Origin of the sequence: Hydrotalea sp. AMD (genome assembly GCF_004100315.1) — a bacterium.
Lineage (GTDB): Bacteria > Bacteroidota > Bacteroidia > Chitinophagales > Chitinophagaceae > Hydrotalea > Hydrotalea flava.
In genome coordinates this window covers 5,001-62,671 of sequence record NZ_SCKY01000012.1, presented here as the reverse complement: position 1 = coordinate 62,671, position 57,671 = coordinate 5,001, and the positions used below count along the sequence as shown (strand labels likewise).

Below are 57,671 nucleotides of genomic sequence, written 5' to 3'. Positions count from 1 at the left end.
CAGGCGATGGGTTGTTTATCTTAAACATTCAAATGATTGGGCTGTTGCTGGGCGGCATATTATGGGGTGTTTTGGGCGATAAAAAAGGAAGACTTAAAGTTTTATTTGCTTCCATTATATTATACTCTATTGGAAATATTGCCAACGGGTTTGTACAAACGGTACACCAATATGCATTGGTGCGCTTTATTTCCGGTATTGGTTTGGCCGGTGAATTGGGAGCAGGTATAACATTAGTAAGTGAATTATTGCCTAAAGAAAAAAGAGGGTTAGGCACATCAATGGTTGCAGGCATTGGTTTAACCGGTGCTGTATTTGCATTTTTTATTAAAGAAATGTTTGAATGGCGTACCTGTTATTTTATTGGCGGCGGTTTGGGGCTGTTATTATTGTTATTGCGGGTGGGTGTTTTAGAGTCGGGTATGTTTCAATCACTGCAACATAAAAATGTACGCAAGGGCGATTTTTTTATGTTGTTCTTGAAACGAAAATATTTTCTAAAATACATGAAGGCCATTTTAATAGGATTACCCACCTGGTATGTGATTGGTATACTTATTAGCTTTTCAAAAGAGTTTGGAGCGCACATGCAAATTGAGGGTACTGTAGATCCGGGGAAAGCAGTAATGTATGCGTATGTGGCCATTTCAATTGGAGATGTACTGGTAGGCTTTTTAAGCCAGGCATTACAAAGCAGAAAAAAAGCGGTGTTTATTTTTTATGGTATTACGGCCATTTCAATTGTATGGTTTTTTAATCTGCATGGGCAATCGGTAAACATGCTGTATTTGGTAGCTGCTATTTTAGGTTTCGGAACGGGCTTCTGGGCTATTTTTGTAACCATGGCAGCAGAACAGTTTGGTACCAATATTCGTGCAACAGTGGCAACAACGGTACCCAATATGGTAAGAGGTTCATTGGTATTAGTTTCTTTGCTATTTACAGGATTACAATCATATACCGATTATTTAAAAAGTGCCTGGATAACAGGAATTGTTGTAATGCTTATTGCTGTATTGGCTGCCTGGTATACTGAAGAAACTTTTCATAAAGATTTGAATTATGTAGAAGTGGATGAGGTATTGCCATAGCCGGGCAATTTCCTGATAAAGTATATCTTCCGTCAATACAGCATCGTTACAACTGATGGGCGATTGAAAATAGGTGGCCTGTAACATTATTGATTTCTAAAAACTTTGTATGAAGTTGTTGGTGATTCGTTTTTCTTCAATTGGAGATATTGTATTAACCACGCCGGCTATACGTTGTCTGAAGCAACAACTACCCAATGTTGAAATTCATTTTTTGAGTAAACTTCAGTTTAAAGCGGTTACAGAAGCCAATCCATACATCGATCAATTTCATTATTACAATGGCAATTTATCTGCCCTAACCAAAACTTTGAAAGCTGAGCAGTTTGATTATGTAATTGACTTTCATAAAAACTTTCGTTCTTATAAAATTCGTTGGGCTTTGCGTACCAAAGTATTGGCTTATCGAAAACTGAGTGTACAAAAATTTTTACTAACCCGATTTCACATTAACTTAATGCCGGGTAGGCACATATCACTACGTTGTTTAGATGCTTTAGCACCTTTGGGGGTTACTGATGATGGGAGGGGGTTAGATTATTTTATACCATTGCATGCAACACTAAAGCTAGGCGATTTACCGGTATCGCATAGTGCCGGTTATATTGCCATTGTAATTGGAGCATCGTATTTTACCAAGAAGTTGCCTTTGGAAAAACTGCAAGAATTGTGTGCTGCCATCAACTACCCCATTGTATTGGTAGGGGGAAAAGAAGATGCTACGATGGGTGCGGCCATAGCTACTGTTGATGATATTAAAGTTTATAATGCCTGTGGAAAATTTTCTTTACATGAATCTGCCGATATTGTTCGCCATTCCAATCTGGTGATTTCGCATGATACCGGTTTACAATATATTGCCTGTGCATTTCAAAAAAAAGTATTGGCCATTTGGGGTGGTACTTCGCCAGCATTAGATGTGGAACCTTATTACGGAACCGGTTACGTAAATGAAGCATTGCATCATTTGTACCATAACTATGTGGTACCAAATTTAGCTTGTCAGCCCTGTTCAAATTACGGTACTACAACCTGCCCTAAAAAGCATTTTCATTGTATGCAATGGCAGGATGTGGATCAAATAGCAAAGGATGCGTTGGCAATGGTTACAAAAAAATAAGCCCTGCTATTAAAACAGGGCTCATTACGAAGGTATATTGATCATTACAATGTTTTCAGCACATCATTCATGCCTCTAACAGCGGCGGCACTTTTTGCAAATGCTGCTTTTTCATCTTCATTTAATTCAAAATCCAGAATTTTTTCCCAGCCATTTTTTCCAATGATTACGGGTACGCCCATGCAAATATCTTTTTGGCCATATTCGCCATCTAAATAAACACAACTGGTAATTAATTTTTTCTCATCGCGTACAATGCTCTCTACCATAGCTGCACAGGCAGCGCCGGGTGCATACCAGGCCGATGTACCAATTAATTTGGTTAATGTAGCACCGCCCACCATCGTATCATTAATAATTTGTTGTTGCTGTTCGGCAGATAAAAATTTGGTAACAGGTACACTGTTCCAGGTTGCTAAACGAATCAATGGAATCATAGTGGTATCACCGTGTCCGCCCACTACCACTGCATTTAAATCAGCAGGGCTGCAGCCTAAGTGCTGGCTTAACTGATAACGGAAACGGGAGCTGTCTAATGCGCCGCCCATTCCGATTACGCGGTGTTTAGGTAATCCGGTAGCCTGCAATGTTAAATAAGTCATGGTATCCATTGGGTTGGATATGATGATGAAAATTGCATTGGGTGAATATTTTAAGATGTTTTCTGCAACACCTTTTACAATGCCTGCATTTACACCAATCAATTCTTCTCTTGTCATACCGGGTTTACGCGGTAAACCTGAAGTAATTACCACCACATCCGAATGGGCAGTTTTTGAATAATCATTGGTGCTGCCGCTAATGCGGGTATCAAAACCCAGTAAAGCTGCAGTTTGCATCATGTCTTGTGCTTTCCCTTCGGCAATGCCTTCCTTAATGTCTAATAAAACCAGTTCATGGCAAAGTTCTTTTCTGGCAATATTATCGGCACATGTTGCACCAACGGCACCTGCACCTACAACGGTAATTTTCATAAAAACATATTTAATAATTAGTGAATAAATTTATTTCAAAAACCTATTATTATCCAAATGGGATAGCTATTATTTTAAGGTAAGCTTTCAAAATTTTTATTGTAAGGCTTCCATTATTTCCTGAGGTGAAGCGCCCTGTCTGAATTCTTTTACAAACTTACCATGCTTATTATATAAGGCAATAAAAGGGGTAAATTCTACTTTATAAAATGCGGGTATAAAATATTGGGGATCTCTTCCTGCAACCATATTTTTATATTTACTCAGGCCATAATCAAAATAAAATTTTTTAATATCATCAAAAGGGTGGTAGCTAACCCAAACAAAAAATATGTTGGAAAGACTATCCATTTTTTTGTTGAGTTCTTTTGCCTCATATTGGCAATGGCCACAATCGGGGCTGAAGTAAATAATGGCAACCGGAATGTTTTTAGGAAGGGAACGATTGGTAAACCAGGTACTGTCTGTACTTAAAATCTGAAAGGAAGGAATGGTTGGATTTTTTAAATAGGCTGGTAAACTGTCATTATTTGTTTGTGCATTTGTGAGGAAGGGAAGCCAGCAAATAATGGCGCAAGCGATGAATATGTGCTTCATGTTGTATAGTAATTTAACTTGTTTTGAAATGAAACAATTTACAAACCGTAAATGCGGCATAAAGATACGAATACGTTTTTTGATGACGGTTTTAAAACACAAAATTAATTGAGAAAATACCTGCATATTGTTAAAATAGAGGAATTGTTTTGTTGGTGGGAAATTAGGCTATAGCATAAAAAAACCTGTCGAAATCAGCTGATTCGAGCAGGTTCTGAACAACGAAAATACGCTTCTGTTTTTACCCTTTGTGCGTCATGTTTTGTCTGTGAATTTGTCTGTCGGCGCGCTTAACAGGATGTTTTACGCCTTCGGCCTGTAATTGTTTTCTGTCCTGATTCATATCTTTTTTATCAGAGCGAATGTCTTTACCTAAAGCATTTGCTTTTGCTTTATTCCCATTTTCTAAGGCTTCTGCACGTTGCCTTTTGTCTTTTCTAATATCACGCACATCATGACGCATGTCTTTCATGCCTGATTTTACTGCAGGATTTTGAGTAGGAGTGCTGGTGGTAGCTCCGGTTTGTGCCATTGCTGCAATGGTGAAAAATAAACCGCTTGTTAAAAGGAAAACTGTTTTTTTCATGAGTTTCATTTTTTATTTTTTTATAGATGGTGTATAATAACAGACCAATAGCGGATGAAGAAGTTTATTTAGCCGGTAAAATAATTTTAAAAAAGAATGTTAAGTATTGAATTGGTGGTAGTAGCTAGGGTATGGGGAAATTGAGTGAACCAATATTTTATGGAACGAATTGAAAGAGGGCGTAAGATATATTCTATTTTTTTTGTGCAGCTTCTATCATGCGCATTTCTTTGGCATCCTGTAAAAATTCAGATGCAAAAATAAAATTATTGAGTAACTGGTCTTTGCTGAAAATGATGTCTTTATTACTGCCTTCCCACTGTTTGCGGCCATTATGGAGATAAATAATATGGTCGCCAATTTCCATTACACTATTCATATCGTGTGTTACCACAATGGTTGTGGTATTAAATTCATGTGTAATATCTTTAATGAGTTTATCAATCAGTAAAGAAGTTTGCGGATCTAGTCCTGAGTTGGGTTCATCGCAAAATAAATATTTCGGATTGAGTACGATGGCTCTGGCAATACCTACTCTTTTCTTCATACCACCACTTAATTCAGCCGGAAATTTTTGATTGGATCCGGATAAGTTTACCCTTTCCAGCACTTCATTCACCCGTTTTTGTTTTTCTGTCATGGAAAGTTTACTGAACATATCGAGTGGAAAACGTACATTTTCTTCTACAGTTTTTGAATCGAATAGTGCCGAGCCCTGAAACAGCATGCCAATTTGTTGCCGGAGTATTTTTTTCTCATGTTTGTTCATGGTCAGCATACTTTCACCGCTGTATAAAACATCGCCTGAGTCGGGTGTAAAAAGCCCCACAATACATTTGGTCAAAACCGTTTTACCACTACCACTGGTGCCGATAATGAGGTTACATTTGCCAGCCTCCATGGTAGCACTGATGTCTTCCAAAATGGTTTTATCTCCGAATGTTTTTTTTATGTGGCTAATTTCAATCATATCATATTATGCTAAGCTACAGAACTTCTATTTGGTTCTTCAATAAATCCTGCCAGCTGTCTCTTTTTCTAATTAAATGCGTTTCCCCATTTAATACTAATACTTCGGCGGGCTTAAATCTGCTATTAAAGTTACTGCTCATTTCAAAACCATAAGCGCCGGCATTGTAAAACACTAAAAAATCACCTTCTCTGGTTTCATTTAATAAACGGTTCCATGCAAAAGTATCGGTTTCGCAAATATTACCTACAACTGAATAGTGTATATGTTTACCGTTTGGATTGCTGATATTTTGAATGCGATGATAGGCATCATAAAACATGGGGCGTATTAAATGATTAAAGCCACTGTTTACGCTTACAAATGTAGTAGCAGAAGTGGGTTTCAGTACATTTACCTGTGTAATGAAATATCCTGCTTCACTTACCAGATATTTACCTGGTTCAAACCAAACCTCTAACGGTTTGCCATTTGGGTTGGGGTGCGCCGAAAATGCTCTTTTTACTTCTTTAGCCAGTAGTTCAATATTAGTGCCTTCTTCGTTTTCTTTGTAAGGTACTTTAAAGCCCCCACCCAGGTCAATGTATGTTAAGTGGTTAAATTTTGGAATTAAATCAAACAGCACGGTAATGCCTTGCACAAATACCGAAACATCTTTTATTTCGCTGCCGGTATGTATGTGCAACCCTTTAATGATAAGGTTGTATTGCTGAATAATGTTTAAAATTTCTGCTATTTGGTCAACCGGTATGCCAAACTTGCTTTTATCGTGTCCGGTAGATATTTTTAAATTGCCTCCTGCCAGAATATTGGGGCGTAACCGGATACCAACGGGGTAGGTATTGCCGTATTTTTTGCCAAATTTTTCTAAGTTGGAAATGCTGTCAATATTAATGTGCACGCCTTCTTGAACGGCTGCCTCAATTTCGTCAAAGGCTATACCGTTAGAGGTATATAAAATTCTGTTAGGCGGAATACCTGCATATAGTGCCAATTGCACTTCATTAATTGAACTGCAATCCATATTGCAACCCAAATTGCCAATGTATTTTAAGATACTGATATTGGTTAATGCTTTGCAGGCATAAAAAAAACGGGTATTGGTTTCTTGAAATGCATGGGTTAGTTGTTGGTACTGTGCCTCAATTTTTTCTGCATGATACACATAAACCGGTGTGCCATAATCATGTGCTATGGCTAATAAAGTTTCGTTACTGAGTGGCTGCATGCTGCGAAGATACAGCTTGAAAAAATAGATTGAGGATGATAGAAATGTTTATTCAGGAGAATTTTCCGGTTCAATCAAATCCTCGTTCGCTTCGTTTTCAGAACTGATACTGTCATCCACTAAAAGTTCACCCTGCGCATTTACAACAATGTTGCTGCTGTTATCTTCCTCATTTGATTGGGTGGCACTCATAAAATCTTCCGGTTTAATAACGGTGGCATCAACAGCCTGCTCAGCCAATACTTCTTTTATTTTAGGTAAATCATCAGGTGAGTTTATGCCAAAATAATCCATGAAATTTTTAGAAGTGGTGTATAACAAAGGTTTACCGGGCAATTCTTCATTTCGGCCGCTTATTAATATTAATTCTTTTTCTAATAATTTTTGAACACTGTAATCGCTGTTTACACCGCGAATGGTTTCAATTTCTCCTTTTGTAATAGGTTGTTTATAAGCAATAATGGCTAATGTTTCCAAAGCTGCATTGGAAAGGCGTTTTAAAAATTTATCTCCATTTAGTTGTACAACTGTTTTGTGAAATGCTTTTTTGGTTAGAAATTGCCATCCACCGCCACTTTCAATTACTTCAAAGGGGTAAAATTCTGATTTGTATTTTTCGGTAATACCTTGAAGCGCCATTTGTATCTGTTCCAGATTAATTCTTTCTTCCATAAAACCAAAAGCATTATTAATCAGCTCTACCATTTCGGAAACTGTCAGTGGTTTTTCGCTGGCAAAAATCAATGCCTCAATATGTGGTATAATAGCACTTAATTCCACTGTTATGTTGCTTAAGGAGTTACTAAAATAGGTTTTTTTGATTAACCTTGTAAAGCGGCTGCTCCACTCACTATTTCTGTAAGTTCGGTTGTAATGGCTGCCTGTCTGGCCCTGTTGTACGAAATACGCAACGATTTTAATAATTCATTGGCATTGTCGCTGGCTTTGTCCATGGCCGTCATTCTGGCGCCATGTTCGCTTGCATTGGCATCCAATACTGCTTTATATAGTTGTGTGTTTAAAATTTTAGGCATCAGCTCAGTAAGCAAAATTTCTTTTTCGGGTTCAAAAATAAAATCTGCTTTTTGTGATCCGGTTTGTTGAATTTTTGGGATGGGTAAAAACTGTTCTGCAACAAAACGTTGTGATGCAGCATTTTTAAATTCGCTGTAAATAATTTCAACCGCATCAAAAGTTTTGTTTTCAAAAGCATACATGGCAGCCTGTGCGGCTTCTTGAACTTTTTCAAAGCTGAGCTGTAAAAAAATATCTTTATAAGTTTCTTCAGTTTTAAAACCCTGCTTTGACAGGCTTTCATAACCTTTTTTACCAATATTCCAAATAGTGATATTGCCTTTTTTTAATTGGGCTGCATATTTTTCGGCAATGGTTTGCTTGGCCAATTTTACTACATTGGAATTATAGGCGCCACAAAGTCCGCGATCGCTGGTAATTACAATCAGTAGCACCTTTTCAACCGGGCGTTCTTCAGCCAATGCAAGTGAGGCACCACCTTCCATATTACTTACAATATTGCTGAGCATTTCCTGTAATTTTCGGGCATAGGGGCGCATTTGTATAATGGCATCCTGTGCCCTGCGTAATTTGGCAGCACTTACCATTTTCATGGCTTTGGTAATTTGCTGGGTGCTTTGTACACTTTTAATTCTGTTACGTACTTCTTTTAACTGACCGGCCATATTTCAACTTTAAATTGGCTGCAAAAGTAGCAGATTGGTATTAAATTCCCATCCTTCCTTAAAAATCTACTTAAAATTTTGGTTTACAGGTGCCAAACCAATCCTAAACCATTATTGGCAGGCTCTAAACAAAGCTTTGAAAGTCTTTTACCGTTTTGGTGATGTTCTAAGTACTGAATTACATCTAAAACAAATAAAAAGCTGCCCTGAAGTATTATACTGCTGCCAAAACCCTCTGTTTGGTCGTTGTTTTTTCTTAGGCCATGCTCTCTTAAATACAAACCTGTTGTAATGTAAGCTGCATCTAATCCTGTATTCAACAGTAAAAATTGTTCTGTTTTTTGCTGCTGTAGCCAATTTTGCTGCGGGGTAATTTTTTTTGTGAGCGCTTTTTTGGCCTGTAAAAATCCAATACCTGCTATGGCAGCATTCACAGTATTCCAATATACATTCATTTTAAAAAAAGCCTGTGTATTTCCTGAAGTACTGGCAGCACTGATACTGCTTTGGATGATATTTAGCCCTGCCCATGCGCCCAAAATACTCATGTTGTTTTTTATCAGCGTTTGGCGATTTATGTAAATACTATCATATTTCTGTTGCAGTGAACTGTCTGTTAAATTGATTTGTGCCTCAACTGTAATGGCAAAAAAGCCACTTGTTACAATTAATAACCAAAACTTTTTGTTCATAATATCCAAATTATTGTGAAATGAATGCAGGAATAGCACTAAAATGATTTCAAACCCAAAATAAATGGTGAATTCGTTAAGTAATTGATAAAGCAGTATTATTGCGCCTGATAAACATTGAGAACCTTCAAATTGTTTACCTTTGATGCCCCTGTTTATGCCATTTTGGCTTAAATGGTTTTGTAGCACTGATTTTGGATAAAAAACTTTTTTTAATACACCACAAGTTATTTTGAGATATGCTGAAATTAATGTCAAAAATTTTAGGTGGAAATAAGAGCGAAAAAGACGTTCAAAAAATTCTTCCTATTGTTCAAAAAATTAATCAGTTTTATGAACAATATAAAACGCTCAGCAATGATGCTTTGCGCAACAAAACTGTTGAATTTAAAGCAAAAATAAAAGCCCATCTTACTGAAATTGATGATGAAATTGCCCTCTTGCAACAAGAGGCAGATGCGTTGCCACCTACCGAAATTCATGAGAAAGATAAATTATACCATCAGCTCGATAAATTAAAAAAAGAGCGGGATAAACATATTGAAACGGTACTGAATGAAATTTTACCTGAAGCTTTTGCCGTAGTGAAAGAAACAGCACGCAGGTTTAAAGAGAACGAAACACTTGTAGCTACAGCTTCTGATTTGGATCGGGAATTGAGTGTGAAAAAAGATTATATCACTATTCGCAACAATGAAGTAGTATTTAACAATAACTGGATGGCTGCGGGTGGTAAAGTGGTTTGGAATATGCTGCATTATGATGTGCAATTGATTGGTGGTGTGGTATTACATCAGGGAAAAATTGCGGAAATGGCTACCGGTGAAGGTAAAACATTGGTTTCTTCTTTGCCTGCTTACCTGAATGCCCTGGCCGGCGAAGGGGTGCATATTGTAACGGTGAATGATTATCTGGCTCGACGTGACTCTGAATGGAATGGACCCATTTTTGAATTTTTGGGACTGAAAGTAGATTGTATTGATAAACACGATCCCAATACAGAAAACAGGCGCAATGCTTATCTGGCCGATATTGTATACGGAACCAATAATGAATTTGGTTTTGATTACCTGCGCGATAACATGGTTCACTCTCCCGATGAAATGGTACAACGGAAATTCCATTATGCCATAATAGATGAAGTAGATAGTGTATTGATTGATGATGCCAGAACTCCTTTAATTATTTCGGGCCCCATTGGTAAACAAGACAATATTGAACAATTTTTTGAACTGAAACCCCGAATTGAAAAATTGGTAGAAGCACAGAAAAAAGCGGTGAACCAGTTTTTAATTGAGGCCAAGAAAAAAATTGCAGAAGGCAATGATGATCCGAAAGATGGCGGATTATTGCTGTACCGCGCTTTTAGAGGATTGCCTAAAAATAATGCACTCATCAAATATTTAAGTGAACCGGGCATGCGCATGAAACTGCAAAAAGCAGAAAATTATTACATGGCCGATCAGTCGCGGGAAATGCACATTGTAGATGCGGAACTCTATTTTTATATTGATGAAAAAAATAATTCGGTTGAGTTAACTGATAAAGGGATTAACCTGATTACCAAATCGGGCGAAGACCCACATTTTTTTATATTGCCTGATATTAGTGTAGCACTCGGTGAAATTGAGCAGAACAATACACTCAGTGCCGAAGAAAAAATACACAAAAAAGAAGTCCTGATTAATGAATATGCGCAAAAAGCAGATCGTATTCATACCGTACAACAATTATTGAAAGCCTATACCTTATTTGAAAAAGATGATGAATATGTTGTTTTAGACGGGCAGGTAAAAATTGTAGATGAACAAACCGGACGTATTTTGGATGGCAGGCGTTATTCAGATGGTTTGCACCAGGCTATTGAAGCAAAAGAAAATGTGAAGATAGAAGCTACTACACAAACCTATGCTACCGTTACCCTGCAAAATTATTTTAGAATGTACCATAAATTAGCCGGTATGACGGGTACTGCACAAACAGAAGCCGCCGAGTTATGGGATATTTATAAATTAGATGTAGTGGCCATACCCACCAATGTGCCTGTAATAAGAAAAGATAGCAACGATTTGGTATTTAAAACCAAAAGAGAAAAATTTGGTGCGGTAATTGAAGAAATTTTGAATCTGCAAAAAAATGGCCGCCCGGTTCTGGTAGGTACTACCTCAGTAGAAGTAAGTGAGCTACTCAGCAGAATGTTACGGCAAAAACAAATTGCCCATAATGTATTAAATGCCAAACAACATGCCCGTGAAGCACAAATTATTGCTGAAGCCGGTATGGCAGGCGCTATAACCATTGCTACCAATATGGCCGGTCGTGGTACCGATATTAAATTAGGACCCGGCGTAAAAGAAGCAGGTGGTTTGGCCATTCTGGGTACCGAACGTCATGAATCCAGAAGGGTTGATTTACAGCTTCGTGGCCGTGCCGGTCGCCAGGGCGATCCTGGTTCTTCCGTTTTCTTCGTTTCGCTGGAAGACGATTTAATGCGCATGTTTGGCAGTGATAGAATTGCCAAAGTAATGGATTTTGCAGGTTATAAAGAAGGTGAGGTGATTCAGCATAGCATGATTACCAAATCTATTGAACGTGCACAGAAAAAAGTAGAAGAAAACAATTTCGGCATTCGAAAGCGGTTGTTAGAGTATGATGATGTAATGAATAAACAACGTACCGTTATTTATACCAAACGCAGCCATGCTTTGTTTGGAGAACGTTTGGCACTCGATTTAGACAATGCTTTTTACAGTGTAGCCGCAGAAATTATTAACGGATTTAAAGTAGAAGATGATTTTGAAGGATTGCGATTAGCCTGTATTGTACACTTTGGAACCGATACCAATATTACACCGGAAGAACTGAATAAATTATCAGAACAACAGTTAACCGAAAAATTATACAATCAGGCCATTACCAATTACCAAAGCAAGAAAGTAGAACTGGCCACACAAACATTACCGGTATTTAAAAATATTCGTCAACAACAAGGCGCCCATATCGAAAATGTAATTGTACCTTTTGGTGATGGCAGAAAACAATTACAGGTATTGGCCAATATGCAAAAAACACTCGATACCAACGGTATCGAATTGGTGAATGCATTAGAGCGTTCTGTTACCCTTGCATTTATTGATGATGCATGGAAAGAACATTTGCGTGCTATGGACGATTTGAAGCAAAGCGTACAAACTGCTGCCTACGAACAAAAAGATCCATTAGTGATTTATAAAATGGAAGCCTTTAATTTGTTCAAACAAATGGATAGTGAAGTGAATAAAGAAATTGTTCAATTCCTTTGCCATGCTACCATTCCTTTGCAGGAAGGTGAAACCGTTCGGGAGGGCCGTCAGCGTAAAACTGATTTAAGTAATATGCGCACCCAAAAAGCATCTTTGGATGGTGCCGTTAGAGAAGATGATTATTACGATCCCACTCCAGTAAAACAAGAGCCGGTTAAAGTCGGTCCGAAAATTGGTCGTAATGATCCCTGTCCATGCGGAAGCGGCAAAAAATATAAAAATTGCCACGGAAAAGAAGCGTAAACATATATTTTACCGGAAAGGGGTTATCAGCATATTCCTGCTTTTAACCCCTTTTTTATTTACTTTTGAAATAATTAAACTTGCTATATGCCTGCTGTAACAGCATTTTTACCCGATTTTAGAAATACGCCTCAAATAGATCATGTTGGCGTAGAAGAAAGAGCCGCCCGATTTACCAAACGCAGTATTAAAGCCGAAACCAAAGTAAACGGTTTAAAACTGGCCTTGAATATGATTGATTTAACAACCTTAGAAGGAAAAGATACCGACGGAAAAGTAAAACAATTATGCTATAAAGCCATGCACCTGTATGATGCTTATCCCGGCCTGCTAACGGTAGCGGCTATATGTGTGTATCCTTCCATGGTTGCTGTTGCTAAAAAAGCATTAGAAGGTTCCGGCATAAAAGTAGCTTCGGTAGCAACAGTTTTTCCAAGTGGCCAGTCATCGCGTGATGTGAAAATTAGAGATACCAAATTTGCCGTGCAACAAGGTGCTGATGAAATTGACATGGTAATTAGCAGAGGAAAATTTCTGCAGGGTGAGTACAATTTTGTGCTTGATGAAATTGCTGCAGTAAAAGAAGCCTGTGGTACTGCCCGATTAAAAGTTATTCTGGAAACCGGTGAATTGGTTACTTACGATAATGTACGCCGTGCCAGCGAAATAGCAATGTATGCCGGCGCCGATTTTATTAAAACCTCAACGGGCAAAATTCAACCTGCAGCTACCATGCCGGTTACCTTAGTAATGTTAGAAGCCATTCGCGATTTTTATTATAGAACCGGAAAAAAAATTGCCATGAAACCTGCAGGGGGTATCTCTAAAGCCAAAGCCGCTTTGCATTATTTGGTAATGGTGCAGGAAACATTGGGCAACGATTGGTTGAATAATGAATGGTTTCGTTTTGGTGCAAGTAGCCTTGCTAATGATGTATTGATGCAATTAGAGAAAGAGCGTACCGGTGTGTATCAGGCAGCCAACTATTTCTCAATCGATTAGTGTGAATTGTTTATTTGAATATTTTATTAATCAATTTTTATGGCCAAAATAGCTAAAAATAATACACCTTCCCTCAACTTTAAAACGAACTATGCACCGGCACCCGAAAGTGTGAGTGCTGCTTCATTGAAAGAGCAATACCAACTTTTTATAAACGGGAAATTCGAAAAACCACTCAGTAAAAAATATTTTGATACCATTAATCCGGCTACAGAACAAAAAATTGCATCTGTTGCCGAAGCGGGTATTGCCGATGTTGATAAAGCCGTGAAAGCCGCAAGAGCCGCATATAAAGATGTTTGGGTTAAAATGCCTGCTAAAGAACGTGCTAAATATATTTTCCGTATTGCAAGGATGATTCAGGAAAGAGCCAGAGAATTTGCCATTATTGAAAGTTTAGATGGAGGTAAACCCATCCGCGAATCACGAGATATTGATATACCCCTCGCTGCCAATCATTTCTTTTATTATGCGGGATGGGCCGATAAATTAGCTTATGTCTTTTCTAACAGAAACCCGGTACCGTTAGGTGTGGCCGGACAAATCATTCCATGGAATTTTCCTTTACTGATGGCGGCATGGAAAATTGCTCCTGCATTAGCCTGTGGTAATACCGTAGTGTTAAAACCTGCTGAAACAACACCTTTAACTGCATTAAAACTGGCCGAACTGATTCAGGACTGTGATTTCCCACCCGGTGTAGTTAATATTATTACCGGTGCAGGTGCTACCGGTGCTGCCCTGGTCAATCACCCCGATATTGATAAAATTGCGTTTACAGGCTCAACAGAAGTGGGTAAAATTATTCAGCGTGCAACTGCCGCCACGCATAAAAAATTAACCTTAGAGCTGGGCGGCAAAGCTGCCAATATTATTTTTGAAGATGCACCCATTGATCAGGCGGTGGAAGGCATTATCAATGGTATTTATTTTAATCAGGGGCATGTTTGTTGTGCGGGTTCCCGTTTGTTTGTACAGGAATCTGTTTACAAAGAAGTGTTACAAAAATTAAAAGACAGGATTGCTACCTTAATAGTGGGCAATCCCTTAGATAAAAATACCGATATAGGTGCCATTAATTCAAAACAACAATTACAAACCATTCAAAAATACATTGCTATCGGGAAAAAAGAAGGTGCAGAAATGTTTGAAAGCAGTTGCGATTTGCCCGGTAAAGGCTATTTCTGTAGGCCAACTTTATTTACCAACGTTGCACAAAGCAGCCGCATTGCACAGGAAGAAATTTTTGGCCCGGTATTGGCCATTCAAACCTTTAGAACCGATGATGAAGTAATTGAAAAAACCAATAATACACCCTATGGTTTAAGTGCAGGGGTATGGACGAACAAAGGCTCTCGTATTTTTAACATTACCACCCGTTTGCGGGCAGGCGTAGTTTGGGCCAATACCTATAATAAATTCGATCCCGTTTCGCCCTTTGGCGGCTACAAAGAAAGCGGTTTTGGCAGAGAAGGAGGGTTGCATGGTTTAAGCGCTTATCTTAAATAGCAGTATAGAATTGATGTAGTAAAACCTGATTGGAATGGTTACAAATTATTTGTAGATGGTTTTTTGTAAAATATACCTCTAAAACCATTTTTTGAATTTTTAATTTTGAAGTATGACAGAAAGAATTGATGTACTGAAAACATATAAGCTCTATATAGGAGGCCAGTTTCCCAGAACCGAATCAGGCAGGTATTATGCTATTAAAGATGCCAAAGGGAAATTACTTGCCAATATGTGCCAGTCTTCCAGAAAAGATTTTCGTGATGCGGTAGTAGCAGCTCGTGGTGCTTTAAGCGGTTGGTCGGGCAAATCGGCCTTCAATCGTTCGCAAATACTGTACCGTATGGCTGAAATGTTGGAAAGCAGAAAAAATCAGTTGGTAGATGAATTATTGCTACAAGGAAGTAAAACAATGGATGCCGTTACTGAAGTGAGCACAGCTATTGATCGGTTGGTGTATTATGCCGGCTGGTGCGATAAGTATCAGCAGGTGTTTAGTGCTGTTAATCCCGTTGCATCGCCACACTTTAATTTCTCTGTGCCGGAGCCTACCGGTGTAGTAGCAATTGTAGCCCCACAACAATCAGCTTTCATTGGATTGGTATCTGTAATAGCACCGGTTATTGCAGGCGGCAATACCTGTGTGGTATTGGCATCAGAAAGTTTACCCATTTCTGCAATCAGTTTAGCAGAAATCATTCATTCATCAGATGTGCCGGGGGGGGTTGTTAATATTTTAACCGGAAAACCCAACGAATTATTGAAGTACTTTGCAGAACATATGGATGTAAATGCCATTGTATTCAATCAATTATCAAAAGCAGAGGTGCAGTTGGTGAAAGAAAAAGCATCCTTGAATGTAAAAAGGGTAATTGAATACAATATTAAAAATTGGCTGGATGATACCGCCGGACAGTCGCCTTACTTTATATTGGATACACAGGAAATAAAAACCATCTGGCATCCTATTGAAACGGTTGCTGCCGGCAAATCCGGTTACTAAATATTTTTTTATGCAGCGAATTTTGGTGCTTTTTGTATGCTTATTGGTTGGAAAAACAATTATTGCCAATACACCTGATACGATTATTGTACACAAAGATGTACGAATAGATACGCTGGTAACCAAACAAGCTGCCATGAATAAACGAATGCTTTTAAAGTCATCGGGCGGTTTAGTCAAAGGCTATCGCATTCAGGTAATTACTACCAGCAGTAGGGATGAAGCATTTAAAATTAAATCTGAATTGCTGGCTAAATTTCCTGATCAAAAATCGTATATTTTATTTCAAAGTCCTTATTTCAAAGTAAAAATTGGTAACTTCCTGAAACGAGAAGATGCGGAATTATTACGAACGCAATTAAACAATACATTTCCCTTTAGCGTGTATGTGGTAGATGATATGGTGGAATATGCCGCTACCGGTATGCCTAATTAAAAGGCAATTGATTAGTTTAAAATATGAATATGCTTTTAACAAGAATACAACAGCGGGCTAAATTATATGCAGATGAGTTTGTTGCAGTTCGCCATTGGTTACATGCCCATCCTGAATTAAGTTATCAGGAATTTGAAACCTCCCGGTTCATACAATCTAAATTAAATGAATGGGGTATTGCTTTTGAAGTAAAAGCAGGAACCGGTGTGGTGGGAATGATTGAGGGAAAAGAGCCACATAGCCGAATCATTGCCCTGCGTGCCGATATGGATGCTTTGCCAATAGCAGAAGAAAATGAAGTGCCTTATCGTTCAACCAACGAAGGCGTTATGCATGCCTGCGGACATGATGTACATACTACCTGTTTGTTGGGAGCAGTAAAAATTTTGAACGAATTAAAAACCGAATGGTCGGGTACCGTTAAATTTATTTTTCAACCCGGTGAAGAAAGAAATCCAGGTGGCGCCAGCCTTTTAATTAAGGAAGGCGTATTGGAACATCCCAAACCACAGGGAATTATTGGTTTACATGTTCACCCCGGTTTACAGGTGGGTAAATTAAGTTTTAGAAAAGGGCGTGTAATGGCCAGTGCCGATGAAATATATATTACCATTAAAAGCAAAGGAGGTCATGCCGCAGCACCGCATTTAACGGTAGATACCATACTGGTGGCATCGCATATCATTATTGCTTTGCAGCAGGTTATTTCCAGAAACAATAACCCATTATCGCCTTCTGTTTTATCTATCTGTGCCATACAGGGTGGGCATACTACCAACGTAATTCCCAGTGAGGTAAAATTAATGGGCACTTTCAGAGCCATGGATGAACAATGGCGTTTTAAAGCCCATACACTTATTGAGAAAATAGTAATAGGCGTGGCCGAAAGTATGGGGGCTGAGGTGCAGTTACATATTGATGTTGGCTATCCTACGGTGGATAACGATGCACAATTGACGGATACTGCCTGGAAACTGGCCGATGCATACATGGGCAGCGAAAATGTGGAAGAAACAGAAATTAGAATGGGTGCAGAAGATTTTGGATATTATACTCAGGTAGTTCCGGGTTGCTTTTTCAGACTGGGTGTAATGAATACGGAAAAGGGAATTACATCGGGTGTACATACCCCTACATTTAATATTGATGAAGCTGCTATTAAAACCGGAATGGGAATGATGGCCTGGCTGGGGGCCATTGCTACTATTGAATAAGTATACACCACTTACATGCCCATTGAAAAGTATTGATAAATATAAAAATATAAGCACATCACAAAATAAATCCGCAAATTTACTATACTTTTCAACAAAAAAATCAGGTGGTTTCACTGAATTTTTGTAATATGGAAAAACATACCTTGCAGTATAAAATGATGTAATATTCTAAATTACTGCTGAGTATGACTGCCATTGTGATTGCGGAAGATAATCTTACTTTTTTAGATAAAATAACTACCTGGGTATTACGGGAACCGGGGATGGAGCTATTGTATTTTGCCCGTAATGGTATGGCTTTGCTGCAAGATATTATCTCTAAAAAACCTTTGCCCGATGTTATTTTAATGGATATTGAAATGCCATTGATTGATGGCATTGAGGCCACCAGTTTTATTAAGGATCAGTATCCGCAAATCCGCATCATCGGCCTTACATCGCACAGTACAGAGGGAATGGCCATACACGCACTTACTGCCGGTATGGATGGTTTTGCCGGAAAAGCCCTTTCTGAGTATATTTTACCGGAAGCTATTGAAACCGTTTTAAAAGGGAAATTATTTATAGACAACAGATTAGATTTTAATACCGACTATATTTTAGAAACCGTTAAAAAACGAAAAGAACTGATTGCCAACTATCACAATGCATTGCCAACGCTAACACCTAAAGAAATGGCATTTATCATTTTAGCAGCTACTTCTTTAAAATATAAACAGGTTGCTGAGATTATGAATCTCAGCGAAAAATCAATTCATGGTTATTTTGAAGCAGTTTCCAATAAGTTAAAATTATCCAGTCGTCAGCATTTAACCCTGTTTGCCCATCAGCATGGACTAACGCATATGGCCGATTATACCAGTAGTTATTAGGGTTGAATACCAATCATTTTAATTTCTGTATTTTAGTTGTACTTTGCAAGCCTGCTTTTTGTAACAGAAGCAGATGCCTGCCGTGCAGCCCATAGTTCGGAACCCTGAAGTGAGTGACACAACAGGCGATGCCCAATGTTGTTAAAGCAGGTACCCAAAAAATGCTTAAATGGATAAGAAAAAATTAAGAAGAGAGGAGGCATTGGAATACCATGCCAAAGGCCGACCCGGAAAAATTGAAGTAATTCCTACCAAAGAAGCCAAAACCCAGCGCGACCTTTCACTGGCCTATAGCCCAGGTGTTGCAGAACCCTGCAAAGCCATTAAAGAAAACCCCGAAGATATTTATAAATATACTGCTAAAGGCAATTTAGTGGCAGTAATTACAAATGGTACAGCTGTACTTGGTCTGGGCGATATTGGACCCGAAGCCAGTAAGCCGGTGATGGAAGGAAAGGGAGTTTTATTTAAAATTTTTGCAGATATTGATGTGTTTGATATTGAAATCAATGAAAAAGATCCGGAAAAATTTGTGGCTATTGTAAAAAGTTTAGAACCCACTTTTGGCGGCATTAATCTGGAAGATATTAAGGCGCCGGAATGTTTTTATATTGAAGAACAATTGCGGCAGCAACTGAAAATACCCATTATGCACGATGACCAGCATGGTACGGCCATTATTAGTGCTGCTGCTTTATTGAATGCATTAGATATTCAGAAAAAGAAAATAGAAAAAGCCCGTTTTGTAGTGAATGGTGCCGGCGCAGCAGCTATGGCCTGTGTACAGTTGTATGTAGCATTAGGTGCCAAATATGAGCATTTTATTATGTTTGATAAAGATGGGGTTTTGCATAAAGGGCGCAATGATTTAGGAGATGTACGCATGAAGTTTGCCGTTGATAAAGCTGATTGGGATTTAGCCAAAGCCATGAAAGATGCAGATGTTTTTTTAGGCCTGAGTGTGGGCAATGTGGTAACGCAGGATATGATAAAAAGCATGGCCAAAAACCCCATTGTATTTGCAATGGCCAATCCCGATCCGGAAATAACTTATGAAGATGCTACAGCTGTTAGAAAAGATATTATAATGGCCACCGGCCGAAGTGATTATCCTAATATGGTTAATAACGTATTGGGCTTTCCGTATATATTCAGAGGTGCATTAGATGTGAGGGCTACACAAATTAATGAAGCTATGAAACTAGCAGCTGTAAAAGCCTTGGCTGAATTGGCGCGCTCTCCGGTACCAGACATTGTGAACTTGGCCTATAATTTAAAAAATTTAACCTATGGGCCTGAATACATCATTCCGAAACCCATTGATCCTCGCTTACTCTCTACCGTAGCACCTGCTGTAGCAAAGGCAGCCATAGAAAGTGGTGTGGCACAACGCATCATTCAAAATTGGGATGAATATGCCTTGGAACTGAATAAACGATTAGGTTTGGATAATCAGTTAATGCGAATTATCAGTAATAAAGCCCGCAGGGCTCCCAAACGAATTGTTTTTGCAGAAGCAGATAATTTAAAAATTTTAAAAGCTGCCAGCATTGCTTATGATGAAGGTATTGCCTATCCTATATTATTAGGAGTGGAAGAAGATATAAAAAGAATTGCACTGGAAAATAGTGTGGATATTTCTGACTTACCCATTATTGATACCCGCAGTGATACTTATGCCGATAAACGTGAATTTTATGGGCAACTGTTTTTCCAAAAAAGGCAACGCAAAGGGTTTAACCGTTATGAGAGTTTTAAAATGATGAAAGACCGAAATCATTTTGGTTGTATGATGGTTGAAACCGGTGATGCCGATGCCATGATTTCAGGATTAACCCGAAATTATGCCGATGCCATTAAGCCTGCATTACAAATTATTGGAACCGATGAAGGGGTGAAAAAAATTGCAGGCATGTATTTGCTGCTTACCAAAAAAGGCCCGCTTTTTTTAGCCGATACCACTATTAACTTTAACCCCACTGCCGAAGAACTGGCCGATATTACTTTAATGGTAGCCAGAGAAGTGCGTACCTTTAATTTAGTGCCACGTATTGCTATGTTAAGTTACAGCAACTTTGGCAGCAGTAATTCCCCGGAAGCTAATTTGGTTGCTGAAGCAGTTCAAATTGTAAAACAACGTAACCCTTCTTTAATTATAGATGGCGAAATGCAGGCCAGTCTTGCTTTTAATAATGAAATTTTAAAAGACAATTATCCCTTTAGTGATCTGGTGGGGCAGGATGTAAATGTATTGATTTTTCCTAATTTAACTTCTGGCAATATTGCCTATAACTTATTGAAAGAGTTGGGTGGTGCCGATGCAATTGGCCCTATTTTGCTGGGTTTGAAAAAACCTGTGCATGTACTGCAATTGGGTAGCAGTGTGCGCAGCATAGTAAATATGGCTTTAATTGCGGTGGTAGATGCACAAATGAAGTGTAAATTAGATACGGAAGCCGAGGTACAAAAATCAAAATGGTGGAAAAGGCGGCGTTTAAAAAAGAATTAATATTTTCGTTGATGAATCGTTTTGGCGAAAACATTTAAAAATTAAAACATGTCTTTTTTTTCACATTTAGGTTCGTTTTTATTGCTGTTGAAGGGAATGTTTACACGTCCGGAAAATTGGAAAATGTATTGGAAAGAACTCATGAACCAGTGTGTTGATATTGGCGTGGGTGCTTTGCCTATTGTGGTAATTATTTCTTTGTTTTTAGGCGCTGTAACTACCGTGCAAACGGCTTATCAGTTGGTAAGTCCGTTGGTACCGCAGGCTACTATTGCACAAATTGTTCGCGATAGTATGATATTGGAATTATCACCTACGGTAGTTTGTATTGTTTTGGCCGGTGTAGTGGGCAGTAAAATTGCCAGTGAATTGGGCAATATGCGCATCAGCGAGCAGATTGATGCGATTGAAATCATGGGCATCAATACCAAAAGTTATTTATTGTTTCCTAAAATTATTGCTGCTTTAATTGTTGTACCTGCATTGATTGTAATTTCTGCTGTATTGGGTATTTGGGGTGGAAGAGAAGCGGGCAGTTTAACCGGCATCTTATCGCACGATATATATGATATTGGGTTAAGGCAAAACCTGAATTTATACAATATTCAATTTGCTTTATACAAGTCGTACACCTTTGCCTTTATTATTAGCAGTGTACCTGCTTACTTTGGTTATTTTGTTCAGGGTGGTGCACTTGAAATTGGCAAAGCCAGTACCAGAGCCGTTGTAACCAGTTGTATTTTAATTTTATTTGCCGATTATGCATTAGCAGCCTTACTGTTATAACCGGGTTTTGTTCCATAATTTTACGTTTTTTATAGGTGCATGTTATTATAATTTGGTAGCTTTCATTTTATTTGTATCTATGAAAGCAACATCTTTTCAACGCAACATTAGCCACCCGATTTTATACCGCTTATTCTTATTAAAAAATTTACCCATGGCTTTTTTGGCCGGGTTGCAAGTTCAACAATTCACTGAGGCATCCGCGGTAGTAACCACTACTTATCGTTATCTTACAAAAAATCCTTTTCGTTCCATCTATTTCGCTGTATTAAGTATGGCTGCTGAATTAAGTACGGGCATATTGGCTTTTGCACAAGTATACGAACAACCTGTTAAAGTTAGTATGTTGGTGGTTGGCATGCAGGCACAGTTTTTTAAAAAAGCAACCGGTACCGTTCAATTTAGCTGTCATGATGGGAACGCCATTCAAACTGCTATTCAAACTACTATTGCTACCGGTGAATCTGTTACGCTTCTTTGTCATTCAATCGGTACAAACGAACAAAGTGAAGTTGTTGCTAATTTTGAATTTACCTGGAGTTTTAAGAGAAAATAATTGGCATATTCGTTTTCAGGTATTAAATTACAGTAATATTTAAATGTAGTTGTCATTGATGCATTCTAACGGAATGGTGCGTTGATTGCTGCATGAAAAATAATAGATAGGCCCATTTTACATATGCATTAAATTTAAAAAAATGAAAATTGCATTTCACGGAGCAGCAAGAACGGTAACCGGTTCAAAACATTTACTGACTTTAGATAATGGCAAAAAAATGTTATTAGATTGTGGCATGTTTCAAGGGTTGGGAAAAGATACCGAACCCTTAAATATGCAATTTGGTTTTGTTGCCGCAGATATTGATTATTTAATTCTTTCTCATGCACATATCGATCATTCCGGTTTAATTCCCAAATTGGTGAAAGAAGGTTTTCAGGGAAAAATTTTTTCTACACCTGCTACCAAAGAACTGAGTGATGTGCTTTTGCAGGATTCGGCTCAAATACAACGGGATGATACTAAATTCATCAATAAAAAAAGAGCCAAACAAGGATTGCCGCCTTATGCACCTTTGTATGATTTAGATGATGCTTCTAAAGCATTCGATTATTTTAATTTGGTGGAATATGGTGTATGGACTACCATAGAAAAAGGCGTTGAATTATTGTTTACCGATACCGGACATATTATTGGCAGTGCGGCCATGCATTTACGTATTACTGAAAATGGCATAACACGCCAGCTCACTTTTAGTGGCGATGTAGGGAGGTATAACGATGCTATTCTTCGCTCACCGCAAACATTTTCCCAATCTGATTATATTATTTTAGAAAGTACCTATGGTAATAAATTACATGATGATGTACATGGTATTGCCGATACTTTATTGCAATGGATTGAACACACCTGTATTGAGAAGAAAGGAAAACTGATTATACCGGCTTTTAGTGTAGGCAGAACGCAGGAATTGTTGTATGCTTTGAATCAGTTATCCCTCGAAAGAAGATTGCCTAAAATTGCATTTTATGTTGATAGTCCTTTAAGCAGAGAGGCAACGCAGGTAGTAAAGTCATACCCGCAGTATTTTAATAACAGGATTAGAAAAGTGATGGAACAAGATGAGGATCCTTTTGATTTTCCGGGATTAAGTTTTATTAAAACGGTGGATGAAAGCAAAGCGCTTAATTTTAAAACAGAACCTTGTGTAATTATTTCTGCCAGTGGAATGGCCGATGCAGGAAGGGTAAAACACCATATTTTGAATAATATTGGCGATAATAAAAATACTATTTTATTGGTGGGCTATTGTGAACCCCACACCATGGGAGGCCGCTTATTAGCCGGCGATAAAGAAGTGAAAATTTTTGGCGATTTTTATAAAGTAGTGGCAGAAGTGGGCGAAATGCACAGTATGAGTGCACATGGTGATTATGATGATTTATGCCAGTTTATTGCTTGCCAGCAAAAAGATTTGGTAAGAATTTTGTTTTTGGTACACGGAGAATATGATGTGCAACAGGATTTCAGGAACCGATTAGTAAGAAAAGGTTTTAAAGAAGTGGTAATACCTTCCTTACATTCTGAACATTTGTTAGATTAAAAAATTATTTATGCAAATTTGAGAACAAATTTATACTTGAATTATTGATATAAAATATTCTTTTATTATTAATGTATACCTGTGCTAAAACGTTCCACAATACAGTTGTTGCGCATTCCGTTTTCTTTTTTATTAATGCCAGTATTCTGGTTTTCCTTATTATTTGTTGAATATATTCAATGGTGTCATGTCATTTTATTGTTTTTTATTATTCATATTTTAATGTACCCTGCCAGTAATGCTTATAATAGTTACATGGATAATGATACTGAAAGTATTGGTGGTATAGCCAGGCCGCTTGCCCCCACAAAGCAATTGTTTTATGTTTCTTTAGTAATGGATGTTTTGGCTTTTGTATTGGCCTTGTGGATGAACGTTTGGGTAGGCTGTAGTGTGCTTGTTTATATTATTTTTTCCAGATTGTATAGTTACAGAGGCGTTCGTTTAAAAAAATATCCGGTGGCGGGTTTCCTAACGGTTATTTTAAATCAGGGCGGATTGGTTTTTTTTACTGTTTATCAGGCTGCAACAATGCAACCTGCAGTTTCTGTACCCATAATGGGGGTGTTAACAGCCATATTATTAATTGGTGGTTTTTATCCAATTACTCAGGTTTACCAGCATGCGGCCGATAAAGCAGATGGAGTAACAACACTCTCTGTTTTATTGGGTATAAAAGGCACTTTTTTATTTTGTATGGCCATGTATGCACTGGCTTTTTTGTGTATGTTGTATTATTTTACATCCATTTCCTCTATTCATACGTTTATTATGATACAACTATTTTTTTTGCCGGTATTGGTTTACTTTTTTTACTGGATGCAATTGGTCTGGAAAGATGTTCAAAATGCAAACTTTAAACAAACCATGCGAATGAACTGGATTGCAGCTACATTTACCAATATGGCCTTCATTTTTGTATTAATACAACAACACATTGGCTAATATTATTTCCATAGGAACTGCAGTGCCTGATTTTTGTCATCAGCAAACCGATATTCTGCAGTTTATGCAGAATATGTATGGATTAGATGATGCACAGAAACGTATATTGTCTTTTTTATACCGCCAAAGTGGTATTCGTCAGCGCTACTCCGTTCTCAATGATTTTTCTGAAAAACATGCGTACCTGCATCAACTATTTGCTGCACAATCTGTAAATCCACCTATTTCTAAACGGATGGACGTATATCAATTAATGGCGCCGGTATTGGCATTCAAAGCAATTCACAATTGTTTAAATGGAGTGGCAGAACCTCATCAAATTACACATTTAATTACCGTAAGTTGTACCGGAATGAGTGCGCCGGGTATTGATTTGCAATTAGCTGAAATGTTGAACCTGCCCGATACGGTATTTCGAACCTCTGTAAATTTTATGGGTTGTTATGCAGCCATTCATGCATTAAAAATGGCCAATTATATTTGTAAGTCTGAACCTGACGCCGTTGTTGTAATTGTTGCCGTAGAATTATGTACCCTTCATTTTCAGCCCGAATTTACGGAAGATAATGCTGCCAGTAGTTTGTTGTTTGCCGATGGAGCTGCGGCGGTACTTGTTTCAACCCAACAGGTTAAAACCACACCCAAACCGATAATTGCATTGGAAAGTTTTTATTCTAAAATAGAGCGAAAAGGAAAAAATGATATGGCATGGATGATTGGCAATCATGGTTTTGAAATGACACTGAGTGGGTTTATTCCATCCATTATTGAAGCGGATATTGAAGATCTGGTATATGCTGCTTTGAAAAATTCAGGTTATACGCTACAGGCCATACAGCATTGGTGTCTGCATCCCGGTGGAAGAAAAATTATTGATGTAATTGAAAAGAAATTAGGATTAACTCGTGAAAAAACGATTTCATCCCGTTTTATTTTAGAAAATTTTGGCAATATGTCTTCGCCCACCATATTATTTGTATTAAAAGAAATGATGCAACACAAACCTCTGCAACCGGAACCTGTTTTTGGAATAGCATTTGGTCCGGGTTTAACCATGGAAACTTTTACTGCCCAACTGATATGAATTTGCGTAAACGCTCATACCAACCTGAATTGTTAGATGCGGATGCCATTCCGTTTGAAGATATTTATTTGAATATGAAAGAGTTGAATGTTATTAATACCTGGTTGGGCGGCCATGCGATAACTGTTAATGGATTTAAACAATTCGTCAAAAACAAAAACCAAATAACTGTTTGCGAAATAGGTTGTGGCGGTGGTGATAATTTAAAGGCGATTGCTGAATTTTGTATACAACAACGGATACTCCTTTCAGTAATAGGAATTGATAAAAATGCCTCTTGTATTGAAGTAGCAAAAAAACTAAATGGTAATTGGGTAGATTCCAAATGGATAGTGGCCGATTATGCTTCTGTTGTATTTCAGCAAAAGCCTGATATTATTTTTTCTAGTTTATTCTGCCATCATTTTACCGAAACGCAATTAAATTTTCAATTACTATGGATGCAACAAAATAGTCGATTAGGTTTTTTTATCAATGACTTGCACAGAAATTATGTAGCCTACTACTCCATTCTTCTACTTACAAAACTATTTTCAAAATCCTACCTGGTAAAGCATGATGCACCACTGAGTGTTGCACGTGGATTTATAAAAAAAGAATGGGAAACTTTATTACAGGTTGCAGCCATCCATTACTATTCTGTTACATGGAAATGGGCATTTCGTTATTTAATTATTGTACGCCATGAAATCAGCAATTGATTTTGATGTAGCCATTATTGGTGGTGGTTTGGGTGGATTAACACTGGCCATTCAATGTGCCAATGCAGGATATCGTGTGGCACTTTTTGAAAAGGAAAATTACCCATTTCATAAGGTTTGTGGTGAATATATTAGTAATGAAAGTAAGCCTTTTTTAAACCATCTGGGTATACCATTGGAAGAATGGAATTTACCTGCTATTCAGCAATTAATAATAACAGATGTGAAAGGTAAGGCATATCCGTTTGCATTAGATTTAGGTGGATTTGGTGTTAGCAGGTATCAATTAGATAGTGCTTTATATAAGTTAGCTGTGCAAAAAAAAGTTCAGGTATATAGCCAAAAAAAAGTTTTAGATGTAAACTATTTGAATAATTATTTTGAGGTAGCGGCAATCAATACAAATATTTCTGCAAAAGTTGTAGTAGGAAGTTTTGGTAAAAGGAGCAATTTTGATGTACTATGGAAACGAATACCATCATTTAAACAAAAAAGTCCTTCTTCAAATAATTTTATTGGTGTTAAATACCATATTCGCTATCCTCATCCTTCTAACCAAATTGCATTACACAATTTTAAAAATGGTTACTGTGGTATTTCCATGATTGAAGAGCAGAAATGTTGTTTGTGTTATTTAACAACGCTGGATAATTTGCGTAACAATGAAAGCCGAATTGAAGTGATGGAAAAAAAAATACTTTTTAAAAATCCTGCGTTAAAAAAAATATTTTCTGGAGCTGATTTTTTGTATAATGCACCACAAGTAATTACGCAGGTATCTTTTGCGCCTAAAACACAAATTCAAAATCATGTATTAATGGTTGGTGATGCTGCCGGATTAATAACTCCACTTTGTGGCAATGGTATGAGTATGGCAATGCATGCCGGAAAGTTAGCCTTTCAGGCGATTGACGGTTTTTTGCAGGGCACCGTCAATAGAACGGAGATGGAACACCAATATGCTAAAAACTGGCATCTCCAATTTCAGCAACGATTATGGGTTAGCAGAAAAGTACAGGCATTGATGGGTGCCGAATGGTTAACTTCTGTTTCTTTAAATTTGTTACAGCGTTTTCCTTTTTTGGCTAAACAGGTAATTAGTTCAACCCATGGTCAACCTTTTTAGTGTACACATTGTTAATGTAACTGGTTGAACAAATACGATTGTATGAAAAGTATTTTTTTAGGATTATTTTGCCTGTTGAGGATGACACAGTTATTTACACAAACCCTACACCCGGATGATGCTACTTCGCAAGTTTTATTTACCATTAAAAATTTTGGTATAAATACAACTGGAAGTTTAAATGGGTTGCAAGGGGATATTATCATTAATGAACAGGATTGTTCAAAAGATTATTTTCATGTAAGTGTAAGTGCTTCTTCTGTAAATACGGGTATTAGTGCAAGAGATCATCATTTACGTTCCAATGATTATTTTAATGTTGCTACTTTTCCTGACATTCAATTCATCTCCGAATCTGTATATCAAAATAAAAGTGATGGAACATGTTGGGTAACCGGAAAATTAACCATTAAAGCAGTTAGTCAATTTATCAAATTCCCTTTTACAGTTGTTCGTACGTCAAATGGTTATCGTTTGAAAGGTGCATTTTTCATCAATCGGTTAGATTACGGGGTTGGATCATCCAGTTGGGTGTTGGCCAATACAGTGTTGGTGCAATTAAATGTATTAGCTGTTCAATAAATTGAGGTTATTAGATAAATGTTCGGGTGCCAAAATCGGTATAGGTTTCTCTAAAATTTTTTGGTGTACAATTTTTTCGTTTTTTAAATGTACGATTAAAATTGCTCATATTATTAAACCCACATTTATCGGCAATTTCATTAATACTATGGGTGGTTTCAATCAATAATCTGGCCGCATGACCAATTCTAATTTCATTTAATGTATCAACAAATGTTTGTCCGGTTCTGGTTTTAAAAAAACGGCTGAAAGAAACTTCAGTCATGGCTGCAATTTTAGCTACTTCGGTAAGGGTAATGGGTTGTTCAAAATGTTGAAGCATATATTCCATTACTTTTTCTATTCTTCTGCTGTTAAAAGAAAAATGATTTGTATTGGCAAAAGATGTATCAGATAATATTTGCATATTTTTGGAAGTAGAAAGTTCATGAAAAATGGCGAGTAATTCCAAAACAGAATCGAAACCTTTTTTTTCGGGTAATTCCAGTAATCTGGGTTTTAACAATGCTGTTGTTTCTGCTGAAAATAAAATGCCTCTGGAAGAATGGTCCAGCATATTTTTAATAAAGTTCAACTGATTACGGCGTAAAAATTTTTCATCAAACAAATCGGGATGAAACTGAATGGTAATTTCTGTTATTTCATTACTGGTACACTGGTTTGTAAACCAGCCGTGTTGTAAATTAGAGCCTACTAATACCAGTTCAATTTCACCTACTTCTCCAATATGATCACCAATAACACGTTTGGCTTTTGGGGCATTAACAATAAAGTTTAATTCAAACTCTTCATGATAATGTAAAGGAAAATCAAATCCTTTTTTCACTCTTGAAAAGATCGTAAAACAATCGTTTTGTGTTAACGGAATTACTTCTTTTAAAAGTTCAGGGGGGGTATACATAAAAGTTTATTTTAAGGTTGGCTAAGACAAATTAAAATTTGAAATGCTGCATGCGTTCTAAAATTACTGTTAATTTGATAAAAAAGTATTACTATCTATATTTTTTTGATTTTTATAAAACCTTTATGTAGTGTTATTTTACACAGTGGTTCTTTTAATAAATGCTAAAATAACAATATAATTTGATAAAAAAGTATTTAAAATGCAATCGGTTGATATTTATTTTTGCTGAAACAAATTGCTATATGAAAAAATTAAGGCTACAACGCTTTTTTTTGGCGTGGTTATTAGTACTCTTCTCATTTGCTGCTTTTGCTCAAAGCAGAAAAATTACCGGAACAGTTACAGATGAAAATGGTGCCAGTTTGGATGGTGCTACCATTGTGGTAAAAGATACAAAAATTAGAACCACTACTAATGAAAATGGTATTTTCTCCATTAATGTTCCAAATGATAAGCATGTTTTAGTGATTACTTATGTAGGATTGAGAACGCAGGAAATAAACATAAATGGAAAAAATGTGATTAAGGTAGTTCTAAAACCCTCTTCAGGCGATTTGAATGATGTAGTAGTAATTGGTTATGGCACACAAAAAAAGCAGGATGTAAACGGAGCTATTTCAACTGTTAGTGCTAAAGATATTGCAGATATTCCACAACCTTCTGTTGATCAAATGTTACAAGGGCGGGCAGCTGGTGTTACCGTTACACAAAACTCCGGCCAACCCGGAGCTGCTGTTTCTGTACGTGTAAGAGGCATCACCTCATTTACCGGTACTGAACCACTGTATGTAGTTGACGGAGTCGCCATTGACGGCAATGCACCTTCACAGGCTTCATCAAATGATAAAACCCTGGGTGGATTATCTCCAAGTGAGCAAGAGCAAAAACCAAGTGTATTAGCGAGTATTAATCCAAATGATATTGCATCAATTGATATTTTGAAGGATGCCTCTGCCACAGCAATTTATGGTAGTCGTGGCGCCAATGGTGTTATAATTATTACTACTAAAAAAGGTAAGAATGGAGAAGCCCGGATTAATTATGATGCTTACTATGGCAATCAGGAACAGGGTAAGTATTTAAAAATGATGAACCTGCCACAATATGCAAAATTTGAAAATACATTAGCAGATCTGTATGGCTTAACTCGCCGAATAGATTTTGCAGATCCGAGTAAATTAGGGCCCGGTACTAACTGGCAGGATGCTGTTTTTAAGAGAACCGCACAAATGAGCCATACACTTTCCATGTCTGGTGCGAATGGAAAAACAGACTATTATATTTCCGGTGGTTATTTTGAACAAAAAGGCACTGTAATTGGTTCAGATTTTAACCGGTTTGCCTTTCATACCAACATTAACTCTCAGGTAAAAGATTGGTTTAAAGTGGGAACAAGTATTACTGCCAATCAAAATAAGGCTAATATAGGTTTAGGCAATTCATATGGTATTATTTATAATGCATTATTGCAGGCTCCTGATGTAGCAGTGTATAACGCAGATGGATCATATTCAGGGCCGGCTGTAGTTAATGGCACCATACAGGGTGGCCCTAACCCTGTTCAACAAGCAATGAGTATTACCAATTATTTAATTAGAAGTAATATTCAGGGTATGTTGTATGGCGATATTAAATTTTCAAAAGACTTTACTTTACATTCAGAAGTGAATGGTAATTTTAATTGGGGACAGGCAAAAATTTTCCGCCCAACTTATTCTTATGGTGCACCAGGTTCCGCACCTGCTTTCGTCAATACACAGGCCGTTTTGTTAGAAAATAATAATTTTGATCACTATTGGAGTTGGTTAGAACATTTAAATTATAACCACACTTTTGCAGGCAAGCATGCTGTTCAGGCTTTAGTAGGTCATGAAGTATGGGCATCTGCATATGATGGTATTGTAGCCAGTACCAAGGGTTTTACTGCAGGCAATGCCATTCAAACTTTAAACCTGGGTACGCAAACCTCCAACACGTTAGATGAACCTAAGGGTAGCACATCTATGGAGTCCTGGTTAGTACGTGTTATTTATACTTTTGATAATAAATATAGTATTACTGCAACTGATCGTAGAGACCAGTCATCCAACTTTGCTCCCGGCCATCAGGTTGGGTATTTTCCCGGCGTTGCAGCGTCATGGAGAATTTCTCAGGAGCCTTTCATGGCAAAAATTAATTCTTTATTCAGTAATCTTAAGTTGCGGGTAGGTTATGGTACTACCGGTAATTCTAATACAAATGGAGGATATAAATATGGTTCAGCTATTACACCTGTTGTTACAGGAATAGGAACAGGGTTTAGTTTTGCCAACTTTAGTAATCCCAATTTAACATGGGAAACTGCTATTCAAAGTAATGCAGGTATAGATTTCAGTATGCTTCATAACAGAATAGATGCATCTTTTGATATATACAAAAAAACATCAAAAAACTTTTTATTCCAACAGCCTTTACCTGCTTTTTTGGGCGGGGGAACGGCTGAATATTCCAATGCTGCTGTGGTACAACCACCTTGGGTAAATGCCGGCAAAATTCAAAATACCGGTTTTGAATTTAGTATTACCAGCCGTAATATCATTAAAAAAAATTTTACCTGGACAACCAATGTAGTGTTTTCACATTATAACAATAAGGTTATATCATTGAACGGATTTCCTGCTATTATCGGCAATGTTTCTACCGGTTTTGGGCCTCAAATACCTGCTACTTATACACAGGTTGGCGGACCCATCGGAGAGTTTTATGGTTATAAAACATTAGGTATCATTAAAACACAAGATCAATTAGCTTTTTTGGCCCAGCATCCGCAAAATGTAATAGGCCAGCCCGAATTAATTAGTAGCAACAGATCGCAAACAAATGCCATTTATTTAGGTGATATTTTATATGATGGTAATGATGGTAAAGGCGGGCCTAATAAACAATATGCTTTAGGTAATCCCAATCCCGATTTTACATACAGCATTACCAATAGTTTTACTTATAAAGATTTTGATTTTTCCTTTTTCTTAGTGGGTTCACAAGGTGGTAAAATTTTAAATGCTGTTTCATTTCAAACAATGGGAATGTACAGTTTATATATGAACCAAAGAGCCGATGTTGCTAATTTCTGGACTCCTTCTAATCCTAATTCCAACATACCTGCTCCAAGGTCTGGTTTCGGAAATAATAACCTCGTTATGTCTGACAGATTTCTGGAAGATGCTTCTTATTTAAGAATACAGAATGTTCGAATAGGATACAATCTGCCTCAGGCATGGGCAGCAAAAGTAAAAATGGCCAGATTAAAAGCTTATATAAGCGGACAAAATTTATATGTATTTACTAAATACAGTGGCCTTGACCCGGAAATAGGTTCTTTAAATCAAAACCCGGTTTTGCAAAATATTGATTATGGCAGGTATCCTACACCGCGTACAATCACCTTTGGATTGAATGCTGAATTTTAATTTATTAACTACTTAAGTGAAAACTACAATGAAAACAAAATATATATTCAGTTTCATAGTCTTCTCAAGCTTGCTTTCATTAGGCTGTAAGAAAGATTTCTTTAACAGACCGCCTGAAAACGCTTCTACTGTTGGCACTTATTACCAAACTGCTGATCAGGTACAATCCAGCACCAACATATTGTATGCAGCACCCTGGTTCGGATTTAATGGGAAAGCATTTTTAGCTATTGGAGATTTACAGGCCGGAAATGCTATTTGTTATGCAGGTACAGATGGTTCGTTTGATGCCTTTGGTGCTTTCGGTGCCGGAAATGCAACTCAAACTGTTGCCAGTGCCTGGAATTCTTTATACACAGTAATTGCACAAGCTAATGCTTTGCTAAATAATCTGCCCTCTGCAGTACCTGCATCAGTGCCTGCTGCTGTTGTAAATAATGCATTAGGTGAAGCACGTGTAATGCGAGCTGCTGCTTACTTTTACTTAACAAGGCTTTTTGGGAATGTTCCCATTATTACAGATCCTTCTCCATACGTTGGCAGTTTTTCCAGTGTGCGTACAAATCCTGTAACAGATATATATAAATTTATTACAATTGATTTGCAGTTTGCAGAAAAAAATTGCTCGTCAGGGGTTGCATCCACAGGGCATGTTTCAAGTGCCTCAGCTTCGGGTTTATTAGCTAAAGTATATTTATATCAACAGAAATACGATAGTGCACTAATTGAAGTACAAAAAGTAATTAGTAGTGGCGAATTTGGTTTGGTTGGGTTAGATGCACCAGGAAGCTATACTCAAATGTTTGAATTGGCCGGCAATAATAATAAAGAATCTATGATTGCTTTACAATGGACTTCTAACGGAGGGTATGGTTTTGGTAATCAACTACAATCGGTAATTGCGCCAAATACTAATATTACCGGCACCGGCGACGGATGGGGAGAACTAGGCCCCAGCTTAGATTTGCAAAATGCTTTTAAAAATGCTGGTGACTCAATTCGAAGACATGGATGTATTATGGTTGATGGCGATTTTTATCCGGAAATACAGAAAAAAATAGGCGGCTATTACGTACATAGAATTGATAGGGGTATGGGTGCTGTGAATGCGCAGGGTACAGGTGCAGGTATGAAAAAATATGTAGTAGGTACACCCGATGATAATGGCGGTTTAAGTGCTTTCCAGGCTACTTCCAATAATACCTATTTATTGCGCTATGCTGACGTGTTATTAATTGGTGCGGAAGCCATAATGGGTAAAATTGCAGGTGCTCAAACCGGGCAGGGTATTGATACCAATGCTGTTTGTTCTGACCCGGTTGCATTAGGTTATTTGAATAAAGTCCGGCAACGAGCAGGCTTGCAGGCATTGGCCAATTTTACTTACAAACAATTGCTTAATGAACGAAGATTAGAGTTTGCCATAGAAGGGGATTATTGGTATGATTTACAAAGAATTGATGGCTTTAATAATGCACATCATCCAACTGCTATTGCTATGATTAATGCACAAGACAGACGCACTGTAAATGTAGATAATACCACCGGACAAATAACCAGCTATAATGTCGGAAGAAGTTTTACACTCAGCGATGCAAATTTTATATTGCCTTATCCGGTAACAGAAACTGCAGCTAATCCTTCATTATTAATGCCTCCTGTTCCATATAAATTTTAAACATTAATGTTATTTCATATGAAAACAACAAATAAATATTTTAAAAAAATTCATATTTTATATGCTTGTATGATACTAACCTTTGCTTCAATAGTGGTTTCATGCAAAAAATATGATAGTCTCGGGTTTACACCCGGAACCGGTAAACCTACTATCAGTTCAGTTCATACCTGGAGTAAAACCGATACAACAGTTTATTATGATACCGTCACATCTATTGATGCATCAGGAAATATAACTAAAACACCGGTAGCCAGAACCAACAAAATTGTGCCCTTTGATTCAGCCACTACTGCAGGTGCATTAGGCAATTATTACATTATTTATGGTTCTAATTTAGGTAGTACAACATCAATCACCTTCAATGGATACAATGCCTACTTTAACAGAGCATTGTTAACCGATAACTCCATAGTAGTGCAGGTACCATCTAAAACTCCTTATTTACCCCCATTAGCAAATGACAGTTTAGTTGTTATAACTTTATATGGTAAAGCAACTTATAAGTTCAGCATTTTGGCACCACCACCAACGCCATCGACTTATTCTAATTACGATTTTTATTCCGGTTCTCAAATTACACTTAACGGGGTGGGGTTTGCGACTATTTCTTCTGTGAACTTAACCGGTGTTAGCGGCGGCACAGCTAATGTAAGTATTGTTAGTCAGAACGATTCAGTAATGGTTTTGCAATTTCCTTCTACAACCATTACTCGGGGTAACTTAACCTTTTCTTATAATTCAGGGGGAACTACTCAAACGTTAACTGATAAACAAGAATTGGTAGATTTGGATAATGCCTATCAAATTTTTACGGATGATTTTCAAAGCAGTTGGACAGATGGTTCATGGGCATCACCTTCCGGAAAATCAACCAACGCATTTAAAACAGGTAATGCTGCATTTATTGCTTCATTCCCCGCTGGCGGATGGAAAATTGAGGGCTTTGCTAATTGGTGGCCAAGTTTGCCTTATGATGCTTCGTATAAATACATTATTTTTTGGGTAAAAGGAGGTACTGTATCACATACGTTGAATCTTGAAACAAATACTTCATCTGTAGGTTACGGACAAAACTCGGTAAATCCAATTGTGGTACCTCCCAATGTATGGACTTACTTTAAGATACCACTCAATACGCTTAATTTCTGGAAACCCGGAACGACGCTGCAACAATTGGGTTTCTTTTTGAAAGGGCAAAGTGGTGATGTGGATGAAACTTATTATTTTGATGATGTGGTGTTAGTAAAATAAGAAGATTGTTTTAGCATGTACATTAAAGCTATTGTTTGAAAAAAGTTCTGTTTTTTGAAGCACTGATGATTTAAAAAAACATTACTTAAATTAGGGCAAATCCAGTTTCCGAAAAGCTTCAATTTGGTAACTTTTTTAACATTAGTATTAAATGATTGAACTATTTGGTCAAGTGGTAGCATCTCATCAAGAGCATGATACCACTTGTTTCAAAAATTGAACTTATTTGTTGAATTCAGTCTTTTTAAAAATGGAATCTATGCCTTATTTCATTTTGTTTTAATTTTAAACCATGCAGCTCCCAACCATGTATACGCATTTGCTATATGTAAAACAAAAGTGTTCAATAACGTTGATTGGCATATTGTTTCTTGTAATGGTATCAACAAAAATATATGCACAACCCGTCGACATTGTTGCTACTAAAGAAACTTTACATTTGTATCAGTTCTTACAAAAAACCTTGTATCTGGGAATATTATTCGGCCACCAGGATGATTTGGCTTATGGGGTGAATTGGAAATATGTTGATGGAAACAGTGATGTGCAATCTGCAGTAGGCGCTTATCCTGCCGTTTATGGTTGGGAATTGGGACGAATAGAAAATGATGCAACGAATAATATTGATGGGGTACCATTTGCGAAGATGCGGCAATATATACAAACTGCATATGAACGGGGTGGTATCATCACCATCAGCTGGCATTTAAATAATCCATTAACCGGAAAAACAGCATGGGATCCCTTTCCCGGAACGGTTGCTTCTATTTTACCCGGTGGAGAAAAAAATGCAGTATACAATAGTTGGTTAGATAAAGTGGCCAATTTTCTTCAATCTTTAACAGGAAAATATGGTGAAGTTATTCCAGTTATTTTCAGACCATTTCACGAACTAAATGGGAATTGGTTTTGGTGGGGAAAAGCACATTGTACCCCAGATGAAATGATTCGTTTATACAGATATACTGAACACTATTTGAAAGATGTTAAAAATATTCACCACTTGCTTTATGCTTTTAATACCGATCAGTTTGCCAATTTAAATGAATATGAAGAAAGATATCCGGGCAATGCATTTGTAGATATTGTTGGTTTCGATATTTATCAACGCGATAATAACGGTAAAGCGTTTGTGCATAATATTGGAAAAATGTTAACTGATTTGGATGCATTTGCTGCAACCCACAAAAAAATTCCTGCACTAACAGAGTTTGGGTTTAATGAAATTCCGGATAAAAACTGGTGGACAACCGTTTTTGCAGCCGGATTAAAAGGGCATCAGGTTGCTTATGTATTAGGGTGGCGTAATGCCGGTGCAAAAGCCGATGGCAGTAAAGAATATTATGTTCCTTTTCAGGGAGAAGCCTCGCAGCCCGATTTTCAGAAAATGAAAAAAAGTGGCTTGTTTATTTTTCAGGATAAGTTAAGTTTTAGTAAAATATACCAATAACAGCAAAATGTTTTTTCTCATAAGTAGTAGTCGTTTATTAAGATTTGAAACACCGACCGTAGTGTCTACTATGGTCTTTTTTCTTTTGTTATGCACACCTGCAGCTTTTAAGAAATTATTTTGCATTCATTCAATTGCAACACTTCAATGAAACTTCAACTCATAGATGTATTAATTCTTGTAGCCTACCTTATTACAATGGTTGCTATTGGTTTATGGATGCGTAAACGGGCAAGATTAAGCAAAGAAAGTTACTTAATGGGCGGAAAATCGCTGCCCTGGTATATGTTGGGACTAAGTGATGCATCTGATATGTTTGATATTAGTGGTACTATGTGGATGGTAACTTTGTGTTTTATCTACGGATTGAAGAGTATTTGGATTCCCTGGTTATGGCCTGTATTTAACCAGGTATTTATGATGATGTTTTTAAGTAAATGGTTAAGAAGAAGCAATGCCAATACCGGTGCCGAATGGCTGCAAACCCGTTTTGGTGTACATGGTGCCGGCATAAAGGCCTCTCAGTTAGTCGTTATTGCCTTTGCATTAATTAGTTGTCTTGGTTTTTTAGCCTATGGATTTGTTGGCTTAGGTAAGTTTATGGAAATTTTTATACCATGGGAAAATGTGAAGGGATATATTCCTTTTCATGTAGCCGATAAATATGTGCCTCATATTTACGGTATCGTATTCACACTCTTCGCTATGTTTTATTCAATTCTCGGTGGCATGCATAGTATTGTGCTGGGCGATGTAATTAAATATGCCATCATGACGGTTGCCTGTATTGCCATTGGTGTAATTGCCTGGTATCATTTAAATGGCCATCAGTTGCCGGTTCCTGAGGGATGGAAAGATCCATTTTTTTGTTGGCGATTGCATTTAGATTGGTCAAATATTGTAGCTGATGCGAACAAAAAAATTGAAGAAGATGGATTTGGGTTATTTGGAATATTTTTTATGATGATGTTATTAAAAGGTGTTTTTGCTTCATTGGCGGGCCCTGCACCGAATTATGATATGCAAAAAGTTTTAAGTACCCGAAGTCCAAAAGAAGCCAGTAAAATGACTGGTTTTGTAAGTATTATTTTATTACCCATACGGTATACAATGGTAATTGGCTTAACGGTATTGGCTTTGCTCTACTATCATACATTGCCTTTAAAAGGACCAGATGGTGTAGTAGACTTTGAACGTATTTTACCTGCTACCATTAATAGTTTTCTGCCTGTTGGTATTATGGGTATTGTTTTAACAGGGCTTCTTGGAGCGTTTATGGGTACATTCAGCGGAACTGTGAATGCAGCTCAGGCATATATTGTTAATGATATTTACTTAAAATACATCCATCCTACTGCTAATAATAAGCGTATTATTTCCATGAACTATTTGGTGGGTGTAATTGTGGTAGCCACGGGTGTATTTTTTGGTTTTTTAACCAACAACGTAAATGATATTTTACAATGGATTGTTGGTGGTTTATATGGAGGATATGTGGCGGCCAATTGTTTAAAATGGTATTGGTGGCGTTTTAATGCAAATGGATTTTTTTGGGGTATGGTAGTTGGTATTATCGCTGCATTAATCATGCCTTATGTAACAACGGGACTGCCTTTATATTGGTGGCCTGCATTATTTGTTTTATCACTTGCCGGTTGTTTTATTGGAACCTATATGGCTTCTCCAACCGATGAAGCTGTATTAAAACATTTTTATAAAACAGTTCGTCCATGGGGTTTTTGGAAACCCATTCATCAACTTGTTCTTAAGGATAATCCTTCCTTTAAGGAAAATAAAAATTTTTGCTTAGATATGTTTAATGTTTCAATCGGTATTATTGGCCAACTGTGTTTTACATTGTTTCCAATGTACCTGATTTTGAAAATGCAAACACCATTTTGGATCAATCTTTCTATTATTCTGATAATCGTATTTATATTAAAAAAAACCTGGTGGAACAGGTTAGAAGATTAGTATTTCGAAAAACTAAACCAAACACGCATGCATGACTATTTAACACGTTTCAACTGGTTAAAGGATAACTATGAATCACTCATCAAAAAAAATAATCAACCCATTCAACAACTGAGTGGGCTTTATGTACGATATTCAAATCCTGTACTTACTGCTGCTCATACTCCTTTAATGTGGCGGTATGATTTAAATCCGGCTACGAATCCATATTTGTTGGAAAGATTTGGAATCAATGCAGTATTCAATGCAGGTGCCATTAAGTTCAATGATAAGTATTTATTGATGGTTAGGGTAGAAGGTACCGACCGAAAATCTTTTTTTGCAATTGCTGAAAGCCCAAATGGTATTGATCATTTCAGGTTTTGGGACTGTCCGGTTCTTATTCCGCAAACCAATATACCTGATACCAATATCTATGATATGCGATTAGTGGCACACGAAGATGGTTGGATTTATGGCATCTTTTGTACGGAACGACGAGATCCTTCGGCTCCTGAAGGCGATCAGTCTGCAGCCATAGCACAATGCGGTATTGCCAGAACAAAAGATTTAAGGCAATGGGAACGTTTACCCGATTTAATTACACCTTCTCCACAACAACGTAATGTAGTATTGCACCCTGAATTTGTAAATGGAAAATACGCATTTTATACCCGACCGCAAGATAGTTTTATTGAGGCCAGAAAAGGCGGGGGTATTGGGTTTGGATTAGCTGATAATATTACCCATGCTGTTATTCATGAAGAAACGATTGTAGATAAAAAAGTATATCATACTATTTATGAAGCAAAGAATGGGGCAGGACCTGCTCCCATTAAAACCAAATATGGATGGTTGCATCTGGCGCATGGCGTTAGAAATACTGCTTCCGGATTACGGTATACCCTTTATGTATTTATGACTGATTTGAATGATTTAACCAGAGTGATACATAAGCCTGCCGGTTATTTTATTGCCCCCGACGGTGAAGAAAGAACCGGTGATGTTTCGAATGTAGTATTTAGTAATGGATGGATATTGGATGATGACGGCGAAAATTTGTTGATTTATTATGCTTCATCCGATACAAGAATGCACGTTGCAGCAACTTCACTCTCTATTTTGTTAGATTATGTGCTCCACCATCCGGAAGATGGGTATAGTTCTGCCGCATCGGTACAAACATTGCAACAAATTATTGATAATAATTTTGCTTATCTCAATCAGACTGCCTGTAGCGTGCAACATATAGTTTCAGCAGAATAAAATTTTAGTTGTTTAACCTATACAATTTGAAAAAAATATTAAAATATAGAAATCAAATGGAAACAGAGCTGCAACAAATTTTGCAGTTTTGGATGAATCATGCGGTTGATCAGCAAAAAGGTGGTTTTTTAGGAGCACTCAATCATCAAAATATTCCCGATTTAGCTGCCCCTAAAGGAATTGTATTAAATGCCAGAATACTATGGACATTCTCGGCTGTTTATCAATGGAAGCCAGATACCCAATATATCATGCTGGCAGAAAGGGCTTTTGATTATTTAATGGAGTATGGATTGGATAAAAAATTTGGAGGTGTTTTTTGGAAATTATTGCCTGATGGTAATGTTTTAGATGATCGTAAACAAATATATGCACATGCATTTGTTATATATGGATTGAGTGAATTCTATGAAGCAACAAAAAATAAGAAGGCTTTAGATGCAGCCATTAGTCTATTTTATCTGATTGAAGAAAAAAGTTATGATGTAAAATATGGTGGTTATTTTGAAGCATTTACACGAAACTGGTCTGCCATTGAAGATGCTCGTTTAAGTGAAAAAGACCGGAATGAAAAAAAAACCATGAATACACATTTGCATATAATTGAAGCATATGCCAATTTGTATAAGGTTTGGCCAAACAGAATTTTAAAATTCAAAATTATTCATCTGCTGCAATTATTCAAACAGTATTTTATTGATGCCAAAAGTTTTCATCTGAATTTATTTTTTACTGAAAATTGGCAATTAAAACGCGATGTTATTTCTTATGGACATGATATTGAGGCAGCTTGGCTTTTGTTAGACTGTGCTATTATAATTGGTGATATTGAATGGATGCACACATTGGAACAAATGGCGGTATCCATTGTAAATGCTGCGGCAGAAGGTTTAGATGTGGATGGCGGATTATGGTATGAAAAAAGAATAGCAGATGATTTTTTGATTCGGGAAAAACATTGGTGGCCACAGGCAGAGGCCATGATAGGTTTTTTAAATGCCTGGCAAATAACACAACAAAACCATTTTTTTGAAAAATCGTTCAATAGCTGGCAATTTGTAAAAGAGCATATCATCGACAAAAATTATGGCGAATGGGTATGGGGTGTTGCTGCCAATTACCGGGTAATGAATAGTCAGGATAAAATTGGTTTTTGGAAGTGTCCTTATCACAATGCAAGGGCTTGTATGGAAATTATTCAAAGGTTATCCATGCCAACAATATTTTATTCGTTTTAAACCCATAACATGTATCAGTCAATCGTTCATTTCTTGAAACAAAACCTGCTGTGCGCAGCCATGTTATTTTTAAGTGTTACATGTGTATTTGCACAACAGAGCATATTTAATATTACTGATTATGGAGCAGTTGTCAATAGTAAATTGCCTGCTACTAAAGCGTTGCAAAATGCCATTGATGCTTGCAGCAAAAGTGGTGGCGGAACGGTTTTCATTCCTTCAGGTACTTTCATTATTGGTACGGTGCATTTGCAAAGTCATATTACTTTGTATCTGCAATCCGGTTCCATTTTAAAAGGAAGTACGCATTTATCCGATTATGAAAATTTTTTTCCTGATACGCCTTTTATTCCTATACATAAAGGCATGTTCTTTACTGAAAATAAAGAAGATATTATCATAACCGGTGAAGGTAGGATTGATGGCAGTGGTATTTTCTTTTTCGATACCACAAAGGCTAAAAAGTTAGATAGTATTGCCACCCGTTTTACCAGGCAAAAAAATAATTTTAGAAACATAGCTGAAGGAGTTGGTGACGGACCTTTAGTGCCGAATGACAGGCCTTATCAGATGTTTGTATTCAGTAATTGTAAAAGAGTATCGGTAAAAAATATTTTTATTACGGATGCCCCTTTCTGGTGTATGCATTTTGCCGATTGTGATGCAGTATTTGTAAGTGGTATTCGTTTGTGGAATAATTTATTGGCGCCAAATGCCGATGGTATAGATGTTACCAGTTGCACCAATGTAATTATTAATGATTGTGATATCAGAACAGGTGATGATGCCATTGCAATAACGGGTTATAACCATCATTTTGAAATACCCGGTTTTCAACATGTCAAACATATTTCAAAAAATATTATTGTTAGCAATTGTAACCTGCAATCTTATTCCAGTGGTATTCGAATTGGTTTTTTAGATCAGAATACCGTGAAAAATATTGAGGTGAATAATGTAAATATTACTAATTCTACAAGAGGTATTGGAATTTTTTTACGTGATGAAGGTTCTTTGGAAAATATCAGCTTCAATAATGTATTTATTGAAACTAAATTACGCACGGGCGATTGGTGGGGCAATGGTGAACCGATTCATATTTCTGCTGTTCGTGGCAAAGCAAACATTCAATTGGGTTCCATTCGGCATGTATTTTTTAATAATATTATTTGCGCCGGCGAAAATGGAATATTATTGTATGGTAGTGAGGAAAGCCATTTACAGGACATCAACTTCAATCACATTCGTTTTAAAGTTGTGAATAGTGCTTTAAATACTGTTGCCGGTGGGAATATTGATTTGCGTGGATGTTTACGACCAAGAGAACAACTATTCCAAAGTGATATTCCTGGAATTTTAGCGCGTTATATAGAAGGTTTACATATCAACGATTTTATGTTGGAATGGTCTAAACAATTACCATCATTTTTTACCAATGGCTTGGAATTGCACCACTTCAGCAATGTATCCATTTTCAATTTTAAAGCTTCACATGCACCAAATGCAATTAACGGGTATAAAATTTTTGCTGCAAGCGGCGATGGATTTGTTACAGACGATCTTTCCGGTGTAAAAAAGGTAGAGGTTCAATAATGAAATGTATTCATTTGTCATAAATAAAAATTTGTTATGCTTCTTCATAATAAAAATCCTTTGTTCTTAACCATGTTGTTTTTTGCACAACAGTTATTAGCTCAAATACCGGTATTCAATGTTGTTACGCCAAATAATACCAGTATACAAAAGTTTGATAAGTTTGAATTAACAATTCAATTAACTGCTGCTTATACCAACCCGTTTGATTATAATGATATTGCTGTAAAAGCCGTTTTTATGGCACCCAATGGTGTTGTTGATTCGGTAGATGGGTTTTATATGCAGGATTACACACTCAACACAACCAATGGCAGTATAACACCTGCCGGTAATGGTGTTTTTAAAGTTCGGTTTACACCTATTCAAACGGGTATATGGCATTACAGCCTTATTTGCACTAATACTGTTGGCATTACCACCTTTGGTGATGCTACATTCACTTGTGTAAATAGCTCCGATCCGGGGTTTATTCGAAAAAATAATTCTAACTATTTAAGTTTTGATGATAGTAGTCAATATATTCCCGTTGGCGAAAATATGTGCTGGCAGGATAATAATGTGTATACAGATTATTCCAATTGGTTAAACAAATTAAGCAATAACGGGGGTAATTTTATAAGAGTTTGGATGGCCGATTGGTCGTTTGCTTTAGAATGGAAAGGAAGTAATTATGGTGGTTTAAAAAACTATCAGCAATCCAATGCATATTACTTAGACTGGCTTTTAAATACTTGTAAGCAAAAGGGTGTACGTATTATGCTTTGCTTAAACCATCATGGGCAGGTATCTACTACAGTAAATCCAGAATGGAACAACAATCCTTATAACATTGCAAATGGAGGGCCTTGTAATAATACATGGGATTTTTTTTCAAACTCAACTGCTAAAAATTTATTTAAAAACCGAATGCGTTATATTATTGCCCGGTATGGTTACTCTAACACAATTATGAGTTGGGAATTGTTTAATGAAGTAGAATGGACCGATAGTTTTAATACTTATAAAACAAATATTACAAACTGGCATCAGGAAATGGCTGCTTACATTAAATCGAAAGATGTGTATCAGCACTTGGTAACCACCAGCTATGCACATGATAATAATGATCCAGCTACCTGGAGTTTGGAAAATATTGATTTTACGCAAACACATTATTATGTTGGCGCACCCAATTTAGAGTCGATATTAGCTGCCGGCAGCCGTTCTTATATCTGGCAATTTAAAAAACCAATACTCAATGGCGAGTTTGGTATTAATTCCGGAAACGTTGCTTTATCTTCTATTGATCCGAATGGTGTGTATATTCACAATACAATGTGGGCTACTGCATTAAGCGGGGCAATGGGTACTGCAATGAGTTGGTGGTGGGATAATTATATTGATCCGAAAAATTTGTATACGCATTTTAAAGGCATCTCTTCATTTGTAAATGCATTAAATTTAAAATCTGAATTATATGCACCGGTTACAGCCACCATAAGCGGAGGGGGTAATGCCGATTTAACCATTTCACCCAGCGCTGGCTGGGCTGCAGCTACTGCTGCTAATTTCACCATTGATGCTTCCGGAAATATAACACCGACTGCCACACAGTTAGGACAATATTTGTATGGTTCGGTATACAATACCCAATATAAAAATCCGCCTGTTTTTACTGTTACTTATCCTGTAGCCGGACAGTTTAAAGTGGTTGTGAACAATATTAGCACAGCACCTCAGTTGCATATTTATCTGGATGGTAAGGATACGGCTTTTAATACTGTTGCCAATGCTACCTATTTCATCAATGTGTCTGCAGGTAATCATACCATAAAAGTGGATAATACAGGAACCGATTGGATGAATATTTCTAGTTATGTTTTTACTAATGTAGGTTCTTCGGTTGCTGCATATGTATTGCAATCTGCACTACAAAATAAAATTGCCGGATGGATTTTAAACAATCAATATAATTGGAGTTATTTGCAAAATCATAATGGTGTAGCACCTCCTCCTATAAATGGTGCTACTATTCAAATTGCGGGAATGGCTAATTTAAATTATACAGTACAATGGTATAATACGAATACCGGCTTACCAGTAAGTACTTCATCTATAACAGTGAATAATGGTATTTTAACAGTAAATATTCCCAACTTAAGCTGGGACTTAGCATTTACTGCAACACCTAACGGATGTGCCCTTGTGAAACCATTGTTTACAAAAAATGTGTATTCTATTTGTGGTAATGATTCTACATTAGTTTCCATAAGTAATAATATCGGTTCCGATAGCCTTTTTTGGAATATTAATGGTATAACAGATTCATCACAACGAACACAACGGTTTATCAATAATGCAGGATATGTAATAGTACTTCGAAAAAATAATGCAGGTTGCAGTATTTATTCAGATACAGTTTTCATTTCTAAAACTGCTATACCCGCCACGCCTGTTGTAACAATAGATGCCAATAACAATTTATTATCCTCCTCTGCTTCCGGTAATCAATGGTACAATGATACGCTTACTGCTATTGCGAATGCTACTGCTCAATTCTACAAGCCATCTGCTAATGGTTATTATGCTGTTAAGGTAATTCAGAATGGTTGCAGCAGCGCCTTTTCAAATAGGTTTAATTATACTGTTACTGCAATAAATGTTGTACTTAATTCAGAGTTAAGTATTAATCCAAATCCTGCACAAAGTGAAGTGTTCATCCACAATAATTTAACAGGAGTGCCTATTTTGAATGCTATCATTTACAATACTGCAGCACAAACAGTTTTCAACCAGTACAACCTAAAAAATGGCGATGCTATTAATATCAGTCATTTACCCGCAGGCATATATTATGTGCATTTATACAATCAAAACCTGCATTTTTATCAAACTCAAAAACTGATAAAAACATACTAAATAATTTTTTATGAAACGTTTTTGTGCATTCGTTGTAATAATGTTTTTTGGTTCAGCAAAGGCAAATATTATACTGCCTTCAATTTTAAACAATAATATGGTATTACAGCAACGGTTGGCCGTTACATTATGGGGCTGGGGCAATCCGGGCGAAGTGGTAAAAGTTACCAATACCTGGAATAATGCAATTGATTCTGCAACAACAAACGCAAATGCACATTGGCAACTTACTATTCAAACGCCTGCTGCCGGCGGTCCTTATCAAATTAATTTTAAGGGATACAATTCCATTACATTAACAAATGTATTCATTGGTGAAGTTTGGCTTTGTTCCGGCCAGTCGAACATGGAAATGAATGAACAATGGGGTTTACCGGATGTAAAAGCTGTTTTGCCTCATGCCTGTAATCCAAATATCCGTTTTTTTACAGTAGCCAAGTCTGCTGCCAATTGTCCACAACAAGATGTAAAAGGTACTTGGGTAAGTTGTGATGCTGCCAACTTACAAACCTTTAGCGCAGCTGCCTATTTTTTTGGGAAAAAGCTGCAAGATTCGCTACATGTGCCTATCGCTTTGATCAATGCCAGTTGGGGTGGCACGCCGGCAGAAGTGTGGACGCCAGATTCTATTATTCGTATGGATGAGGAATTATTGATGGCAGCTAAAAAACAAAAACCTTCCAAATTTTGGCCTCATGAACCCGGTGTGGCTTTTAATGCCATGATTGCACCAATTGCACGTTTTGCTATTGCCGGTGCAATTTGGTACCAGGGCGAAACAAATACAGCTTATCCATATACGTATGCAAAACTATTTACTGAAATGATGGGTACCTGGCGTAAAGCATGGAAATATAATTTCCCATTTTATTATGTACAAATTGCTCCTTTTGCTTATGGTAAACCTTACGCTGGTGCCTTGTTGCAGGAACAACAAAGTAAGGCAGCAGCATATCCCAATGTTGGTATGGTTGTAATTACTGATTTGGTTACCGATACTTCAAATATCCATCCCAAAAATAAACATGATGTGGGTGATCGGTTGGCGAATTGGGCTTTGGCAAAAAATTATGAGTGGAAACACATTATCTGTCAATCGCCTCATCTTAAAAATGTAATCATAAATAGCGACAAAGTATTGCTCAGTTTTGAAGACACCGGAGGAGGATTACTGATAAAAGGGGCTAATGTGCAACAAATATGGGTTGCCGGTGCTGATAAAGTATTTTATCCGGCTGCTGCAAACATTGAAGGCAATCAATTAATGGTATGGAGCAGTAAAGTACAGCATCCTATTGCTGTTCGCTATGCCTTTGGAAATACTGCTATTGGTAATTTGTTTGGTAGCAATCATTTACCTGTAATCGCCTTCAGAACTGATAATTGGAAGTTGAATGCTGCGAATAATAAATAAAAATATGAATTGAATGTATATTCATAGGCAGAAATTGAATTTTAGAAAGGTCAATAATAAAAAAAGCCGCAAATTTATTTTGCGGCTTTTTTGTGTACTGTTTTCGTAGAGCGTACGGGAATCGAACCCGTGATTCATCCGTGAAAGGGATGCGTCTTAACCCCTTGACCAACGCTCCATTTGTTTTTGGGAGTGCAAAAATAGGGGGCGGCTGGTATCCCTCAAAATTTTTTAAGGAATTTATTTTTTTCACCTGATAAATATATACTTTTTTGTTTAGGCCGGATGCGAATCATTGATTTGATTTCTATCAATTCTTTTCAAATTATTGCCATAACATAAATACAAAATGGATAGTTGGCTACAATGTTTTAATTTTGCAGCGATTTATCTTTTTTATCATTTAAATACAAGTAAAAATGAGTACAGTTAAAGTTGCCATTAATGGTTTTGGACGAATTGGTCGGTTGGTATATCGCCAAATTTTTAACATGGAAGGTATTGATGTGGTTGCTATAAACGATTTAACCAGTCCGAAAGTACTGGCTCATCTTTTAAAATATGACAGTGCACAAGGCAGATTTGATGCCACAGTTACTGCTACCGAAAGTTCCATTATAGTAAATGGGCATGAAGTTAAAATCTATGCACATCGCGATCCGGCACAAATTCCCTGGGGCAGCCATCAGGTAGATGTAGTGATTGAATCTACCGGATTTTTTACCGATAAAGCAAAAGCAGAAGCACATTTAACTGCCGGTGCCAAAAGAGTGGTTATTTCAGCTCCCGCCACCGGCGATTTAAAAACTGTGGTGTTTAATGTAAACCACAATATTTTGGATGGTTCTGAAACCATTATTTCCTGTGCATCCTGCACCACCAACTGCTTAGCGCCTATGGCCAAAGCATTAAATGATGCATTTACCATTGAAGCAGGAAGTATGACTACAATTCATGCCTATACCAACGATCAAAATACTTTAGATGCTCCCCATCCTAAAGGTGATTTGAGAAGAGCCCGTGCAGCCGCTGCTAATATCGTTCCCAACAGCACCGGCGCTGCAAAAGCCATTGGTTTGGTGTTGCCTGAATTAAAAGGTAAATTAGATGGTGGTGCACAACGTGTTCCTGTTATTACAGGTTCATTAACTGAATTGTCTGCTATTCTTGCTAAAAAAACTTCAGTTGAAGAAATTAATGCAGTAATGAAAGCAGCCAGCAACGAAAGTTTTGGTTACAATGAAGATGAAATTGTTAGTAGCGATATTGTTGGAATGCACTACGGTTCATTATTCGATGCCACTCAAACAAAAGTAATTACCGTTGGCGATAAACAATTGGTAAAAGTGGTAAGCTGGTACGATAATGAAATGAGCTACGTATCTCAATTGGTACGTACCGTTCATTATTTTGCAGGTTTAATTAAAAAATAAAGAAATGCCGGTGTATGCCGGCATTTTTAATATACAATGTAATAGAGGTAAAGCTTATTTTACTGCAAGCTTCTATTCTAATTAAAAAAAATTATGAGCAAATTTTCTAATTTTAACTTCAATAGGCATAAAGCATTAATTCGGGTTGATTTTAATGTGCCTTTAGATGCCAATTATCAAATTACGGATGATAATCGCATGAAAGCTACCATTCCTACCATCCAAAAAATTTTGAAAGATGGGGGTAGTGTTATTTTAATGAGTCATTTTGGAAGGCCAAAAGATGGCCCGTCTGAAAAATATTCTTTAAAACATTTGGTAGCACATTTATCGGTTTTATTAAATGGAACTTCTGTTCAATTTGCAGATGATTGCATTGGTGCACTAGCCTTTGCAAAAGCAGCGGCATTAAAGCCCGGCGAAGTTTTGTTGTTAGAAAACCTTCGTTTCTATAAAGAGGAAGAATTAGGCGATAAAGCCTTTGCCGAAAAATTGTCAGAATTAGGAGATGTATATGTAAACGATGCTTTTGGAACAGCGCATCGGGCACATGCTTCTACCGCAGTGATAGCGCAGTTTTTTCCAAAAGATAGAAAAATGTTTGGGTTATTGATGGAAGCAGAAGTGGCCAGTGCCGAAAAAATCATGCACCAGTCTGAAAAACCCTTTGTTGCCATTATTGGCGGCGCCAAAGTATCTGATAAAATTTTAATTATCGAAAACCTTTTAAAAAGAGCAACCGATATTATTATAGGCGGTGGAATGGCTTATACTTTTATGAAAGCAAAAGGTGGCAATATTGGCAATTCATTGTGCGAAGATGATCGGATTTCAACTGCTAAAGAATTATTAATAGAGGCTGAGAAACAGGGGGTATGTATTCACTTACCCGGCGATAGTATCATAGCCAATAAATTTGCTGCCGATGCAGAAACTTCTGCAGCTCCTTCTAACAATATACCCGATGGATGGATGGGGTTAGATATTGGCCCCGAAGCATGCGAGCAGTTTGCCAATGTAATACAAGCTGCAAAAACCATTTTATGGAACGGGCCTATGGGCGTTTTTGAAATGGCTAAATTTCAACACGGAACTAAAGCCATTGCGGTTGCCGTTGCCGCCGCTACACAAAAAGGCGCTTTTAGTTTAGTAGGAGGGGGCGATAGCGTTGCAGCAGTAAACCAGTTTGGCTTTGCAGATAAAGTAAGTTATGTTAGTACCGGTGGTGGCGCTATGCTTGAATATTTTGAAGGAAAAGAATTGCCCGGTATTGCTGCAATCAACAACTAAAATAATAAGTATGAATACATGTTTAACCACCCGAAAAGGGTGGTTTTTTTGCGTCATTTCGTCTGAAATTATTTTTTAGGCATATATTTTGAAAATGTAGCTCATTAATTACCAACAAACAATTATCTTACAAGCAATTTGGTGTGGAGTGAAAAATTAAATTTCAATCATCAATGTACTAATTAAAAAATAATTTAATTTAAATATTTTTTACAAATCAATAAACCAGCGTATATGAACACAAAAACCCTTACTTTAATTGTAATTGCTGCAATCATTCTTTTATTAGGTGGTTGCGGCTGTAATGGCTATAACGGATTGGTACAGGGCGAACAGGCCGTAAAACAATCGTGGAGTAATGTAGAAACCAACTATCAACGCAGAACCGACCTGTATAATAGTGTTATTAAAACAATTGAAGGATCAGCAAATTTCGAAAAATCTACTTTAAAAGAGGTAATTGATGCACGTGCTAGGGCTACCAGCGTAAATGTAGATATTAACGATCCGCAAAGCTTGCAAAAATTTCAGCAGGCACAGGGTCAGTTACAAGGTGCATTCAGCCGTTTAATGGCTGTTGCCGAAGCGTATCCTAATTTAAAAACCACACAGGCATTCCAGGATTTTCAAGCACAAATAGAAGGTACCGAAAACAGAATCAATGTAGCCAGAAGAGATTATAATGCAGCAGTAAATGCATACAATTTAAAAGTGCGCACTTTCCCGAATAATATTTTTGCAGGTATTTTTCATTTTACTGAAAAGCCCTATTATCAGGCAGATTCTGGAACAGAAAAAGCACCGGAAATTCAGTTTAATATAAAATAATACATAATACAGATGGGTATCTTCTCCAAAAAAAAGCCGGTTGATTTTTTTTCGATGGAAGAAAAAAACCAGATTGTTGCAGCCATTCAAAAAACAGAACTGGTTACCAGTGGTGAAATTCGAGTATATATTGAAAATACATGCTTCAATAGCAACCCGGTTGATAGGGCAAAGGAGTTATTTACCCAATTAAACATGTATAATACCCGGGAAAGTAACGGGGTATTGGTGTATGTTGCTGTAAAAAGCAGAAAACTGGCTGTTTTTGGCGATGAAGGCATACATGCAAAAGTTGGACAAAATTTTTGGGAAGATGCTGTTCAGAAAATGATCAGTCATTTTAATGCGCAACATTTTGCAGAAGGCATTGCAACAATTGTAATGCAAATAGGCGATGCCCTTCAAACACATTTCCCCTTTAATCAACAAACCGATTCCAACGAGTTACCCGATGATATTGTTTTTGGTGATTAGTTTCATTTAATGCAATATAACAGCCAATGGCGCAGGATACTATTCAATGAAAAAACTAATACTGATAAGCATTTTACTGTTGCAAACATTTTTTTGTTTGGCGCAGGATATTTTACCCAAACCCAATCCACCCAGATTGGTGAATGATTATGCCGGCGTACTGTCTGCCGAACAGAATGCAGCACTTGAACAAAAGTTAGTGGCATTAGATGATTCTACATCCAACCAAATTGCCATTGTTCTGGTAAAAACTTTAAATGGTTACGATGTGGCCGATTATGCCAACAAGCTGTTTCGGGCATGGGGTATTGGAAATAAAAAAACCAATAATGGTATTTTAATATTAGCTGCCATTGATGACAGAAAAGTATGGATTGAAATTGGTTATGGCCTGGAAGGTGCCATTCCCGATGCCACTACTTCTCAAATTTATAGAGATGAAATTGTGCCGGCATTTCGCAATAAAGACTATTATACCGGATTAAATAATGCAGTAGATGATTTGGCTAAAGCCGCTGTTGGTGAATATAAAGTGGCCCGAAAACAAGACAAGCCCACCGGTAGTGGTGCCATTATATTCATTATTTTATTATTGATTGTTTTTTTCATATTGCGCAGGGGCGGTGGAGGCGGAGGTGGTGGTGGCTTAATTGCACCCATTTTATTATCGGGTATGTTAAACAATAGAAGTAGTGGTAGTTGGGGTGGCAGTGGCGGCGGTTTTGGTGGTTTTGGAGGTGGTAGTAGCGGCGGTGGCGGTGCAGGAGGTGGATGGTAAATTTTTTACATGCATTATGGTTGCATGTTAATGTTTTTGGATTAAATTATATACAACTGAATTTTACTGTTATGTAAACCCCTATTTTTGAAATATAAAACAATTACTATAATACAAAAATTATGAAACATCTATTTTTAGGATTCTTTCTTTCAACCGGTATTATTGCAGTTTCTGGTCAAATGGTAAAAGTGCAACCCGGTACTGCATTTAAAACTGTTACGGATATTAAAGTAAATACCAATCTTAATTTTGCGGGTCAGGATATTGAAACAACCACCAATGCAGTTACAACAGCTTTAGATACTATTAAAGCAGTTACTGCAGATGGCTATACTTATTCTGCCACAATGAAGCATATTAAAGGGGAAGTAAAAGTGATGGGGCAGGATCAAACTTTTGATTCAGATGATGAAAATTTAAGAAATAATCCTCAAATGGCCGATTTATTTAAAGCATTAAACAAACCCAATAATATTGAGATTAAAAATGGCAAGATGATTACTCAGTCACAAAAATTAGATGCTATTATAAAAATGGGTGGTGCAGATGATCAGGCTAAGTATGTATTAGCACTTCAACCCACCGATATCAAAGAAGGATTTAGCTGGACTGATTCAACTGTATCCGATTCTTCTTCTAAAATTGTGAGCAATGCTACCATTAAACAGGTGAGTGATAATGCAGTTGTTGTTGAAATGCATGCCAATATCACTTTAAAAGAAAATATCAATAGAAATGGTATGGATATTGTACAAAACCTTAACGGGAAAGCTATTGCAACCCGAACATATAACAAAGCCAACGGGCTGTTAATCAACGAAACAAGTAATGTTGATTTAACCGGTACTATGGAAATGATGGGCCAATCTGCACCCATTACATCAAAAGGATTAATTGTAACTACCGTTCAATAATTGAGGATGTATCCCTGCATCTAATTTTTTATAAAAAATATTGTTGTCCGACTAAAATTGTAAAATAATGGTTCAAACCCTTTACAGAACCATATTTCAGCCGATTTCAAAAGATGGGGTACTCCCTCCAATTTTGAAACAATCATTTTTTAGCCTGTAATTCTTTATAGCAAAGAATTACAGCGATTTTTAAGTTAAGTTTTGCCGGACAATAATGATAAAAAATCAATAGTTCCATAAAAAATGCTGCACTAAAACAATAGTTGCGGCATTTTTTGTAAGATGCGATACAATGTATTTTATTGGTTTCCTTCCTTTAGTTTTTCTGTAATATAATTGGCAAGATTCAATTGACCCATCGATTGTTTTTTTGATTTTAATTCATTTAAAAACAAGTTGATGAATGGATCGGTTTGTTCATGATAGGCCAGTGGAATATCTTTCTTAAATTGTATAATATAATCAATGCCTTTTCTAAATTGGGTACTATCTGATATTTTTGACAGAAATACAGTAAAGTCAGGTAATATCTCAAATTTTTCCTGGCCAACCGGTAATTGGCTAAAGTTATATGCTACATAATCAAAATTATCTGCATCTCCATAATGAATAAAGGTATTTACAATGGCTGAGAGTAAATGGCCTTTTGCAGTTACTTTACTTAATTGTAATGCTTGTTTAAAAGCTTCTACACTATCAATTTTACTTAATGCACTTAATGCAGCTCCGGCAACTGAGTAAGATGAATCTTGTAAAGCATCTACAAAAAAGTTTTTATAGTCTTTATTTTTTAATTTTCCCAATACATCAATAGCACTTGCCCTTACTAATTTTTTAGGATCAGTTTTTGCTAATTTTTCAATTTTATCAATAGTTGGCTGATGCAGGCTCTGATTGGTAGTGTTAAAAATATTTAATGCATTAATTCTTATTCTAAAAAAGGGATCATACAAAGCATTTTCTACCAAGGTATAGCCCAAAACATCATCTAAATGATTACTTCCATAAACCACTGCTTCTCGTTTGTCTAAAAAGTTTTGTGCATGATTATATTGATAAAAAAATTCTGATACTGTTTTATGGTCTGTTTTCTGTGCCAATAATATCTTATCTGCATCTACATTCACTAAATTTGGTTTTTCCGATACTTTAAAATAAAAGGTATCCACCCTGTTTTCGGCACAAACCTGATACCGTTGTCTGTTTTCACCGGTATAAATATCAATGGCAAAAGGAAGCTTAAAAATTTTACCCGAAATTTGTTTTTGTTGTACAATTACTTTTTCCAACTGGGCTTTTTCATCATAGATATAACTTATGTCTAAAACAGGATGCCCACTTCCAAAATACCACTGATTAAAAAACCAGTTTAAATCTTTTCCTGTTACAGCTTCAAAGGCAAGTCTTAATTTAACAGCGCTGCCATTGCCGAATTTATTGTTGTTTAAATAAAGATTGAGTGAATGAAAAAAAGCACTGTCGCCAACATAATTTTTCAACATATGTAAAATTCTCCCACCTTTATTATAGCTAACGGCATCAAACATATCTTCCCTGTTCTGATAATAGAAACGAACCAAATCTTTATTGTCAGTATTACTTAAAAAATAATCATTCATATCTTTCCAATTCTGATAATCACCAGCCTCTTTTCCATATTTATAGGTATCCCAAAGTACTTCACTATAATTGGCAAAACTTTCATTTACGGTTAGGTTACTCCAGCTTTCGCAGGTAACCAAATCGCCAAACCAGTGATGAAATAATTCATGTGCAATGGTTTCTTCCCAAATATTTTCATCAGTCAATTGCCTTGCATCCTGCTGTGCACTTTCCTGGTGCAGCACAGCAGTGGTGTTTTCCATAGCGCCGCTTACATAATCACGGCCTACAATTTGCGCATATTTTTGCCAGGGAAAATCAATTCCAAGTATATTCGAATAAAACTGAATCATTTCAGGTGTATGCCCAAAAATTTTTCTTGCAACTTTTTCGTATGGCTTTTCAACATAGTATGATACCTCTTTGCCTCTATAACTGTCTTTCACTATGGCATAGTCACCAACGCCAATAAAAAACAGATAAGGGCTATGCGGTAAATCCATTAGCCAGGTATCTGTTCGGGTATTGTTGTTGTTTTTTTGTTGTTTAATTAGTTTTCCGTTTGAAAGGGTAACATATTTATCTGGCACTGTTAATATAAACTCATCCGTACATTTTTGATCCGGTTTATCAATAGTAGGAATCCATACTGAATTAGATTCTGTTTCGCCCTGCGTCCATATTTGGGTGGGTTTGTTTTTATCCTTTCCCAAGGGGTTTATAAAATACAAACCTTTTGCATCGGTAATTGCAGCACTTCCTTCTCCTTTATATTCATTAGGCTTAGCTGTATATTGAATGTATATGGTATATTTTTCGTTTTGGGTATAAGTTCTGTCTAACTGAATTTTCAGTTGCATACTATCATACCGGTATTGCAGCGGAATAAGTTTGCCATTTTTATCTATGGCAACTTTGTCAATATTCATGCCTTTCGCATCTAAGGTTAATGAATCGGTTGGATAGAAGTGGGGTTTTAAGGTTACCCATTCTTTACCATTTAAATAACTGTGCTGATAATCGAATGAAGCTTCCAGTTTTGTATGCACCAAATCATTGATTTTGGTGGCAAATCCTCTGTAAATGGTTTGCCAGTCATTTTTATTTTGCGAAAATGCAGTGGAATGTACGATAATAAGTAAAACAATAAAAACTTTTTTCATGTGATTTTTTTGATTGAATGTTTAACTTTGATTTACCCAAATGAAAATGAACCATATTATTAATCGGTATGGTTTAATAAAGGGCAATAAAGATAATACGAGCAAAGGCAGAATTGGTTAAAGAAACCCAAAAAACATAAAAAAATTTTACGTGATTTAACCGATGGTATAAAGCTTCATTTTTTCTGTTAGATTTGTATAAACTTTTCCGGCTCATGTTTTATAAGAAAAATTACCTGCAATTATTTTTGATTGTAATAGGTTTATTCATGTTCCATGCGGTGGGGTATGCTCAGAATTATCATTTTATCTACTTGCAGTCAGCCAACCGACAGTCATACAGTGTTCATATCAATCAGCAGGATTGGACATCTACTTCCGGTGGCTATTTGATTATACCTAAATTAATGCCCGGCACGCATCAGATGCAATTACAATGGCAACAAGATCCTAATCTGATATTAAATTTTGCAATTCCGGTTACTGATCAGGATGCAGGGTTTTCAATTACCAAAAGTGAAACGGGTAACTGGCAATTGAATGGGTTAAGCAATGAATTGGTCATTGCTGCTAATATGCCGGTTGCAGAAACTGCTCTGCCGGTGCAAGAAGAAAAAGTTGCCCGTTCGGTTACTGCGGTTGCTACTCAAACCAATACTCCCAATAAAGACAGTGTTGTACAAGTTGTAAACAATAAAAGCAGCAACATTGCAGAGCAGATGAATACTGGTATTATGCCACCGGCTGTTAAAACAGCATCCAAACAACAAAAGATGCCGGCATCCAATCGAAGCAGTTCCGTTTCAAAAACTTTTGAAAAAATGGGTGCACAAGGTCTGGATCAGATTTATATTGATAAATCACAATCTAAAGCAGATACCATTGCTGTTTTTATCCCCTTAAAACAGGCCCCCCGTGCAGAGGTACAGCCGACCACTACTGTTGTTACAGAAACGCCTGTTGAAACAAAACCTGCCGCACAAATAGCTGCCCCAAAACCAGCCGATACAACGAATCATACACCGGTAAGTGAAACAGTGAATAACCCAACACCTTCCTGTATTCCTGCTTCTAAAGAAGATTTTAATAAAACAAGAATAGATATGGCATCATCAAATACCGATGCTGCCATGATAGAAGCTGCCAAAAAAGCCTTTGAAAAAAATTGCTATTCGGTTGAACAAATAAAAAATTTGGGCATACTATTTCTTTCTCAACAAAACCGACTCCAGTTTTTCGCCGCTGCAAAAAAACATTTACTCGATGCCGATAATTTTCATTCTTTAATTAATCAGCTTATCGATCCCAATATTATTGAACAGTTTAAAGCACTTGAAAAAAACAATTAATTGGTAGTGAATGCCCCGTTATTTTATAGAAGTATCATATAAAGGTACCTGTTACAGTGGTTTTCAAATTCAGGAAAATGCTGCCACCATTCAATCAGAAATTGAGAAGGCAATGATGGTTTTATGGAAAGTGCCTTTTCAGTTAACCGGCTCATCCAGAACCGATGCAGGTGTGCATGCCCGACAAAATTTTTTTCATTTTGATACTGAAATACAAATACATCAAAAGCATTTATATAACCTAAATGCTATTTTGCCAAAAGATATTGTCATCCTGAATTTGTATCAGGTGCCCATTCATGCACATTGTCGCTTCGATGCAACTTCCCGAGCTTATAAGTATTATATGCATCGTATAAA

The 57,671-nt window shown here is 36.9% G+C and carries 46 protein-coding genes and 1 tRNA gene (2 of these 47 cut by a window edge); 36 read left to right on the top strand and 11 right to left on the bottom strand.

Going from position 1 to position 57,671, the window contains the following annotated elements:
* Positions 1-1,091, top strand: the 3' portion of a protein-coding gene (locus tag EO766_RS10250) for an MFS transporter (RefSeq protein ID WP_074418030.1). 145 nt of this gene lie to the left of the window's left edge; the window shows 1,091 of its 1,236 coding nt (coding positions 146-1,236); the start codon falls outside the window, past its left edge; it ends in the stop codon at positions 1,089-1,091.
* Positions 1,092-1,200: 109 nt separating this feature from the next.
* On the top strand, positions 1,201-2,211 hold the full coding sequence (locus EO766_RS10245; RefSeq protein WP_074420727.1) for a glycosyltransferase family 9 protein: 1,011 nt from the start codon (positions 1,201-1,203) through the stop codon (positions 2,209-2,211).
* A gap of 44 nt (positions 2,212-2,255) precedes the next feature.
* Here the strand turns inward: EO766_RS10245 and mdh are convergent, their stop codons facing one another.
* The 8 genes from mdh to EO766_RS10205 all read right to left on the bottom strand — a co-directional run bounded on the left by mdh (position 2,256) and on the right by EO766_RS10205 (position 8,958).
* A complete protein-coding gene (gene mdh / locus EO766_RS10240; RefSeq protein WP_074418028.1) occupies positions 2,256-3,185 on the bottom strand; it encodes a malate dehydrogenase in 930 nt (309 codons plus the stop codon).
* A gap of 96 nt (positions 3,186-3,281) precedes the next feature.
* Complete coding sequence (locus EO766_RS10235) at positions 3,282-3,782, bottom strand: TlpA family protein disulfide reductase (RefSeq protein WP_143439135.1); 501 nt, start codon at positions 3,780-3,782, stop codon at positions 3,282-3,284.
* A gap of 241 nt (positions 3,783-4,023) precedes the next feature.
* On the bottom strand, positions 4,024-4,368 hold the full coding sequence (locus EO766_RS10230) for a hypothetical protein (RefSeq protein ID WP_143439134.1): 345 nt from the start codon (positions 4,366-4,368) through the stop codon (positions 4,024-4,026).
* 193 nt (positions 4,369-4,561) lie between these two features.
* Positions 4,562-5,338: an ABC transporter ATP-binding protein gene (locus EO766_RS10225; protein WP_074418557.1), complete on the bottom strand. Its 777-nt coding sequence runs from the start codon at positions 5,336-5,338 to the stop codon at positions 4,562-4,564.
* 16 nt (positions 5,339-5,354) lie between these two features.
* Entirely contained in the window at positions 5,355-6,566 is a 1,212-nt protein-coding gene (lysA, locus tag EO766_RS10220; protein ID WP_074419407.1) for a diaminopimelate decarboxylase, read from the bottom strand.
* Positions 6,567-6,614: 48 nt separating this feature from the next.
* On the bottom strand, positions 6,615-7,346 hold the full coding sequence (gene scpB, locus EO766_RS10215; protein WP_081298673.1) for an SMC-Scp complex subunit ScpB: 732 nt from the start codon (positions 7,344-7,346) through the stop codon (positions 6,615-6,617).
* 41 nt (positions 7,347-7,387) lie between these two features.
* Positions 7,388-8,266: an ATP synthase F1 subunit gamma gene (atpG, locus tag EO766_RS10210; protein WP_074418555.1), complete on the bottom strand. Its 879-nt coding sequence runs from the start codon at positions 8,264-8,266 to the stop codon at positions 7,388-7,390.
* An 83-nt stretch (positions 8,267-8,349) separates the two neighbouring features.
* A complete protein-coding gene (locus tag EO766_RS10205; RefSeq protein WP_143439133.1) occupies positions 8,350-8,958 on the bottom strand; it encodes a DUF6992 family protein in 609 nt (202 codons plus the stop codon).
* A gap of 251 nt (positions 8,959-9,209) precedes the next feature.
* On the opposite strand from EO766_RS10205, the gene secA reads away from it, so the two are divergent.
* The 16 genes from secA to EO766_RS10125 all read left to right on the top strand — a co-directional run bounded on the left by secA (position 9,210) and on the right by EO766_RS10125 (position 28,377).
* On the top strand, positions 9,210-12,503 hold the full coding sequence (gene secA / locus EO766_RS10200; RefSeq protein ID WP_287100983.1) for a preprotein translocase subunit SecA: 3,294 nt from the start codon (positions 9,210-9,212) through the stop codon (positions 12,501-12,503).
* A gap of 87 nt (positions 12,504-12,590) precedes the next feature.
* Positions 12,591-13,505, top strand: a complete 915-nt coding sequence (gene deoC / locus EO766_RS10195; protein ID WP_074420725.1) for a deoxyribose-phosphate aldolase — start codon at positions 12,591-12,593, stop codon at positions 13,503-13,505.
* A gap of 39 nt (positions 13,506-13,544) precedes the next feature.
* Positions 13,545-15,014 carry an aldehyde dehydrogenase family protein gene (locus tag EO766_RS10190; protein WP_074420724.1) on the top strand — a complete coding sequence of 490 codons (1,470 nt, stop codon included), beginning with the start codon at positions 13,545-13,547 and terminating at the stop codon, positions 15,012-15,014.
* Positions 15,015-15,126: 112 nt separating this feature from the next.
* Entirely contained in the window at positions 15,127-16,017 is an 891-nt protein-coding gene (locus EO766_RS10185; protein WP_074420723.1) for an aldehyde dehydrogenase family protein, read from the top strand.
* 10 nt (positions 16,018-16,027) lie between these two features.
* A complete protein-coding gene (locus EO766_RS10180; RefSeq protein ID WP_074420722.1) occupies positions 16,028-16,453 on the top strand; it encodes an SPOR domain-containing protein in 426 nt (141 codons plus the stop codon).
* A 29-nt stretch (positions 16,454-16,482) separates the two neighbouring features.
* Positions 16,483-17,667, top strand: a complete 1,185-nt coding sequence (locus EO766_RS10175; protein ID WP_074420730.1) for a M20 metallopeptidase family protein — start codon at positions 16,483-16,485, stop codon at positions 17,665-17,667.
* Positions 17,668-17,855: 188 nt separating this feature from the next.
* Positions 17,856-18,542 carry a response regulator transcription factor gene (locus tag EO766_RS10170; RefSeq protein ID WP_074420721.1) on the top strand — a complete coding sequence of 229 codons (687 nt, stop codon included), beginning with the start codon at positions 17,856-17,858 and terminating at the stop codon, positions 18,540-18,542.
* Positions 18,543-18,711: 169 nt separating this feature from the next.
* Positions 18,712-21,051 carry an NADP-dependent malic enzyme gene (locus EO766_RS10165; RefSeq protein WP_074420720.1) on the top strand — a complete coding sequence of 780 codons (2,340 nt, stop codon included), beginning with the start codon at positions 18,712-18,714 and terminating at the stop codon, positions 21,049-21,051.
* Between the two features lie 48 nt (positions 21,052-21,099).
* On the top strand, positions 21,100-21,837 hold the full coding sequence (locus tag EO766_RS10160) for an MlaE family ABC transporter permease (protein WP_074419417.1): 738 nt from the start codon (positions 21,100-21,102) through the stop codon (positions 21,835-21,837).
* A 79-nt stretch (positions 21,838-21,916) separates the two neighbouring features.
* Entirely contained in the window at positions 21,917-22,393 is a 477-nt protein-coding gene (locus EO766_RS10155; RefSeq protein ID WP_074419416.1) for a DUF4442 domain-containing protein, read from the top strand.
* A gap of 142 nt (positions 22,394-22,535) precedes the next feature.
* Positions 22,536-23,939, top strand: a complete 1,404-nt coding sequence (locus EO766_RS10150; protein WP_074419415.1) for an MBL fold metallo-hydrolase RNA specificity domain-containing protein — start codon at positions 22,536-22,538, stop codon at positions 23,937-23,939.
* 135 nt (positions 23,940-24,074) lie between these two features.
* Positions 24,075-24,884: a UbiA family prenyltransferase gene (locus tag EO766_RS10145; protein ID WP_074419414.1), complete on the top strand. Its 810-nt coding sequence runs from the start codon at positions 24,075-24,077 to the stop codon at positions 24,882-24,884.
* Complete coding sequence (locus EO766_RS10140; RefSeq protein ID WP_074419413.1) at positions 24,877-25,968, top strand: type III polyketide synthase; 1,092 nt, start codon at positions 24,877-24,879, stop codon at positions 25,966-25,968. Before EO766_RS10145 ends, EO766_RS10140 begins: the two co-directional genes overlap by 8 nt.
* Positions 25,965-26,669, top strand: a complete 705-nt coding sequence (locus EO766_RS10135; RefSeq protein WP_074419412.1) for a methyltransferase domain-containing protein — start codon at positions 25,965-25,967, stop codon at positions 26,667-26,669. Before EO766_RS10140 ends, EO766_RS10135 begins: the two co-directional genes overlap by 4 nt.
* Positions 26,653-27,795: an NAD(P)/FAD-dependent oxidoreductase gene (locus EO766_RS10130; RefSeq protein ID WP_074420719.1), complete on the top strand. Its 1,143-nt coding sequence runs from the start codon at positions 26,653-26,655 to the stop codon at positions 27,793-27,795. The genes EO766_RS10135 and EO766_RS10130 overlap by 17 nt, the downstream gene beginning before the upstream one ends.
* Before the next feature lie 42 nt (positions 27,796-27,837).
* Positions 27,838-28,377: a YceI family protein gene (locus EO766_RS10125; RefSeq protein WP_081301359.1), complete on the top strand. Its 540-nt coding sequence runs from the start codon at positions 27,838-27,840 to the stop codon at positions 28,375-28,377.
* A gap of 10 nt (positions 28,378-28,387) precedes the next feature.
* Here EO766_RS10125 and EO766_RS10120 read toward each other — a convergent pair whose 3' ends face one another.
* Complete coding sequence (locus tag EO766_RS10120; protein WP_074420717.1) at positions 28,388-29,278, bottom strand: helix-turn-helix domain-containing protein; 891 nt, start codon at positions 29,276-29,278, stop codon at positions 28,388-28,390.
* Between the two features lie 245 nt (positions 29,279-29,523).
* Between EO766_RS10120 and EO766_RS10115 the strand changes: the two genes are divergently transcribed.
* From EO766_RS10115 to EO766_RS10070, 10 genes are all read left to right on the top strand, one after another.
* Positions 29,524-32,730 carry a SusC/RagA family TonB-linked outer membrane protein gene (locus tag EO766_RS10115; RefSeq protein WP_287100978.1) on the top strand — a complete coding sequence of 1,069 codons (3,207 nt, stop codon included), beginning with the start codon at positions 29,524-29,526 and terminating at the stop codon, positions 32,728-32,730.
* A 28-nt stretch (positions 32,731-32,758) separates the two neighbouring features.
* Positions 32,759-34,408 carry a RagB/SusD family nutrient uptake outer membrane protein gene (locus tag EO766_RS10110; RefSeq protein ID WP_074419705.1) on the top strand — a complete coding sequence of 550 codons (1,650 nt, stop codon included), beginning with the start codon at positions 32,759-32,761 and terminating at the stop codon, positions 34,406-34,408.
* 18 nt (positions 34,409-34,426) lie between these two features.
* Complete coding sequence (locus EO766_RS10105) at positions 34,427-35,662, top strand: IPT/TIG domain-containing protein (protein ID WP_074420715.1); 1,236 nt, start codon at positions 34,427-34,429, stop codon at positions 35,660-35,662.
* Between the two features lie 376 nt (positions 35,663-36,038).
* Positions 36,039-37,112, top strand: a complete 1,074-nt coding sequence (locus EO766_RS10100) for a glycoside hydrolase family 26 protein (protein ID WP_179853197.1) — start codon at positions 36,039-36,041, stop codon at positions 37,110-37,112.
* Positions 37,113-37,259: 147 nt separating this feature from the next.
* Positions 37,260-39,086: a sodium:solute symporter family protein gene (locus EO766_RS10095; protein ID WP_074419296.1), complete on the top strand. Its 1,827-nt coding sequence runs from the start codon at positions 37,260-37,262 to the stop codon at positions 39,084-39,086.
* A gap of 27 nt (positions 39,087-39,113) precedes the next feature.
* Positions 39,114-40,331 carry a glycoside hydrolase family 130 protein gene (locus EO766_RS10090; RefSeq protein ID WP_074419295.1) on the top strand — a complete coding sequence of 406 codons (1,218 nt, stop codon included), beginning with the start codon at positions 39,114-39,116 and terminating at the stop codon, positions 40,329-40,331.
* A gap of 26 nt (positions 40,332-40,357) precedes the next feature.
* Positions 40,358-41,569 (top strand): AGE family epimerase/isomerase, encoded by a 1,212-nt coding sequence (locus EO766_RS10085; RefSeq protein WP_287100977.1) that lies wholly within the window; start codon positions 40,358-40,360, stop codon positions 41,567-41,569.
* Positions 41,570-41,578: 9 nt separating this feature from the next.
* Positions 41,579-43,162: a glycoside hydrolase family 28 protein gene (locus EO766_RS10080; RefSeq protein WP_081298656.1), complete on the top strand. Its 1,584-nt coding sequence runs from the start codon at positions 41,579-41,581 to the stop codon at positions 43,160-43,162.
* Between the two features lie 36 nt (positions 43,163-43,198).
* The gene (locus EO766_RS10075) at positions 43,199-46,063 is read left to right on the top strand and encodes a DUF5060 domain-containing protein (protein WP_074419293.1); all 2,865 of its coding nucleotides are present in this window, start codon (positions 43,199-43,201) and stop codon (positions 46,061-46,063) included.
* 10 nt (positions 46,064-46,073) lie between these two features.
* Positions 46,074-47,477, top strand: a complete 1,404-nt coding sequence (locus tag EO766_RS10070; protein WP_074419292.1) for a sialate O-acetylesterase — start codon at positions 46,074-46,076, stop codon at positions 47,475-47,477.
* 106 nt (positions 47,478-47,583) lie between these two features.
* Here EO766_RS10070 and EO766_RS10065 read toward each other — a convergent pair.
* Positions 47,584-47,655, bottom strand: a tRNA-Glu gene (locus EO766_RS10065).
* Between the two features lie 241 nt (positions 47,656-47,896).
* Between EO766_RS10065 and gap the strand changes: the two genes are divergently transcribed.
* The 6 genes from gap (at position 47,897) to EO766_RS10035 (ending at position 53,197) form a co-directional block, all read left to right on the top strand.
* The gene (gene gap / locus EO766_RS10060; RefSeq protein WP_074418403.1) at positions 47,897-48,910 is read left to right on the top strand and encodes a type I glyceraldehyde-3-phosphate dehydrogenase; all 1,014 of its coding nucleotides are present in this window, start codon (positions 47,897-47,899) and stop codon (positions 48,908-48,910) included.
* 93 nt (positions 48,911-49,003) lie between these two features.
* Complete coding sequence (locus EO766_RS10055) at positions 49,004-50,200, top strand: phosphoglycerate kinase (protein ID WP_074418404.1); 1,197 nt, start codon at positions 49,004-49,006, stop codon at positions 50,198-50,200.
* A 234-nt stretch (positions 50,201-50,434) separates the two neighbouring features.
* Positions 50,435-51,028, top strand: coding sequence for a LemA family protein (locus EO766_RS10050; protein ID WP_074418405.1), 594 nt, complete (start codon positions 50,435-50,437; stop codon positions 51,026-51,028).
* Positions 51,029-51,040: 12 nt separating this feature from the next.
* Positions 51,041-51,502, top strand: coding sequence for a TPM domain-containing protein (locus EO766_RS10045; RefSeq protein ID WP_074419291.1), 462 nt, complete (start codon positions 51,041-51,043; stop codon positions 51,500-51,502).
* A 46-nt stretch (positions 51,503-51,548) separates the two neighbouring features.
* Positions 51,549-52,280 carry a TPM domain-containing protein gene (locus EO766_RS10040; RefSeq protein ID WP_074419290.1) on the top strand — a complete coding sequence of 244 codons (732 nt, stop codon included), beginning with the start codon at positions 51,549-51,551 and terminating at the stop codon, positions 52,278-52,280.
* 122 nt (positions 52,281-52,402) lie between these two features.
* Positions 52,403-53,197, top strand: a complete 795-nt coding sequence (locus EO766_RS10035) for a DUF6263 family protein (RefSeq protein ID WP_074419289.1) — start codon at positions 52,403-52,405, stop codon at positions 53,195-53,197.
* Between the two features lie 299 nt (positions 53,198-53,496).
* Here the strand turns inward: EO766_RS10035 and EO766_RS10030 are convergent, their stop codons facing one another.
* On the bottom strand, positions 53,497-55,962 hold the full coding sequence (locus tag EO766_RS10030; RefSeq protein ID WP_074419288.1) for a M1 family aminopeptidase: 2,466 nt from the start codon (positions 55,960-55,962) through the stop codon (positions 53,497-53,499).
* Between the two features lie 215 nt (positions 55,963-56,177).
* Here EO766_RS10030 and EO766_RS10025 point away from each other — a divergent pair, with 215 nt between their 5' ends.
* Positions 56,178-57,311 (top strand): DUF4476 domain-containing protein, encoded by a 1,134-nt coding sequence (locus EO766_RS10025; protein WP_074419287.1) that lies wholly within the window; start codon positions 56,178-56,180, stop codon positions 57,309-57,311.
* Between the two features lie 10 nt (positions 57,312-57,321).
* Positions 57,322-57,671 carry the beginning of a tRNA pseudouridine(38-40) synthase TruA gene (gene truA, locus EO766_RS10020; RefSeq protein WP_074419286.1) on the top strand. Its footprint extends 409 nt past the window's final position, so only the first 350 of its 759 coding nucleotides appear in the window; the start codon lies at positions 57,322-57,324; the stop codon falls past the right edge of the window.

Excerpts from the sequence above, each read along its gene's own strand:
- EO766_RS10245 (WP_074420727.1), top strand. The coding sequence starts at position 1,201 with ATGAAGTTGTTGGTGATTCGTTTTTCTTCAATTGGAGATATTGTATTA.
- mdh (WP_074418028.1), bottom strand. The coding sequence starts at position 3,185 with ATGAAAATTACCGTTGTAGGTGCAGGTGCCGTTGGTGCAACATGTGCC.
- EO766_RS10235 (WP_143439135.1), bottom strand. The coding sequence starts at position 3,782 with ATGAAGCACATATTCATCGCTTGCGCCATTATTTGCTGGCTTCCCTTC.
- EO766_RS10230 (WP_143439134.1), bottom strand. The coding sequence starts at position 4,368 with ATGAAAAAAACAGTTTTCCTTTTAACAAGCGGTTTATTTTTCACCATT.
- EO766_RS10225 (WP_074418557.1), bottom strand. The coding sequence starts at position 5,338 with ATGATTGAAATTAGCCACATAAAAAAAACATTCGGAGATAAAACCATT.
- lysA (WP_074419407.1), bottom strand. The coding sequence starts at position 6,566 with ATGCAGCCACTCAGTAACGAAACTTTATTAGCCATAGCACATGATTAT.
- atpG (WP_074418555.1), bottom strand. The coding sequence starts at position 8,266 with ATGGCCGGTCAGTTAAAAGAAGTACGTAACAGAATTAAAAGTGTACAA.
- EO766_RS10205 (WP_143439133.1), bottom strand. The coding sequence starts at position 8,958 with ATGAACAAAAAGTTTTGGTTATTAATTGTAACAAGTGGCTTTTTTGCC.
- secA (WP_287100983.1), top strand. The coding sequence starts at position 9,210 with ATGTCAAAAATTTTAGGTGGAAATAAGAGCGAAAAAGACGTTCAAAAA.
- deoC (WP_074420725.1), top strand. The coding sequence starts at position 12,591 with ATGCCTGCTGTAACAGCATTTTTACCCGATTTTAGAAATACGCCTCAA.
- EO766_RS10190 (WP_074420724.1), top strand. The coding sequence starts at position 13,545 with ATGGCCAAAATAGCTAAAAATAATACACCTTCCCTCAACTTTAAAACG.
- EO766_RS10185 (WP_074420723.1), top strand. The coding sequence starts at position 15,127 with ATGACAGAAAGAATTGATGTACTGAAAACATATAAGCTCTATATAGGA.
- EO766_RS10180 (WP_074420722.1), top strand. The coding sequence starts at position 16,028 with ATGCAGCGAATTTTGGTGCTTTTTGTATGCTTATTGGTTGGAAAAACA.
- EO766_RS10175 (WP_074420730.1), top strand. The coding sequence starts at position 16,483 with ATGCTTTTAACAAGAATACAACAGCGGGCTAAATTATATGCAGATGAG.
- EO766_RS10170 (WP_074420721.1), top strand. The coding sequence starts at position 17,856 with ATGACTGCCATTGTGATTGCGGAAGATAATCTTACTTTTTTAGATAAA.
- EO766_RS10165 (WP_074420720.1), top strand. The coding sequence starts at position 18,712 with ATGGATAAGAAAAAATTAAGAAGAGAGGAGGCATTGGAATACCATGCC.
- EO766_RS10160 (WP_074419417.1), top strand. The coding sequence starts at position 21,100 with ATGTCTTTTTTTTCACATTTAGGTTCGTTTTTATTGCTGTTGAAGGGA.
- EO766_RS10155 (WP_074419416.1), top strand. The coding sequence starts at position 21,917 with ATGAAAGCAACATCTTTTCAACGCAACATTAGCCACCCGATTTTATAC.
- EO766_RS10150 (WP_074419415.1), top strand. The coding sequence starts at position 22,536 with ATGAAAATTGCATTTCACGGAGCAGCAAGAACGGTAACCGGTTCAAAA.
- EO766_RS10145 (WP_074419414.1), top strand. The coding sequence starts at position 24,075 with ATGCCAGTATTCTGGTTTTCCTTATTATTTGTTGAATATATTCAATGG.
- EO766_RS10135 (WP_074419412.1), top strand. The coding sequence starts at position 25,965 with ATGAATTTGCGTAAACGCTCATACCAACCTGAATTGTTAGATGCGGAT.
- EO766_RS10130 (WP_074420719.1), top strand. The coding sequence starts at position 26,653 with ATGAAATCAGCAATTGATTTTGATGTAGCCATTATTGGTGGTGGTTTG.
- EO766_RS10125 (WP_081301359.1), top strand. The coding sequence starts at position 27,838 with ATGAAAAGTATTTTTTTAGGATTATTTTGCCTGTTGAGGATGACACAG.
- EO766_RS10120 (WP_074420717.1), bottom strand. The coding sequence starts at position 29,278 with ATGTATACCCCCCCTGAACTTTTAAAAGAAGTAATTCCGTTAACACAA.
- EO766_RS10115 (WP_287100978.1), top strand. The coding sequence starts at position 29,524 with ATGAAAAAATTAAGGCTACAACGCTTTTTTTTGGCGTGGTTATTAGTA.
- EO766_RS10110 (WP_074419705.1), top strand. The coding sequence starts at position 32,759 with ATGAAAACAAAATATATATTCAGTTTCATAGTCTTCTCAAGCTTGCTT.
- EO766_RS10105 (WP_074420715.1), top strand. The coding sequence starts at position 34,427 with ATGAAAACAACAAATAAATATTTTAAAAAAATTCATATTTTATATGCT.
- EO766_RS10100 (WP_179853197.1), top strand. The coding sequence starts at position 36,039 with ATGGTATCAACAAAAATATATGCACAACCCGTCGACATTGTTGCTACT.
- EO766_RS10095 (WP_074419296.1), top strand. The coding sequence starts at position 37,260 with ATGAAACTTCAACTCATAGATGTATTAATTCTTGTAGCCTACCTTATT.
- EO766_RS10090 (WP_074419295.1), top strand. The coding sequence starts at position 39,114 with ATGCATGACTATTTAACACGTTTCAACTGGTTAAAGGATAACTATGAA.
- EO766_RS10080 (WP_081298656.1), top strand. The coding sequence starts at position 41,579 with ATGTATCAGTCAATCGTTCATTTCTTGAAACAAAACCTGCTGTGCGCA.
- EO766_RS10075 (WP_074419293.1), top strand. The coding sequence starts at position 43,199 with ATGCTTCTTCATAATAAAAATCCTTTGTTCTTAACCATGTTGTTTTTT.
- EO766_RS10070 (WP_074419292.1), top strand. The coding sequence starts at position 46,074 with ATGAAACGTTTTTGTGCATTCGTTGTAATAATGTTTTTTGGTTCAGCA.
- gap (WP_074418403.1), top strand. The coding sequence starts at position 47,897 with ATGAGTACAGTTAAAGTTGCCATTAATGGTTTTGGACGAATTGGTCGG.
- EO766_RS10055 (WP_074418404.1), top strand. The coding sequence starts at position 49,004 with ATGAGCAAATTTTCTAATTTTAACTTCAATAGGCATAAAGCATTAATT.
- EO766_RS10050 (WP_074418405.1), top strand. The coding sequence starts at position 50,435 with ATGAACACAAAAACCCTTACTTTAATTGTAATTGCTGCAATCATTCTT.
- EO766_RS10045 (WP_074419291.1), top strand. The coding sequence starts at position 51,041 with ATGGGTATCTTCTCCAAAAAAAAGCCGGTTGATTTTTTTTCGATGGAA.
- EO766_RS10040 (WP_074419290.1), top strand. The coding sequence starts at position 51,549 with ATGAAAAAACTAATACTGATAAGCATTTTACTGTTGCAAACATTTTTT.
- EO766_RS10035 (WP_074419289.1), top strand. The coding sequence starts at position 52,403 with ATGAAACATCTATTTTTAGGATTCTTTCTTTCAACCGGTATTATTGCA.
- EO766_RS10030 (WP_074419288.1), bottom strand. The coding sequence starts at position 55,962 with ATGAAAAAAGTTTTTATTGTTTTACTTATTATCGTACATTCCACTGCA.
- EO766_RS10025 (WP_074419287.1), top strand. The coding sequence starts at position 56,178 with ATGTTTTATAAGAAAAATTACCTGCAATTATTTTTGATTGTAATAGGT.